The sequence below is a fragment of the Marinomonas phaeophyticola genome, from assembly GCF_026966905.1.
GTDB lineage: Bacteria > Pseudomonadota > Gammaproteobacteria > Pseudomonadales > Marinomonadaceae > Marinomonas > Marinomonas phaeophyticola.
The window spans coordinates 173015-230238 of record NZ_JAPUBN010000013.1; the positions used below are offsets into that span (position 1 = coordinate 173015).

Genomic DNA, 57224 nt, shown 5'->3' on the forward strand with positions numbered 1-57224 from the left:
CTTCATTGATACAGCTGGCAATGTGAGAATCGATAATAATGGTCTACATCTTTGGATTGAGTCACAAAAAGGTAAAACTCAAAAAACATTCACTGATGAAACCAAATCCAATAAATTAGGCGAAGGTTCAGCGAAACTCTTGTTTGCTTTGTTGTCTAAACCTGAGATTCTAAATGTCTCTTATAGAGAAATGGCAGAATATGCGAGTATTTCATTAGGAATGGTGAGCAAAGGTTTAGGGATTTTTGAAGAGGAATCTTTAATTAGTCTTGGAAAAAACAGACGAATACTTGATGTGAAACGCATGTTAGCTATTTGGGTAGAAGCTTATCGATTGTCTATTCGACCTAAGTTGGGTGGTGTTCGCCTTGAATATAAAGGCAATTGGCAAGACCTACCAATAGAAGAGGGTGATTACTGGGGTGGAGAAGCCGCAGCAGACGTTCTTACTCATTATCTTTATCCTCAATATTTACAGCTATTTACCCGTTTACCGCTACAAAAAAAACTGGCACAACTGAATTGTCGAACAAATCTAGAAGGCGCTTTATGGCTGGTTCCTGCCTTCTGGGGAACCAAGTTAGAATGGACGATTAAAAGCCAAGCCTTATTGGCTGTGGCAGAGTTAGAAGCGAGTAAGGACAGCCGTAATATAGAAGTCGCAAGGATGATTTATGAAAAGTATCTATAAGCTCAAACACCCGCTTAACCCTGCATTCGAACCTGTGCTTGATATCATTATGAATGTGACATCACAGCTTGGCATACCTTATTTTATTGCCGGAGCTACAGCGCGGGATTTATTGCTTTATCATGTCTTTGATAGAAGCCTAGGTAGAAAAACCCACGATATTGATACGGCAATCTTGGTCTCTGATTGGGTGAGCTTTACTTCAGTTAAAAATGCATTGTTGGAATCTGGACTAAGCAATACAAAATTACCTCATCGTCTAATACACCAGGTAAGTGGGCTGCCTGTAGATATTATCCCGTTTGGTTCTATTGCTGATAATAGGAGTGAAATCCAATGGCCACCAGAGCATGCTATTACTATGTCTGTTGCGGGCTTTCAAGAAGCTTTTGATAATTCGGTGTTGATCGACATCGGTTATGCCGGATTATGCAATTGAACTTGCTGAGCGTTCGGCGGAAGCGTATCGAGAAAGGTTGTCTGATATCAGTTGGTTTATGCGGGAGTTAAACGAACCCATCGCACGGCAAGCGAATGCTGAGGATGAATGCACTGGACGATTCTGGGAAGGGCGTTTTAAATCTCAAGCCTTGTTAGACGAAGCCTCTGTTTTGGCTTGTATGGCCTATGTTGATCTCAATCCTATCTGCGCCAATGTCGCAGCCACGCCGGAAACGTCAGAATTTACTAGCATCAAAAAACGAGTGAAAGCGGCTGGAAAAAACGTTCAACCAAAAGCCTTATATCCTTTCGTTGAGAATGAAAGTAAAAACAAAAAAGAAGGCATCTTATTTAAGTTAATGGATTATATTGAACTGGTTGATATGACTGGGCGTATTGCCCGGCAAGATAAACGCGGTGCAATTGATTTGACCTTATCTCCTATTCTACAAAGGCTTGGAATATCGTCTGAAAATTGGCTGACGATCTCCATTCAATTTGAGCAGCATACTCACGGTATTGTTGGGCAAGAGCACAGCATTACCCGTTACAAAAATGCTCAACCAAGGTCTAGGCCGAATCAACGCTGTTGTCGATTACTGGCCTAGCATACCTACATATTTTATTTCAAATTAATCCTTTCTTACTCAATCGTAAGCGGATTCGCTCGCCTTAAAAATGCTATTTTATCGAACTAGATAGCAACACAATTCGTTTCTCACCCATGCTCAGCTTTTTTCCTGTATCGAGTGATTATGTTAATCAAAATATTAAAGACGATCTTGGGGGTTCTTGATTTTCAAAGTAGGGTGTCTTTGGTAAATCAAAGTAGGGTGTCTTTGGTAAATCAAGTAGGGTGTCTTTGGTAAATCACTATCGGGTGTCTTTGGTAAATCACTCATTGCTGTTTGTAGGTGATTACCAGCCAATCAAATATCCTGCAAATATTATCTACAGTGTGAATCACGTATCATTGTGAGCCGCTGAGAAACTTTTTGCCCAGTCGATAAAAGCTTGAACTTCAGGTTTCTCGGTATTGTGTTCAGGTATGACGAAGTAATAGCTGTATTTGAGTGGCATGCGAATATTACTTAATACCACGAGCTTTCCACTCTTAATATCAGCTTCGATTAATCGTTCCCAGCCTAGCGCAATACCTTGGCCGTGTTTAGCGGATTGAAATAACGGGGCTAAGTGGTTGTATCTGGTTTCTGCTTGATGTTGATTCAATATTAATTTTGAGTGGTTAAACCAACCCTGCCAAGTGATACCACCGATAGCATCCTCAGAATAACCTGTGTAGGTTAAACGACGGACTTCGGAGGCTTGTAATAACGCTTCTGGATTCTCATACCTAGCCAATAATGTTGGGCTGCAGACAGGTACAACATGCTCATTCATTAATAGTACACTTTTACAGCCTAGAAACTCACCACTACCGAAATGTAAATGTAAATCGGCTGGTTGGTGGGTGAAATCAACTAAGCCATCCTGATCTAAAATACTGAGGTTGATATCGGGGGCTTGCTCATAAAAAAATTGTAATTTGGGGATTAACCATAATTGTGAAATGGCGGGGATGGTAGCGACTGTTAATGTTTGTAGGGAGTGATGCTCCAACTGAGAGATTCCTTGCTCTAGCCTTTGAATGGCGCTGATTACATTATTGGATAACCGTTCTCCTACCGTAGTCAACTTTACGCCCTTAGATCGACGTATGAACAAGACATGACCTATCTGCCGTTCTAATAATTTCATTTGATGGCTAACCGCGCTAGGGCTAATACATAACTGTTCAGCAGCAATACTTAATGATTCTGATCGTGCGACAACTGCAAAGGTTCGCAGTGCAGAAAGAGAGATCTGAGAAAGTTTCATGATATGAGTTTTTGTTAACTTAGAGTGCAAAATTATCGCTATACCGGATTAAATTAGCAAGTTAGAGTAAGTTTTTATGAGTAAAAATTGATTTGGAGATTGTTATGTCGGAATATTTTGCAACAGTTGAATGGAAGCGTGGTTTACAGTTATTTTCGGACAAAAAATACAGCCGTGCTCATGAATGGCAGTTCGAAGGTGGTGTTGTCGTACCAGCTTCGTCTTCGCCGCATATTGTTCCTTTGCCGATGTCTGTGGCGGAAAATGTTGATCCTGAAGAAGCCTTTGTGGCGTCGATATCCAGTTGTCACATGTTGTTCTTTTTGGACTTCGCCTCTCGTAAAAAACTCATCGTCGAGCAATACACAGACAAGGCCATTGGTACCTTGGCAATTGGCCCCAATGATAAACAAATGATGACAGAAGTGGTATTACGACCAACCATCACTTTTGTTGGAGAAAGACCCAGCTCAGCGGTGTTAAAAGAGCTTCATCATCAATCCCACGAAGCCTGTTTTATCGGCAACTCGGTACTGACTGAGGTTCGAGTGGATGATGCTTTTTGTGTTTGATCGGTGACCTTAGAAAGCACATTTGATCAAGTGCCTTCTCTCTGTTTGATAAAAGATGAATCACCCTGGAAAGAATCTAGAGGGAAAGAACCCAGCAGGACATTATTGATGTTTTTTAATCTCTGTCTAAATTAGAAAAACCAAACTCCAGAATAAGGAATACCTTGTGTCGAGGGCAAGACATTAGCCGGTCAGTTTGCCTGGCATTCCTTATAACAAGGCAATTTAATTGGGTGAAGATCAGTGTGTAATGAACATGACTAACGCTACACACTTCATATTAGCGTTAGTTGATGAACTTGTTTTCCCTTCCAACCTAATCCATTTTTGAAAATATCATTGACATTCGGTTGTTCTTTATATAGAACGTTCTATATAAAGAACAATTTGAGATGCATGATGAATAAACCTCTTCTCGGCTCGTTGGGTCGAAATATACAAGCGTTGCGTATGGCAAAGGGGCTGTCTTTGTCCCAGCTTGCGTTGGATGCTGGGCTTGCTAAGTCTAACTTGTCTCGTATTGAGCAGGGTGAGGGCAATCCGACATTAGAAACAATTTGGCGTTTGGCTGTACAGCTGGATGTTCCGTTTGGGGATCTTGTCGTCAGTGTGGAGTCGCCACTGGGAGAAAACGGTGTGCAGGTAAGGCTGATTGATCAAGGCGAGGGGAATCCCCGTGTCGATGTATATTGGATGTCTTGCGCTCCTAATACTATTAAGCAATCAGAGCCGCACATCGCAGGTACGACAGAAACCATTACGTTAATCAGTGGCAAGTTGTTGGCGGGTGAAAATAATGACTTGCGCCATTTGGACATTGGTAAAGCGCACACTTTCGCGGCCGATGTTCCACACAGTTATCAAACTGACGATTCATGGGCGACCTTGATGATGGTCATTACCTATTCTAAACAAGGCTACGCTGAACGGTCTGATTCTATACAGGAGGTACAATTATGAGTACGACAACCCAAACCCTTGCAGGAACATCTTGGAAAGAAGGCGTAAAAGACGCGATTCCGCTACTTGGCGGTTATATTCCGGTGGCCATTTCTTTTGGCCTGATTTCCGTTCAGTCTGGTTTTAGTGTGGTAGAGACCATTCTTATCTCTGCCTTTATTTATGCTGGTGCATCTCAGTTTTTATTTGTTGCGATGGCGGCTTCTGGTGCGCCGTTATGGTTGGTTGTCATCATGACCTTGCTAATCAACGCTCGTCACATTGTTTATGGACCAAATCTTTCTCCCTATTTAAACCATGATAAGAAGTGGCTGCCTTTAATGCATGGTTTGACGGATCAAATCTTTGCGCTGGCTCATGCCCGTTTGCCTCAGCTTCCAGAACATGCGCGCATAGGTTGGTACACAGGCGCGGCAATGTTAGCTTGGTTAAGCTGGATTGCTGGTACCGCACTGGGTGCCATTGCGGGTGGAGAATTGACACAACGTTGGCCATTGATTAACGATATTTTACCCTTTGCACTGCCCGCTCTGTTCTTCGTTTTAATCGTTCCACGTTGCAATAATCGTTTATGGACACTGACCATTGCGTTGTCTGCTGTTACCGCGATAATTTTGAAAATGTTAGGTTACCCGAATGTTGCCATTCCATTGGCGGCCATGAGCGGTGCCGTGCTGTTCTACACGCTAAAAAACCAACGCCTTTTGGGAGGGCATTAAGGATGGATACCTCTATGTGGCTGGCGCTTGTCTGCATTGCCATTGGTACGTATTTACTGCGCCTTTTGCCGTACATTTGGATGAAACGAAACTTAGCTAAAAAACAAGCGGAGGACGGTATTGACGCAATGCCGACTTGGTTGACTATATTGGGGCCAACCATGATTGCTGCGATGTTTGGTACGTCTTTAGTACCTGCTCATTCTGACATGTTCTCTTGGCTAGCGACTGGCGTCGGGATACTGATTACCTTGGGTGTTTGGACACGCACTCGATCCATGGGCTTACCTATTTTATGTGGAGTAGTGGCATTTGGCATGATAACGCTGTTTTTTGTACTCTAAGACAAAAGCCATTTAGCACGGCAATCGTTACTGAAAACTAAACCTCTGCATAATAGTGATACAGGCAGAGGCAGTAATACAGGCCATCCATTACTTTATTTATACCCTTCTGCTTGTAGAGTAAATAAATGCGCGTATTGACCTTGCTGTGCTAGCAAAGCCTTATGGGTGCCACGCTCTTTTATTTGTCCATGTTCCATTACGACAATCTCATGAGCAAGACGAACGGTGGAGAAACGATGAGATATTAAGATCGCCATTTTGGTTTTTGTGTGTTCTTGGAAATGTTGAAAAATATTGGCTTCGGCTTGCGCGTCCATGGCGGAAGTGGGTTCGTCTAAGACTAAAATATCCGCGTCTTCTCGCATGAAAGCACGTGCCAAGGCGATTTTTTGCCATTGCCCGCCAGACAGCTCTTGCCCACCTTTAAACCACCGACCAAGCTGAGTTTGGTAGCCGTTTTCCAATTCAGAGATAAAATCGGTGGCTTTACCAAGATCGGCGGCTTTCTGCCAACCAGTTTCGTCGTTGAAACGGTCGTTGTCTCCCGCACCTATGTTTTCTCCGACAATAAATTGATAGCGCACAAAATCTTGAAAAATCACACCAATACGTTTCAATAGAGCCGTCTCATCCCATTCCAGTAGATCTAACCCATCTAATAAAATACGGCCCTCTGTGGGGTTATAGAGTCGAGTGAGTAGCTTGATTAACGTGGTTTTACCTGAGCCGTTTTCGCCTACTATCGCCAAACTGTGACCAGGTCGAATGTGTAATGAAATGTCAAAAAGCGCCGGTTTCTCACTGCCAGGGTACTGAAATGAGACTTTTTCAAAGCGAATACCATCGTTCGGTGTTGGGCCCGCTAAAAGTCCACTAGTAGAGGAAGCGGTCTCTTGTTCAAGAAATTCATACAAATTTGATAAATACAGATTATCTTCATACATGCCACTGATGGCGGTGAGTGAGGCTGAGACCGCGCTTTGTCCCTGTTTAAACAACAATAAATACATGGTCATTTGACCTAAGGTGATCGCGCCAACAATGGTGTCACTGACAATCCAGCCATAGGCCCCATAAAATACCAAGGTACTGATGACACCGAGGGCAAACCCCCAGCTTTCTCTGCGAAGAATTAAGCGTTTACTTTCCTTAAACAGTGTTGCAAAGATGGCTGAATAACGTTGTAAAAAACGTTCACCTAATTGATAGAGGCGCACTTCCTTGATGTTGTCTTCTCGTGCCAATAGGGTTTCTAAATAGTTTTGCTGTCTCACTTCGGGAGAGCGCCAACGAAACATTAAAAAGGCATCGCCAGAGAATTTCGCTTCGGCAATAAACGAGGGGAGTGCTCCGCAGATCAATAACACTAAGGCCCATGGGGAAAATTGCCACAGTAACACCGCAAAACTGGATAAAGAAATGGCGTTTTGAATCAATCCAAAAGTTTTATTGACGAGCGCCAGAGGGCGGCTTGAGGCTTCTCTACGAGCGCGGACAAGTTTGTCGTAAAACTCAGAATCTTCAAAGTGCGATAAGGACAGGCTTTGCGCTTTTTCCAAGATCATTAGGTTGACCTTTTGCCCTAATAATCCCTGAAGAATGGCTTTTTGTGCCGTGAGGCTACGTTGCGCGGCGGCAATTATTAGGACTAAAATCGCTTCCAAAATCACATAGTTGAGAGCCGTTTGGTAATGCAAGGTTTGGCTCTGTTTATAGGTTTCCATGGCGGCGAGCACCGCATCGACAATCAATTGCCCTACGTAAGCCATGGCCGCCGGTAATACGCCCGCGATTAACGTGGCGAGAGCGAGCCCAATCGTTAAGGCGGGGGAGGTTTGCCATACCAAGCTCATCGCCCGTCGACTGTAACGAAAAACGCCTAGCATGTTTTTATCAACGTTATTTTTAGGCGTAGAAATAGGCTTCATAAACAATCCTAGAGCAATAATGTGGAGCAGATGATGACAGTATATTCTAATCGTGTAGGTTCGGTTATTGTTATTCAGCTTTAAAAAATGGCTCTAACGCTGGAATACGATAGAGCCATTTTATACATGGGTGTTAAAGGGGTAACGAAAACGCTATTTACCTAGCGGCTTTAAAAATACTGATAACATCCTCGTGAGTCGGTTGTATTGGGTTAGTGAAACCGCAGGCATCTTTCATGGCATTTGTCGCTAGGATACCAAAGTCACTCTCCTTTGCGCCTAATTCATCAAGACCGGAAGGAATATTCACATCTTGAGACAACTTAACGATCGCGGCAATAGCGGCATCAGCCCCTTCTTTATCATTGAGATTGGTTGTTTCAACACCTAATGCTTTGCCTATGTCTTTTAAGCGTGGTGCGGCGACCTGTGCATTGTAGCGTTGCACATGAGGTAGTAATACAGCATTACAAACGCCGTGAGGTAGATCATAAAAACCACCTAATTGATGAGCCATGGCATGAACGTAACCTAAAGAGGCATTATTAAAGGCCATACCGGCTAAGAATTGAGCGTAGGCCATTTTTTCACGGGCTTCCATATTGCTACCGTTATGAACGGCTTCGCGTAAATGATCACGAATGAGTTCAATGGCTTTAATGGCACAGGCATCGGTAATTGGGTCCGCTGCGGTGGATACATAGGCTTCTATTGCATGAGTCAGAGCATCCATTCCCGTTGCGGCCGTTAGTGATGCTGGCATGCCGGCCATTAACATAGGATCATTTACAGATAAAATTGGCGTGACATTTTGATCCACAATAGCCATTTTTATGTGTCGATCTTGGTCTGTGATGATGCAAAAACGTGTCATCTCTGAGGCGGTGCCAGCGGTTGTATTGATGCCAATTAAAGGCAGTTGTGGCTTTTTAGAAACATCGACGCCTTCGTAGTCACTAATATGACCTCCATTTGTCGCCACTAACGCAATTCCTTTAGCGCAATCGTGAGCCGATCCACCACCTAAGGAAATAACACAATCGCAGACATGAGTCTGCAGCACATCTAACCCTGCATTGACATTTTCGACGGTTGGATTTGGTTGAACGCCATCATAAATACGACATTCAATGCCTTTTTCTTTTAATCGCGCGGCAACATCCGCAACGACACCGAGTTTCGTCATCCCCGGATCTGTGACTATTAATGCCTGTTTAAAACCAAGGTTATCAATCTGATTGATCGCATCGTTTAGGGCGCCTTCACCCATAATGTTGACAGCAGGAATGTAGAAAGTGCTACTCATGATTTCACCTATGTAATGGTTTCTATTAAGTGAAATCAGTGTGCCATTTTATAGCAAAAAAGGTGTTGATTTAACGCAAGGAAGTGAGAACTAAATAGACGTTTCTATTGAATGAGTAACCAAACTGAGCCTTCATTTTTTACGTGAAAGCTCAGTGTTATAACTTAGTGTTATAAATAATGTTTGTGGCTTGTAAAATTACTTACCTTGTTTTAATTCGTGTAGTTCTTCGCTGAACCAAATTTTACGTTTAAAACGAGGGTTTTTAGATGACATATCAATTTTATAAGGGTTTTCTTCCAGTGTTTGCGGTAAGTCTAAAATATGGCATAGCTCTTGAGCGAGCCATTTTTCAACTTTAAGCACGACCATTTTCTTACGTAAGCGGCCTTGCTCATCACGATTCAGAATAGTCGGTAGCGTGTTGAGTGTTAGAATCTCTCCAATGGCAGGATGCGCCATACGCTCACGACCTTCGTCACTGGCATAGAAATGTGATACAGCAAAGACCATGCGTTCAGGGTTGATTTGCTGTAAAAATTGACAAGACTTTACTACGGTAGAGCCAGTGCGGACCATGTCGTCAAATAAGACAATGCTTGCGCCGTCTAAGCCATCAAAGGTGTGTTCACTTTCTTTATGAAGGGTGATTTCAACTTTGCGTTCGGCGGTACGTTCTTTGTCTAGCATAATGAATTTAGCTTTGCTCAGACCAAGTGTTTTAAACATCTCTTTGACGAAGTCTCGAGCGCCTTTATCTGGAGCGCAAAGCACAAGACCTTCTCCATCTTCACCGTAGTTTAAAATATTGGAGTTTAATAAATAGTGAGCATAGATTTCGTAAGGAATGAGGTTATGAAAATCACCTTCAAAGACTTCTGTAAACATTTTTTGTACAGAGTCAGAGTGATTATGAATGGTCATTACCGTGTCGACGCCAGCAAGCTTTAACATTTGTGCATAGAGCTTAGCTGTGAAAGGTTGACCATCGAATTTTTTAACGTCATGGATATCACGTTCAAAGCTCGTTTCCCCTAAGCTTTGATGAGGGCCACGATCCTGTGCACTATAGAATAAATCAGGCTCAACCAAAACGACTCTTTCTGCACCATTTTCTTTGGCGGCACGGGCAATAATGAGGTTTGTCATTGCTAGCTCTTGGCGACTTTTTACATGACTCCCCGTACTGACAATGATAACGGACTTGCCTTTTAATTTACGACCAATGTTTTCAAAATCGGCTTCGTCGGAGATAAAACGAGGGCAAAACTCAGAGTTCATGAATTGCTTCATGCTGATCAAGTCAGCGATATCATCGTGTTGTCCCATTGCATAGGCAACATCAATAGCAAAGGGATTATCGGAAGAGTTGCTAACAACTACGACATTAGTTGACTGGCCGGTCGACAGAGTCATGAAAGATCCTTAGTTAAGGGATAGGGAATTTGCGCTGATTTTAATACGTGTGAACAAATTTCGATAGAGTCGATTTAGAATAAATGGCATTTTCATAGCGAACTGGTACGGTTAAGCTTTTATTATCCTAAAATATTTTGTTTAGTTGATTTTTTATCTAACTAAAAGACTTGAATTCAAAGAGAGCGAAAAGCCGTTACGTTATAGAATGACTCTATAATTGTCATTTTTAGAGAAAATAAACTAGAGTTAATTTATGAATTCAGCATGGCGTTAAAACGCATTTTATTCAATTAAAATGATTGTAACTAATTATTTATATACGATAAAGGAGGCCCTTTATGGCTTTTCCAACAGCAGTAAATTCTCAAATTACCGATTCAGTTTCCCAAGAAAATACAAAAGTACTTGGGGATGCGCCTGCCACCGCGACAGGTAATTTTATGATTGCCACCAGTCAGGCATTATCTAATGCGGCTCATAATGCAACGACAGGACAGCAAAATAACGCTATTACAGCGCAGGCGGCTCTTACTCAGGGCGTGAACACGCTATACGGTGTGGATACTGCGTCTGCGGCGGTAGGTACGGCAGAAATCTACTCAAAATAAAAGTCTATTTAAACGTCATTGATTGCAAAATCACTCTTCTTTGAGTGATTTTTTACGAGCTTATTTCCTATTATTCACTTCTAGCTTTATTCTTGCGTATTGAACTGCAATCTCCTTTAGGGTTAGACATATACGGGTTGGTAAGCATGATCAAAATACCTTGAGTTGATAGGAAAGCATGAGGTCTAAATAGCCTTGGAGACAGCGAGGCCCCCTTTGAAGTTTCGTATGTTACTACATGATCCCGTTTTAAAACGTACCATTGAAACCGAGTATCATACGGTTGAATTACCTGCTGTAAAATAATTAGATCTAAGAGAACTGTATTATGAAAAATGTTGCACAATCTCCATGGAAAAATCGTGATTTAACGGCTCAACTGGCTCGTTCAAAAGACATTATTGCCTCTCACGGAAAGGATGTTTTTACAGAGATTTTTGATATATCAACAGATGACGAGAATACCACTGCCTGTGTTTCTCATTTGCCATTAAAGAATGCGATTGTTTCCGTTAAGGACCTGTTTGATGTGACGGGTTATAAAACCAGAGCGGGTTCCGTGTTTCTAAACAAAAGGGATATTGCAACGGAAGATGCTGTTGCAGTAAAGCAATTGCGAAATGCCGGTGCTTACTTTATTGGCCATACTAACATGACTGAATTAGCCTATTCTGGATTGGGTTTAAATCCTCATTATGGCACTCCGAAAACCCCCTTGTATCCGAATGAAAACCGTATTTCAGGAGGATCTACCAGTGGTGGAGCGGTATCCGTTGCTTTGGGAATTGCAGATATTGCTTTAGGAACGGATACCGGTGGATCGTTACGTATACCAGCGGCCTTTTGTGGTGTAACAGGCTTTAAACCGTCCCAAAACAGTGTCTCCAGTCAAGGTAGTTTACCGCTTTCAGCCAGCTTAGATAGTGTTGGGCCCATTGCGAATACACTCTCTGATTGCGAGCTTGCTTGGGGGGTATTGTCTGGTACCACAGTCAACAATCCTGTCGCGAAAAGTGCTTCTTTTGTTGTACCGAGCAATTTTGGTCTAGATCAACTTGATGATGAAGTAAGAACGGCATTTACTCATGTAATTGATCGTCTAAAACAGACGCCTGGTATTCAGGTTGAAGAAAAAGCGTTCCCTTTTTTAGAAGAGTACAAACAACTTCCTATTTGGCAATTTTCTGCGTTTGAAGCAATGGATTATTATACGCGACATTATAACGTTGATCTTAAAGCGCTTGATCCAAGAGTGGCGTCTCGTTTGAAGCGAGCTCTAACGATTGATGATAAGCAGTTCTTAGAGACCTGTAATCAAAGAAAGGCCTTAATTGAGCGCTATAAAGAGGAAGTGGGGGATCGAATTATCGTCTTGCCTACTGTGGCAATCTTACCTCCTAAAATAGAGGCCTTAACGTTAAATGAGGACTATGATCGTATTAATTTATTGTGTTTGCGTAATACTACATTAGCCAATGTACTCGATGGCTGTAGTGTATCTCTACCTTATCAGTATCAAGGGCATTCTATTGGAGTGATGCTAACGGCGGCAAATGGGGAGGATAACCACTTGTTATCGCAGTCTAAATGGGTAGAGCATATTTTAGCGAGCGCATAAAAAATTCAATGAACGGGGATTTTTTTAGGCCACTTGTTTGGCCTGATTTAGCGTCCATTAGTAGGTTGGTATCGCAATGTAGGATGGATTGTCATTGACCCTATCCTGTGCTTATCCGCCCTCCCATAAAGACAAAACCGAAAAATAAGAATCTTTCCTTATTTATTTAGAATACTGATCATCATAACTTGTTATGCTTTTAGGGTATTTCATTGTGTGAAAGTTATTTAAAATAAGGAAGATAAATGTCAGAGCAAACCGCAAAGTTTGTACACGGCTCAACAATGCGTCATATTTTAGTGATGTCTGGGTCTGGTTCAATCGGCTTGATGGCGCTTTTTTTGGTTGATTTAATCGACATGCTTTTTATCAGTATGTTAGGCCAAATTGAGCTGGCGGCGGCAGTGGGTTTTGCCGGCACGTTATTGTTTTTCTCTACTTCTGTTTCTATTGGTACCTCGATTGCGATGGGGGCCTTAACCTCTAAAGCTATTGGAGCGGGTCAGCATAACCAAGCGAAGTTAATTAGTGGCAGCGTTATAGTAACGGCATTTTTAATTAGTCTGCTTTTCACCACATTCATGTTTTATTTCACTCCGGAGCTGCTTGCGTTAATTGGTGCGGAAGGTATAGCGGCGGAACGCGCTCAGGCGTATTTATATATTTTATTACCCAGTGGGCCGTTTCTTGCCGTTGCTATGGTTGCGGGTGCTGGGTTGCGCTCTGCAGGTGATGCTAAACGGTCAATGTGGGCGACGCTGTCCGGTGGTATTGTGAATGCGATTTTAGATCCGATTTTTATTTTTGGATTTAACTGGAACATTGAAGGGGCGGCTTTGGCTTCTGTTTTTGCTCGTTTCGCCGTATTGTTCTTTTCTCTTTATCCTCTTATTAAGCATCATGATCTGGTTAAGCTACCGAACCTTGAACAATGGTTAACTCATATAAAGCCCATTTTAAAAATTGCTATTCCGGCCATTTTAACGAATACGGCCACACCGATTGCAAATGCAATAGTGACAGCGAGTATTGCTAAGTTTGGAGAAGATTTTGTTGCTGGCTTTGCGGTTATTGGCCGTTTAATACCTGTCTGTTTTGCTGTGATATTTGCCTTATCCGGTGCTGTAGGGCCAATTTTAGGACAAAATTTAGGGGCGGAACGCTTAGATAGGGTGAAAGACGTATTGCGTAATTCCTTTATAGTTACCATCGTCTATACCGTTTTTGTTTGTGCTTTACTGTTTCTTTTACAGGATTACATCATTCAAATTTTTGGGCTACAGGGTGATGCCATTCTTATCGTAAATGCATTTTGTACTTATGTCGCCATTTCATATATTTTTAATGGCGCTATTTTTGTAGCCAATACTTCTTTTAATAACCTGGGTAAACCACTGTATTCTACGGTATTGAGTATCGGTCGAGCCACAATAGGGACGCTACCTTTTGTGTATTTTGGATCCGCTTGGTTTGGTGCTGTGGGGGTATTATATGGGCAAGCGGTAGGCACTGTCGTATTTGGGTTACTGGCCGTTGTTGTTTTACAGTATCACGTGAATGAGCTTACTAAAATCAAACCTCATGAAGAGGACGAACTTCCTCCTACATGTTTGAATACACAGCCTTTTTCTAATTTGGATGCGGTATTACTTGATGACATTGCATCTGGTAAAGATGAATTGCTGCATGAGGCTCAGCGGATAGCAGAAAGTAAGTAATCTGTTATATCTTTAAAGAGAGTCACTATTCAATAATAAACAGAGAGTCTCCATATGACGACCATTCAAGTAGATAATATTACCGCTTACCATGCACACCTTTATTTTCATGATATGGAGAGTATGGAGGCGGCCGTCTTGATTGCTGATGCAGCCCAGGCGGCGTTCCCTATTAAAGTAGGGCGCTTTCATCAAAGGCCTGTTGGTCCTCATCCGGTGTGGAGTTGTCAGCTGTCTTTTGCCGCCAGTACTTTTGGCGATTTTATACCCTGGTTGATGATGAATCGTGGCAACACAGATGTCTTTTTGCATCCGCTGACGGGAGATGATTATTTAGATCATACCCAAGGTGCCAGTTGGTTAGGTCATTCTTATCCTTTAAAACTAGACATGTTTAGGCCATCTTAGTTCAGCGTATATTGATTACCCTCAAAGAATCGGTATTGTATAGAATCGCTATGACCAACGAATGGGGATATGAATGCTTAATATTGCTCTTGATGACTTAGAAAGTGGGGCTGTGTTGCGATTGTTAGAAGCGCATTTAAAAGACATGTATGCCACCTCACCGGCAGAAAGTGTACATGCACTTGATCCTGAATCATTAAAACAGCCGTCCATTTCATTCTGGTCTGCTACCCAAGACAACGAGGTTCTCGGGTGTATCGCGCTTAAAGAGTTAACTCCTAGTCACGCAGAGATAAAATCCATGAGAACGTGTGAAAGTGCGCGTAATCAGGGTGTAGCGTCACAATTGCTACAGCATGTCTTAACGGTAGCGTCATCCAGAAAGTATAATAAGCTGAGTTTAGAAACAGGCTCGATGGACTTTTTTCTCCCCGCGAGAACTTTGTATAAAAAATATGGGTTTGATTATTGTGGCCCTTTTGCCGATTACAGTTTAGATCCAAACAGTGTTTTTATGGAGCGAATACTTTAAATAAAACGTCAATAGGAGAGTAAAATGCAGTATCCAGTAAGTGGTTCTTGTCAGTGTGGAGGCGTTAAATATACCTTATTATCGGCGCCCAGTTTAGTGGCTGCGTGTCATTGTAAAGAGTGTCAAAAGCTGTCGACCAGCGCGTTTAGCCTGACGGCAATGGTGGATGCGAGTACGGTTGTTTTTGAAGGAGAAATGCAAGAATGGAGCCGCCCCGCTGATAGTGGTAATGTGAGTGCGGCCAAATTCTGTCCGACCTGTGGTAATCGTATTTACCATTTTAATCCGGCTGAACCAGAAAAACTTAAACTTAAACCTTCAAATTTATCTGATACTCGTCTTATTCAACCAACGGTGCATATTTGGACCAGTGAAAAGCAAGACTGGTTTCAGATTCCAGACAATGTGAAGGTATTTGAAAAGCAAATTTAACCTGATTGGTTTCATTGAGAAAAATATAAGATTTATAAAGGACAGTTAGGCTATGTTTGAGCGTTTAGTTGGTTTATATGTATCTGACGACAGTGTTTATCAAAAGTATCGTGAGGGAATGATTCCTATTTTGAAAGCCCATAACGGTTTTTTTCGCTACGATTTTAACGTATCCGATACATTGATTAATGAATCAGGAAAGCCGATTAATCGGGTGTTTATTTTGGCTTTTCCAACTGAAGAAGTAGCAGAGCGATTCTTTGGTAATGCGGAGTACGGTAAGGTGAGGTCCGAGTTTTTTGATGCTTCTGTTGAGCATGTGACTTTAATTTCACAGTACAATTAGGTTTATTGTGCGTTTTTTTTCATAGAGTCTGACACCTTTTGTCTACAGTCAGATTCTATGAAAATTGTTCCTCAGTGAGCCTATCCCAGGTTAAGATGCCTTTTTTATCAGCAGCTACCTTAAATCTTCACACAAGCGAAAATAGCGTTTCCTGATTTGCCATCCCAAGGAAGAATTTTATCGTAATCGTGCTCAAACATTTGCACGTTAAAATAAGGGGCTAATAGTTGGGTTAATTCCTCAAACCCGATAGCAACCATAGGGTGCGAGTCTTGCCAATATTGGGTTTCCCTTGTGTTGGTTTTTTCTATGTGGACATCTAGCGTTTGCGTATCCCCCTTACCTTTGTAGTGCCACTTTGATGCAAACGTAAATAGGTCCTCTCCTTTCTGAACACTGTGTTTTACAAAGGAAAAATTATCAATCTTATCTTTATCGACCGCATTGAAGCAGAATACGCCTCCTGTGGAGAGTGCCGCATGGGTACTTCTTATACAAGCTTGCAATCTTTGGGTGTTACCACTGTAATGAATAGAATAAAGGAAGCAGGTGATCAAATCGAAATGGTCTTCTGTTGAAAAATGACACATATCTTGTAAGCTGAATTGAGCATGCGGGCAGCGCAACGTAGCAATATCAAGCATGGGCTGATTAATATCTAAGCCACTGCTTTGGTATAGAAAGTCAGAAAAATGTTTAACATGAGGGCCCGTACCACAGGCGAGATCAAGATGGCGAGTGCCTCCTTGGCCAAATAAGGTATGCAGTCTGTTAATACTGGCGCTTTGTTGATAATAATTTATATCGGCGCACATCAAATCATAATAATCCGATAAATCGGTATATAGTGCATTAAAAGACATAGGAAGGGTTGCCAGTGGGTAAATTAAGGTTATTGGTGGCGCGCATCATATATCAGGTTATGTCTTTTGCGAAGAATTAAAATAGATTCCTTTTTAGCTGTATGATTTACTGCCAAGAGACTTTTTGCTATAGATTTTCTATATTTAAAGAATGACCATTATGGCTCTATGATTCAGGCATTTTGTAATGGTATTGATGAGTAAACGACAATAGTAAGGTGGGCAATAATGAGTGCTAAAAAAGTGGTAATCATTACGGGAGGTAGCCGTGGTATTGGTGCGGAAGCTGCGAAATTATTTGCTCGCAATGGTTATGCGGTTTGCATCAACTATGTACGAAATGTCATGGCGGCTAAAAAGGTGCAGCAGGACATTTTAGACATGGGGGGTGAATGCATCATCGTTCAAGCGGATGTCTCCAAAGCCGATGAGGTTGAGTTTTTGTTTCAAGCAGTGGATAACACATGGGGAAGCCTTTCGGTATTAGTTAATAACGCTGGAATTTTGAAAACACAAACTCGCTTTGAAGGGATTTCTGCTGAGCGTTTTATGGACGTTATGCGTACAAACGTACTCAGTTGTTTTTTATGTTCACAACAAGCCATTAAACGTATGTCGTATCGCTGTGATGGTCGTGGCGGTGCAATCATTAATATTTCCTCAAAAGCCGCTCAAACAGGTTCTCCTAACGAGTATGTGGACTATGCCGCCTCAAAGGGCGCTATGGATTCAATGACTCGAGGTTTAGCCATGGAAGTGGCGGCAGAAGGCATACGTGTGAATGGTGTGAGGCCTGGATTAATCTATACTGAGATGCATGCAGCAGGTGGTGAAGCGGAACGAGTTGATCGTTTAAAATCGAAGATTCCGATGCAGCGTGGCGGTGAGGCGAGTGAAGTGGCGGAAGCCATAGTTTGGTTAGCATCTGAAAAGTCCTCCTTTGTGACCGGTACTTTTATTGATACATCGGGTGGCCTGTAAACTAACTGTATTTATTATTTTTTAGAATACTGATTTATTCCTCGTTATTGTGTAATCATGTTAATGGAGTTGAAGGTTGAAAGTAGTAAAAGAAGATGGTCAACAAGAAGTTGAATGCCCTAGTTGCGGCTTATCTCAAGCAACTTATAAGTTAAGGGATGTTCGCTTAGGGGAGCAAGTTAATAAAAAAGTATTGGTGGCCGTTTGCAATAGTTGTGATAAAGCGTTAAGTGTGCCGACGCAAACGACGGTTAAAATCAAATCAGATCATGATAAAACGCGCTATTCTATTGATATTCGTTTACCTGCACATTATTTAGATATTTTAACTCTTGCTTCCCACCGTATTAACCCTGCTTTGGCGGAGAGCTTTGGTAAAACACTGATTCTTTATTATTTACATGCATTAAATACGGAACGCTACCCGAGTAAAAATTTAGCGAATTTACTGCATTCAGACTTTGCTAAAGCGAAATCATCGAAGCGACTCTCCATGAAAATTAGTCGAAGCAGTTTGGATGAGATGAGATCTTTAATGGAAAATCAGGGTTTTAAAAGTAATACGGATCTATTGAAAAGCATTATTTTGAAGATTCATGATGACATTGTGCTTAAACGAATACCAAAGCACCTGGCTGAACTGCAAAACTTAGCTGCGGTTTTTGCTTAAATGTGTTTGGGGTTAAGAATCGCTTTTTCTTTGCGGTAAAAAAGCGATTCTGACGAATTAAATGGCCTTGACCCAAAAAGTGCCTACTTCCGCTTTAATGACTTCAACCCTAGTATTTTCTGGAATGAGTTCTGTACTTTTTAACTTCCACATAATACCTGAATATTTATATTCGGGAGTAGATGTATCAGAAATTTCCTCTATCGTGGTTAGTTGAATGCCTGTAAAGTCACTTTTTATTGTTTTGGTCTCGGTGTTGTCTTGCATCTTTTTCAACGGCTTCCATAAAACAAGCGCTAGGAAGATACAAGCCAAAGCATTTGATAGCAAAATACTACTAAAGGTGACGGGCAATATATCTGCCAGCATTAACCCCCCTGTAATAATAAATGACAAGCCAAGAAAAAATAAAACAAAAGTACTAAAGCCTAAGACGAGAACTTCGACAATGAGCAGTACGATGCCAAGGGCTATCATACTATGAGCGATATTATTGGAGATAAAATCAAACATTTTAATGTGCTTTATTCAGGGAGTTAATGATAGTTGTTGCTTGAGCAATAATAGAGTTTGCATCTGTTGCACCATCAGGTAATAGAACAATACTCGATTCTTTGGCGATAGCATGTTTAGCGGCAATGGCCTTGGTGGCTAAATCGAGTTGGATGGCCTTTTGACCTTCTTCAGTAGACGCTGATTTACCAACCACATCTAGAGCTTCCGCTTGCGCAACAGCTATGGCGGTGATGGCTTCAGCTTCTCCTTTTGCTTGTAATACCTGCTCTTGTCGTTCCGCTTCTGCGGCCAGTACTCGTGCTTGTTTTTCACCTTCGGCAATATTGATTGCGGCTTGTCTTTCTCCTTCTGATTCCAGAATTTTAGCACGACGTTCCCGCTCAGCTTTCATTTGGGATTCCATTGCATTCATGATGGAGTTAGGTGGAACGATGTCTTTAATTTCATAACGCAAAACAGCCACACCCCATGATTCGGCCGCTTCATTAATTGAAGAGACGATTTGTGTATTTAACGCATCTCTTTCTTCGAAGGTTTTATCCAGGTCAATTTTACCTATTTCGGAACGCATTGTAGTTTGCGCTAATTGAGTCACTGCAAAGACGTAATCTTCTACTCCATAGGTGGCTTTATAAGGGTCTAAAACTCGAAAATATAAAACACCATCAACCGTTAAAGAAATATTATCTTTAGTGATTGCCGCTTGGCTCGGAATATCAAACGCCTGCTCTTTTAAGGAACGATCTGCGGAAACTTTATCAATAAAAGGAATGATGAAGTTGATACCGGCTTCTTTCGTTGAATGAAATTTCCCAAAACGTTCTATGACCCATGCTCTGTTTTGCGGTACAAATTTAATCGATGATTTTAAAAGTAAGATAATAAAAAGAAACAGTACAAACTGCCAAGTCACAACGAGACTCAGTAAAATATCCATTTTTTTCCCTTTCAATTGATGTTATTAAACGTAATGCTTTTGAGTTTAGTATGCGTAGGTGCACTTATCATGAGTTAAATTGTATATTAGTTTAAGATATGCGCATATTAAAAGAGATGCTAGGGATATTCTCTATTAGGGTCAAGTGAATAGGAGAGTCAGATGTTAGCGAAGGTGTTTAAATTTCCAATTGCTCTGGTGGTATTAATCTGTCTGTGCATGATAGGTTTCAACCTTGTTGGTATTCATTATCAAATGGTTCTACCTTTCTATAAGAGTGTTTCTACTGTGCTCTTTGGATTGGGAGTGTCTATTATTTTAGTCGCTGGTTATGCCTTTAAAAAAGCGAATACAACCGTCAATCCAGCGACTCCAGAAGCCGCTTCAGTTTTAGTGACTAATGGCCTCTTTGCTGTTTCCAGAAACCCTATGTACATAGGTTTTTTCTTATTTATTAGTGCCTTTTGGATTATTTCTGGGAATCTAATTAATGGTTTTTTCTTACCTTTGTTTATCTTGCTTGCCAACCGTTGGTATATCATTCCTGAAGAAAACGCCTTAGAACACGTATTTAAAGCGTCTTTTTTGTCTTATAAGTCTAAGGTAAGGCGTTGGCTATAAAGCGCTTAAATATGAGCGTTAATTATATTTATCCCAAAGAGGAGAGCAACTTATGACTGAACTAGCGCTTGAGTGTCGCTGTGGAAAAGTAAAGGGGCGAGTTCATAGTGTCAACTTAAAGCAAGGTAATCACTTGGTGTGTTATTGCCAAAGTTGTCAAAATTTTGCTAACTATTTGCAGTCAGACGTATTAAATGAGTTTGGAGGCAGTGATATTTTTCAAATAGCTCCAGCCTTTATCTCCATTGACTTGGGGGTAGATCAACTCAAGTCTTTAAAATTAACTGACAAAGGCGTATGTCGTTGGTATACCGATTGTTGTAAGACCCCCATTGGTAATACCGCGGGTGCTAAAATACCAATGGTCGGTATTCTTCGCTCTTTTATTGCTAAGGATCAGGATATTAATGCAAAAATAGGTCCTATTATGGGAAATGTGTATGTAAAAAATCTTGATTCTCCATTACCTCAGAGTATGAGTGCTCCCTTATCTGAGAAACGTCTTATTTTTCGAATGATTAGAAAAATATTACTGTGGAAAATATTAGCGAAAGGAACGCCAAACCCTTTTATGAATTCACAGGGTAAACCCATTGTAAAGCCTCATAAAATTTGAGTCTTCTCATCGATCTGTAAAAAGGAACACATTATGCAAATTCGACATTTTGTTGAGAGTGATAGGAAAGACGTCATTACTCTGTGGAAGGCATGCGATCTAGTGAAACCTCAAAATGACCCTAACAAAGATATTGATAGGAAATTAAAGGTCGATCCTGAGCTATTTTTAGTAGGGATGGAAGATGGGGAACTCGTTGCTTCCGTTATGGGGGGATACGAAGGTCATCGTGGCTGGGTTAATTACCTAGCAGTAAGTCCAGAAGCTCAACGAAAAGGATATGGTAAACAAATTATGGTGGCTGTTGAGGAGAGTATTAAGCAAAAAGGTAGCCCTAAAATAAACTTACAAGTTCGCTCAAGTAATCATAAGGTACTCGCCTTTTATCGGGCTATTGGCTATGTAATAGAGGATGTTGTGAGTTTTGGAAAGCGGCTTGAGCAGGATAGTTAACTTAATTTCTTATTGCGTATCTTTATCATAAAGAGGACATCCCATGGTGATATTATCCGGCAGTGAAGAGGAGAAAGTTCGCTTAGAACACGAAGCCGCAAAGTTATTTATGCGTTGCTATGAGCATGATACCGGGAAGGAAATTCGCCACATTTGGCATAATAGGCCTATTCGTCCGGATGTATCTTGTGAGTTTGAAGGTCATCGTTTAGATTTAGAAATCGCGCATTTATATGGTAGCGAAGCGGAAGCTATGATGATATTGGGAAGAGAGCTAACGGATAATACCCGAGAATCCTTAAAGGAATTGGAACGTATCCCTGCGGATGACCGATTATTAAGTGCCCTTAATCGTATCTTGAATAACAAAGCAAAAAAACGCTACCAAAGTGAGCGCGTTTGGTTAGTGATTCGAAATGCCCATCCAGCATGGACATCGGATCAAATTGTTGCTTTGCAGCATTATATTGATGTACCTGATAACCATCCTTTTGAACAAATATGGATTGTCGGTGATATGACCGCCGCATCAGGTATTGTCAGGTTGTCACATAACACCCTAGCTTGAAACGAGAGTCTAGGTTATTTCGACTAATCCTCAGCCCATTCCTGCATGATGTTAATAAACTTGTCTAGCACATCAGATAAACACGTTACTAAGTTAGGGTCAAAATGCTTTCCGCTTTGGGAGTAGATATAGTCGGTCGCTTCCTCAACGGTCCATGCTCGTTTATAAGGACGTACCGTTGTTAATGCGTCAAATACGTCGGCGATAGCAACAATGCGACCTTCAAGAGGAATATCTTCTTTAGCTAAACCGTAGGGGTAGCCTGTGCCATCCCATTTTTCATGGTGGCTAATGGCAATAGATTTCGCTAAAGCAATTAACCCAGAATCTGATTCTCCAAGAATTTCTTCACCAATTTTTGGGTGTTGCTTCATCACCGCAAACTCTTCTTCGGTGAGTTTGCCTGGCTTGAGTAAGATATGGTCGGGTATACCAATCTTACCAATATCATGCATTGGTGCGGCATTGTGTATTTTATCTGCTTGAAATTCGGATAAACCATATTGTAGTGCCAGTTCCTTTGCATAGAGACTCATGCGAATAACGTGCTGTCCGGTCTCGTTATCTTTATATTCTGAGGCTTTTCCTAATCGTTGAATCACCTGTAAACGAGTACGCTTTAATTCATCGGCTTGAACTAACGATAAGTGTGTTTTAACACGCGCTTTTACTAGGGCAGGAGCAACGGGTTTAGTTATGTAATCAACGGCACCGAGTTCAAAGCCTTTTTCTTCATCTGACTCTTCATTAAGTGCAGATACAAAAATAATCGGGATGTGTTTTGTTTTGACGGATTGTTTTAAGTGAGTACAGACATCATAGCCCGTCATCTCAGGCATCATAACGTCTAATAAAATTAAATTAGGCTTTTCAAGCTCAACAACGCGCAACGCTTCAATCCCATTTTTTGCAAAAAACAAACGGTATTGATCGTTTAAAATATGCCTTAGAACACGCAGATTGATTGGCTCATCATCCACAATGAGTATTTTGGGCGTGTCATCAGGAATATGTGATGAAGATGAGAGTGATGAGTTAAACATAATGCTCTTTTATTTCTTGGAGTTTGTGTGCTGCCGCCCCAAATTCAAAGTCATTAAGAGCATTTATTATCATACTTACATTGGTCGTTTGGTTTGGTGGGGCAGAGTTAGCTAATTTGTTTAATAATTGATCATCATACTCATTATGGGCAATTAATTCTAATAGCATTTTGACCGTTTGGATAAACTCCTCATTATTTTCTTGATTAACAACCGCTTGAGTTTCTATTGCCTGCACTTGCTTATTATATAAATTTGTTTTGATCGTTAGCTGTTTTAATTGATCTACTATTTGCTTGTAAGTTTCTTCTAAGGCGTCGAACTCTTGTATTTTACAAAGCATTTCCAGCTTTGAAAATGAATACATTAAAGAGGGTAACGCTAGGTTACCTGAAACACCTTTAAACGTATGGGCGGTATGCATCACATGAGGCCAGTCAGGACTCTTTTCTGAAACGTAGTCTTTTAAAGAAAGAATAGTACTTGATTGGTTTTTGATAAACCCAGTTAGTTCTGCGTAATAACGTTCCTGGCTTCCCCAAAGAGCAACCCCTTTCTCTTCATTGACAGACTCATTATAGTTGTTTTGACTGATGTCAGATGTCTCTTCTTTGACATAGCTTATGCCTAAAACATCGGCTATTTCATATTTTAATAGTGTGAAATCGATAGGTTTATGGCTGAAACCATCCATACCTGCAGCATTTGCTTCAGCTTTATCTTTTGCTAACACACCGGCGGTAAGGGCAATAATTGGAATATATTCGAGGTCATCGTTGATTTCTATTTGGCGTCTTGTTTTCGCGGTTGTAAGACCATCCATAATAGGCATTTGTATATCCATAAGGACGATATTAGGGTGAGATTGTTGCATTTGAACTAAGGCTTCTTCGCCGTTTGATGCGGTAATCACGGAATGACCATCACGCTCTAACAATATACGAAGGAGATCTATGTTTTGTTGTATATCATCGACCACGAGTATTTTTAGCGTTGGTAGCTGAATTGTGAATTTTTTATCTAAAGAAACCGTTTTTTCGGATACTTTGAGAGGAATGCGAATAGTAAATTCTGTGCCTATGTTTAATTCACTTTCTACTTCGATTGTTCCTCCCATAAGTTCGACTAACTGTTTACTTATCGTTGTCCCTAAACCGGTACCACCAAACTTGCGATTCATAGAGGCGTCAGCTTGAGTGAAAGCGTCAAAGATGCGGTTAACTTGCTCTTCCGTCATTCCTATTCCCGAATCTCGAATAGTAAAAATAATTTCTTCTTCAGAAGTATGAACATGTACACTTAATAGAACTTCGCCTTTATCAGTAAACTTAATCGCATTGCCGATAATATTGGTTAATATTTGCCTGATGCGATCTGGTGCTCCCCAGTAAAAGGGGGCTAAGTTCTTGTCCACTATGAGTTCAAGTTTTAAGCCTTTATTGTGAGCCTGTAGCCATAAAGTAGAAATAACAGTGTCTATCTCTTCAATAAGGGAAAAGGTTTTCCACTCTAGCTCCATTTTACCTTTATCAAGTTTGGCGCTGTCCAAGACATCATTCAGTAAATGCAATAGAGATTTAGCGGATTTATTGATGGTTTGTAGATATTCATTCTGCTTGGCTACACTCACTTCATCTTCAAGTAAAAAGTCACTAAACCCAATAATAGCATTCATGGGTGTACGAATTTCATGGCTCATGTTTGCTAGAAAAGCGGCACGGGATGCTGCCGCTTGTTCTGCTTGTTCTTTGGAAAAACGAAGTTCTTGCTCCATGAGTTTTCGTTCCGAAATGTCCATGATAAAACCATCGATATAGATATCATTAGACGTGTCTTTTTCGGCTTTTCTACCATGCTCAAGTAGCCATCGAGTATCACCATCTTTGGTGATAATACGATATTCTGCATAATAGCTTGTTTCATTTTTGCGGATTTTTTTCAGAAAGCAATCGGCATCATCAGGGTGTAATAAATCAATAAACTTATGCCGGAACTTAGAGGATAAAAATTCATCAACGGCATAGCCAGTGACTTTTTCAACAGCATCACTGATAAAAATCATTTGATTATTACGAGTGTTTTTACAGCGAAATACGATACCGGGAATATTACTGACCAGGGATCGGAACTTTTCTTCATTTTCTTGCAGCTCTGACTGCATTTTTGTGCGTTCACTAATATTAGATAAGAATGCTACGTATGTGTCTTCATCGTGAATGACCACATGACTAATCACTAAACGTATATCGATGCGTTCACCATTCTTATGAACTGCCACTACGTCTTGTTCTTTACTGAGAGTAAAACGAGTCTCTTGAGTTAAAGGGGTGAGCAGAGAGTCGTCTTCGTTCTTAATAAAGTAGTCAGGCAGGATGTGATGAATGTTTTTTGTTAAAAACTCGTCTTTGGACCAACCAAATAAAGAGCTCATTACTTGATTGGTATTTAAAATAATGCCGTTAGCGTTAACTGTCATAACGCCATCAATTGACGTGTTGGTAATGGCTTTTAAATAGCTTTCACTCGCTTTAGCCGCTTGAGAAATATCTTGATAGCGAAACATCATGTTCATCATGCTAACAAAGCCAATAATGACGGATGTAATAACGGCAATCCCTAACCCTAAGAATAAAGAGACATTGTGATCTGGTGGTATTAGTTCCATTTCAGCTGGAATGGTAAAGCGAGCAGCATACATACCTATGTAATGCATACCTGAAATAGCGACGCCCATCACAATACTGGCAATGATCATCGAATGAGTGGGAGTGAAACTGTGATGACTAAATTGCTCTAATCCAAAGCGAATCCATAAAGACAGCATGGCTAAAATAACGGCAACTAGGACAGAAATACAGAAAACAGTCAGGTCATAATGAAGAGTCATCATCATTTCCATGGCGGCCATACCAATATAATGCATAGATCCAATGCCAGAGCCAACCAAAATACCACCAATTAACAGGGTGTGAAAACGAATTCTACTTTCCATTAAAATATTAAGAGTGATCCATGAGGACAGCATTGCAGGTAAGAAGGAGAGAATGGTTATGAAAGGATCATAGTGGACATGGGTGCCAAGTTGAAACGCAAGCATGCCAATAAAATGCATAGACCAGACGCCAATACCTAGTGCAAGACTTCCAGAAAATAATAAAAAATGGCGTCGTTTTGAAGATTTACTGCGTTCTGCAAGATGCGCTACGTTGAAGCCAACAAAAGAGGCGAAAATTGAGATAATAATTGAGATAATGACCATAAAAGGATCAAGTGTGCCGTATACAAATTGGTTGGCATTTTGTGGGATTGCAAAGAGTGCACTGACGCTATCTATCATTATGATCCTATTGTTACCGTTTATTATATCTAGACATATAATCGACGATTATAAACAAAGCTTGAGTGAATGTTTACGTTTGATAGTGTTTTAAGGAATTTAGTATGAAAAAAATAGTATTACTTGCGGGGATGTGGCTATCAAGTGATGTTATAGCAGATAGGCTGGAAACGCCTTCCTATAGAATACAAATTGAACGCTTTTGTGATGAAGGTGAGGTAACGTGTAATAAAGTGCGTTACTACGGTGTTTCCAAGCGGTCTGGTCATACTCTTTTTCTGATGGGAGAAAGTATGCATTCACTTTGTAAAGATGGTATTACTCCATGCCGCTTCCTAGGCTACCATTTTATGTATGAAACGTTTGAATATTTTGTATACGAGTCAGGCCTTTTTTTAGTAAAAGAAAAAGATCAAATAAAGGTAGAAGAGCAAGGTGAATGGCATTAGGGTCAGACCTCTCATTCATCCGTTCTTTAATTAATCATCCTGACCTTAAGATTACATCCTGCTATCAATAGCAGGTGAGCCTACTTCTACAATTAAATTTTCTACCGCCAAATCCCCCACCCTCAATATCCTCCTAGGCCCAATAAGTTGATTTAAGACGCTTCTTTTTTATTTTTATTGATCTTCGTGAATAAAATATATTGATATTCATCAGTGGGTTAAGTAGATATTATCAAATATGGAATACTAAGTCCTATATTTGAATTTACTGAAGGTGTTATCTTTCCTAAGATCTTAGCTCAGGAGATCGTTATGACATCAGAACCAGTAAGAAAAATAATAAAAATAATTGAGCTTTTTGCTATGAGTGATAAATCAGAAACTCTGGCGAGTATATCCAGAAAGAGTGGTATACCGATGGCAACGGCTTCTCGAATTGTTAATACTTTAGAGAAAGAAGGTTATTTATATCGAGCAAAAGATAAGTCTTTTATTCGTAATTTCTCATTGCATAAGAAGATGAACTTATCAGAAGGGTACTTGAGTATATTAGAGCAAGTCCTTGAAGATGTCGCTGAAAAATCAGAACAATCCTGTGAAGCCATATTTATTGAAAATAATCAGCTTTATTGGCTATCAAAAAAAGAATCTCTGAATGTGGCTTTTCGACTTAAGGCCCATGCGGGTTTTAGGCGTCCATTGTATGAATTGGATTCTCCCTCTCGCTTAAGCTTATCCGCTATGGGATGGGATCATGTGTGTAAGCAATTTGATGTGGATTCCTTTTTTTCATCAGGGCTTAGTCGCACCAATATTTCCAAAAGTGCTTTAAAAGAACAGCTTCAAAGCACTCCTATCACAGATGTTATTTATGACCTTGAAGGTAATGCACGAGGTATCAGGCGCTTTTCCAAAGCTATTTTTGATAAAAATGGCAATTTTGTACATTTATTGTGCATTGCTGAAGCAGCCATCTCAAAACAAGACATCAAATCTCATATTGATAAAAATAAAAAATTCTCAACCAAGCGGTTCAACAGCTTACCGCTTTCCTACATAGCGAGTAGATAAGAAATGAAAAAACAGCCCAATATCCTCTTTATCATGGCCGACGATCATGCCTCTAAGGCAATAAGCAGCTATGGGTATGGAATAAATCAGACGCCTAATATTGACCGAATCGGTTCAGAAGGAATGCGTTTCAACCATTGTTACGTAACAAACTCCATCTGTACCCCTAGCCGTGCAAGCATTCTTTGCGGTACTTACAATCATGTAAATGGAGTGATGACCTTAGAGAGTAAAATTAATAAGCACATTCCTAATGTCGCGAAACATTTGCAAACAGGCGGTTATCAAACGGCGATGATTGGTAAGTGGCATTTAGGTGAAGGCGCAGATCATGAGCCATCCGGTTTTGATTTTTGGTCTGTACTCCCGGGACAAGGTGAGTATTTTGATCCAGAAATGATCGAAATGGGAGAGCATATTCAAGTCCCTGGTTATGCGACAGAGGTGATTACAGAAAAATCGCTTGATTGGCTTAAAGAAACCGACTCAGATAAACCCTTCTTTTTAATGTGTCATCATAAAGCGCCGCATCGCTCTTGGGAGCCACATCCTAAATATCGTAATAGCTATACAGAAGACATTAAAGTTCCTGAAACCTTTTCTGATGATTATAAAAACCGAGCCAAAGCGGCAAAAGCGGCAAAAATGCGAGTTGATGGAGACATTACTTATTTTGACCTAGGGCTTGTACAGCCTGAAGGAGGAACCTCAGTTGGTGAAATTGCTGTTGCTCACTCAAAAGATCGTAAAATACCGACTCCAGAAAATTTAGCTGACTTTAAATTAATTGATAAAGACACGGGTGAAGTATTCACCTTTGAAAGTCATGAAGACATCGCGCATTTTAAATACCAACGCTACATTAAGCGCTATGTTCGTACGATTGCGTCCGTAGATGAGAGTGTCGGTAAATTACTGGATTATCTGGATGAAACGGGTCAGGCCGATAATACCATTGTGATTTATACCTCTGACCAAGGGTTCTTTTTAGGAGAGCATGGCTGGTTTGATAAGCGCTTTATGTATGAAGAGTCTTTTCAAATGCCTTTCCTTATTCGATATCCAGACGGCATCACTCCAAATACGATCTGTGATGACATTATTTCGAATGTCGACTTTGCACCGACCTTTTTAGATTACGCCAATCTACCTGTGCCAAATTATATGCAGGGGACGAGTGTACGCCCTTTATTAGAAGAGAAGACTCCAGATGATTGGCAAGACGTAGCCTACCATCGCTATTGGATGCACAGCGATGAGCATCACAATGCGTACGCACATTATGGCATTCGTAATAAACGTTACAAACTGATTTATTGGTATAACGAAGGGTGTGACCTTCCTGGAACGCAACCTGGAGGCGAAGAAAAAGAGTGGGAGTTATTCGATTGTGATGAAGATCCACTGGAGTTATTTAATTGTTATAACGATCCGAAATACAAAGAAATTGTACGTGAGTTAACACTTACTCTTGAAACGAAAATGCTGCAAATTGGTGACATACCAAAACACAATACCAACGAGATTCTAGCTCTATTGTAATTCTATGGGGATGTAAGCCTCACTTAAAACGTCTATTAAAAAAATAAAAGGACAGTAATATGAAACGTACACAATTAGTTAAAGTATTAACAACGGGTTTATTAATTGGATCTTCTGCAATGACATTTTCCGCTGATTACGATTTCACTATCGCCACCACGACTCCTGTAAACTCTCCCTGGGGGAAAACGCTATCGAGCTTTCAAGGTTTGGTGAGCGAGTATACAAATGAACAAGTTAATATTAATGCGAGCTTTGGCGGAGCCCTTGGTAACGATACACAATTACTGCAAAAGGCTCAGCTAGGCTCAACCGTGCAGGGGGCTCAATCATCGGGCGCTAATCTAGGGTCTGTCGTTCATGCATTTAAAGCATTTGATGTCCCTTATATTATTAACAGTGTTGAAACGAGTACTAAACTTTTCTATCCCAATGGGTCCCTTGGCGGTGCGGCGGTAGATGAGTTGCAATCCTTGATGGCAAAGAAAAACCTTCGCTTACTTTACGTTATGCCATTTGAGTTCCGAGGTATATTAACGACGGAGAAAGAAGTTCGTACTCCTGCTGATATGCAAGGGTTAAAAATTCGTGTTACTCCAAGTGAGGTGGAGCGTAATATGATCACTGAGTTAGGATCAGGTGCAACAACGCTGGGCATTTCCGAAGTATACACGGCGCTGCAAACGGGCACTGTTGATGGGTTGGCTATTCCGCCAATTACAGCGGTTGCTTTTGGTCTTCATGAGGTAGCAGGTAATATTAATCTATTAAACTTCCAACCTCATGGTTCCTTTATGACAGTGAATGCGAGAGCATGGAATAAAATGCCTGCCGATCTGCAAGAAAAGGTTCAAAAAGCCGCAGATGAAGCGGTTCTAGAGAACGCTCATGTTTTCCGTTCTGAGTTAACAACAGCATTGTCTAAATTCAAATCCCAAGGTGTTGGTGTTATAACGCCGTCAGAAGAAGAGCAAGCTGAGTTCGCTGCTATTATTCAAGGGCCTGCTACCAAGATTGCAACCAAAGGCTTTAATAGCGATGAAACACACTTTTTCGAAACATTAAAAAGCACATTGGATAATATCTAAAAACATAGGGCAGGATCTTTCCTGCCCCTTTTTAAAGTTGAATTTAATATGCTAAAGCTAATCAAAATAATGGATAAATACTTCGAGGAATTCTTGTGTAGCATCATGATTGGCTATATTGCTATATCTTTGAATATTGAAGTATTTAATCGTTACTTTCTTAATTCCCCTTCTGCATACACGGATGAAATTGCTCGTACCTTAATGATTATGTTGATCTTTCTTGGCGTGCCTTGGGCCGTAAAGTTAAACAAGCATGTTGTCATTGATCTTATACCGACATCGGAAAAGTGGCGCTCTAGACGAGTGTATATAGAACTTATTTCTCACCTTATCTTTATTGTATTCAGTATTTTATTTGCTTTGGCGTCTTATCGAGCGGCCGAATTTCATCATATGCTAGGATCCGTTACTGAGGGGCTAGGTCTTCCTTATTGGCTACTTCTTGGGACCCTGCCTGGGGTGTTTGTACTGACTGTTTTCCGTCTTTTGCAACGTATCTATGTTTTGTTAAAAAATAGAAATGTTGCCACTCCTCAGGAGCCATTGAATGTCTAGTTTAGAAATTACATTGATAGTGTGCTCGTTTTTCCTGTTTATCGCTTTTCAGGTGCCTGTTGCCATTGCTTTAGGTTCGACCTTGTTCGTTGCTTTTTACTCAATGGGGTTTGATACGATTGAATTAGCTTTAGACGCCTATCAATCTTTAGATAGCTTTCCATTATTAGCGATTCCAATGTTTATTTTAGCAGGAACATTGATGGCTACCGGTGGTGTAGCTCAGCGAATATTGGATATGGCTGATGAATTTGTCGGTCATTTACCCGGTGGTCTAGCGATCGTTACTATTTTTGCCTCTTTACTGTTTGGTGGTCTCTCTGGTTCGGCTCCAGCCACTGTTGCCGCTATTGGTACGATAACCATCCCTGCGATGATCAAACAAGGTTACAATAAGGGGTTTGCCGCGGGATTAACGGCGTGCTCTGGTGTCATCGCTATATTGGTACCGCCTTCAAACCCTATGATTATCTATGCTCTGGCTCAGCCAGGAACCTCTGTCTCTTCTATGTTTTTGAGTGGTTTATTGCCAGGTTTTTTACTTGCCCTTGGTATTGCCATTCCCGCTTATTGGGTATCAAAGAAGAACAATTGGGGCGGCAGTCGAGAGGCTGGTACCTGGAAAAGTCGTTGTAAAGCCATATTCGATGCTAAATGGGCGATTCTGACGCCAGTGATTATTTTAGGGGGCATTTACTCAGGAGCATTTACCCCTACTGAATCGGCGGCGGTTGCTTCTCTCTATGCCTTTATTATAGGTGTGTTTGTCCATAGAGAAATTAAACTGCATAACGTTGCGAGCATTTTTTCTCAGTCCGCTATTATGTCCGTAGTGGCGATGTTTTTGATTCCTTTTGCGGTTGTTTTAGGGAAATTATTATCGTCACAACAAGTACCTGAATTGATTACAGCGTCTATGTCCGGTTTTATGGATGGTAAGGTCATCACCATATTAATGGTCATTCTCTTGTTGCTGTTTGTAGGGTGTTTTATGGACACCTTAGCGTCGATTATTGTCTTAACGCCTCTGCTGTACCCCATGTTGAGTCAATACGGCATCAGTCAGTATCATTTTGGTATTATTTTGATTGTGTGCTTAGGTCTAGGGTTTGTGACTCCCCCTTAGGTGGCAATTTATTTATAGCAAATCAAATCAGTAAAACCTCGGTCCAGCAAGTCTTTGTCGGTGCTTTACCTACCCTTGGCGGTATGCTGGTGGCGGCGTTATTGATTGCTTTTATTCCCCAAATATCAGAAGTGTTTCTATGATCGCTACTCTTAAGTGAGGTGAATAAAAAACGGATATCGGTCGGTGTAGGGTTTTCCAGCAGTAACAGAAGGCAATGAAAAGGACATGATTGCTTGATGTGAACCTGAAACCATCAGATACATAAACGCTGTGATAAACCATAAAGACCGGAGTATACGATTGTTTTTATTCGGATGGATGCGCCTTAGATAATGGCCTTCTGTCCGTTTTTTATTTTGCTATGTGTCACTATATTTCCGATTGCTCCTGCCTATACTGTTACTAACACTTTATCGCATTGTCTGTTTAGTAATAGGAGATAAGAATGAAAACAATAGGCCTGATTGGTGGTATGAGTTGGGAGTCAACGGCGAGTTATTATCGTTTAATGAATCAAGGGGTAAGGTCGAGATTAGGTGGCTTACATTCCGCTAGAATCTGTCTCTACAGCGTTGATTTTGCTGAAATCGAAGTGTTGCAACGTACTCATAAGTGGCAGGAGGCCGCGGCTATTTTAATGGATGCGGCAGGTCGCTTAGAATCGGCGGGAGCAGATTATCTTCTTATTTGTACTAATACCATGCATAAGGTGTTTGCAGAGGTGCAAGCGTCCATCACCATTCCTGTTGTACACATTGTTGACGCTACAGCGAAGCAATTAAAGCAAGATGGCATTACTAAAGTTGGTTTGTTGGGTACGCGTTTTACGATGGAAGACGCCTTTTATAAGGACAGAATGCAACAAGATCATGGTATTGATGTACTGGTGCCGGACCAAACTCAAAGAGACTTAATACATGAGATTATTTATCAAGAACTGTGCTTAGGTGAGATAAAAGACACTTCCCGTGAACAGTATTTAAATGTCATTCAAAGTTTGTATGCTCAAGGTGCTGAAGCGATTATTTTAGGTTGCACAGAAATTGCGTTATTGGTACAGCCTCAGCACACGACCATTCCGCTTTACGATACTACAGCTATACATGCTAACGATGCGGTAGACATGGCTCTAGAGTAATAAATGAAGTGACCAGACTGTTATATATCCGCTTGTATGAGTAAGGTGCTCACGTTACTATTTTAGAAAATAATTTTTGTCTTTAATATACAAAACGCCCTCCGAATTGGACGATTACAAAAGGAAACCGTATGGATATTCTGCAAGGCTTATTAATCATTACGACCATACATTTGCTGGCGGCTATGTCTCCTGGGCCGGATTTTCTCTTAGCGTCCCAGCAGACACTCGTGAATGGGAAAAAGGCAGGGCTTTTGGTGAGCTTAGGCATCACTCTAGGGCTATCTATTCACATTCTATATTCTGGACTTGGATTAGCGGCGGTGATTGCTAATTCTGTGACGGCGTTATGGATTATAAAAATTCTGGGTGGTAGTTACTTATTGTACTTGGGCTGGAAGGGGATTCGTTCAACAGCTACTCAGGGAAACTTAGAAAATAAGAATGTGAAGAAACATTCTAATATGAAGAATATAGGTATTGGTTTTTTATGTAACGCCCTTAACCCAAAAGCGCCTATTTATTTTGTGTCACTTTTTACTGTGGTGTTATCACCGGATATTTCTTTATTTGAGTTGTCGATTTACGCTGTTTGGATGATGGTAATTCAAATGAGTTGGTTTTCTGTTGTGGTGCTTTTACTTTCTTCCCCACCAGTATATCGTCGCTTTAAGTCGGTGTCTCACTGGGTTGACCGAGTGATGGGCGCGGCTATGATTGGTTTAGGTTTAAAAGTGATTTTAACTCGCTAATCATTTAATTATTATGTTCAGTGTCGCTGTGCAAAGGGAAAGGCCGTAGGCACCTATTTTAGAGGGTAAAGTTATGCCGCATGTGCGTGTGAGAGGGTTGTCTTTTGAAGCGTTAGAGTCCATCGCAGAAGAATTAGTGGAGTCATTAGCCGTAATTACCGATACGCCGAACTCGCATTTTACATTGGAATACCAGGCGGTAAGCTATATTCTAGCGGGAGGCGCTTCCCCAGCGTATCCTTTTTTTGAAGTTATCTGGTTTAACCGTGGTAATGATGTAAAAGCTCAGGTAGCCGCCTGTATTGATGACCTGGTGCGGCCTTTAATTTTAACGGGGCAAGATATCACAGTGATGTTTCATGATACTAAAGGTGGGGATTATTTTGAGAATGGCGAACACTTTTGAAATGCAGTGGTCAGAAACGCCCGTCATTAGATAAAAAAACGGCTTTCCATTTTTGGTTAGCCGTTTTTTTTAGATCTTTCGTTTTGTAAATCTTATTAGCCTTTTTGGAAGTCGTATACACTGCCAAGCTGCATGATTTTTGTCAGTTCATCCAGTGCGGTACGGCTTTCCATTAATAGTTGAGGATCAGCTAAATCTTTTTCTATTAAACGATCTCTATAGTGCTTATCTACCCATTGATTTAGTGTAGCGTATAAAGCATCATTCATTAAGCAATGAGGGTTGACCGCTGCGTGTTCAGCTTCCGTTAGGACAACTCTTAAACGTAAGCATGCAGGGCCACCACCGTTGCTCATGCTTTGTTTTAAGTCATACACTTTGACTTGATTAATAGGGCCTTGACCTGCAACTAGGCTATTCAAGTATTCCCATACCGCAGGAATATTTTGACATTCACCAGGCACGACGATTGTCATATCATTGGCGTTACGGCTTAATAACTGACTATTGAATAGGTAGGATTTTACACACTCTTCCACAGACACTAATTGACTTGGCACTTCAATAAAGTGGAACGTTTCTGGGTTGTCACCCCATGCGGTCATAATGTCTTTTTGCATTTTTTCTGTATCAAGGAAGGCTTCTTGATGATAGAAATGAGCATTACGATTACCAACAGCGATTACGTCATTATGGAAAACACCAGCATCAATTACGGCTGGATTCTGTTGCGCATAAACCACTTTCTCATCCGTTAATCCATGCATACGGGCAACCGCTTGAGAGGCTTCTAAAGTGTGTCTTGCTGGAAAACGGCTTGGTTTAGGTACGGACGAATCAAAAGCTGCCATACCATAAACAAAAAACTCAATACCTTGTTGGCCGTATTCTGCACTGAAACGAGTATGGTTTGCAGCACCTTCGTCACCAAAGTGATCAACACTTGGTAAGGCTTGGTGATGAGCAAAATGTTCTGCGTTATTAAATGTTGCCGCTAAAATTGCCCCTGTTGTTTCGTGTTCAATGGAACGGTGAAACTTATTCACTAGGTTTGCGGGAGTAAAGTGAACCCGACCGTCGTGAGTGTCAGCACTTGGAGAAACCGTCGCCGCATTGGCTGTCCACATACAAGAAGCGGAACTGGCTGCAGCTAAAATTTTAGGTGCATGCTTGGATGCTTGTTGTAGTACTTGAGCGTCCGAACCAGAAAATCCTAAACGACGCAAACTAGGAATATGAGGACGTTCATGAGGTGCAAGCACCCCTTGGATAAATCCCATATCGGCCAAGGCTTTCATTTTGGTCAGACCTTGCTTTGCCGCTTCTTTTGGATTAGATGGCTGATCCACATTATTCAATGAGGCGACGTTGCCGAATGACAAACCGCTGTAATTGTGTGTTGGGCCAACTAAGCCATCAAAATTTGCTTCATTTGCCTTATTCATTAGAACCTCTGAAATCGATAAAGGGCAACTGAACGGTTTTTACCTTGTTCAGTTGCTAGATGGAAAGCATTAAACTGTAGTATGGAGTAGGCTCTATCTTATAAAGTAAGGCCTGGTACTAATTTATCTGGAACTGAAAGTGCTTCAACTTCAATACTTGCCACTGGGTAGGCACAGTAATCAGCGGCATAATACGCACTTGATCTGTGGTTACCACTCGCGCCGGTTCCACCAAATGGTGCCGCACTGGAGGCACCGGTTGTTTGTCGGTTCCAGTTAATAATCCCCGCACGGCTATTACGGAAAAACCAATCATATTCCGTTGCATCATCTGAAAGAATGCCCGCAGATAAACCAAAACGTGTGTTATTGGCGATGGTCATGGCTTCATCCATTGAAGAGTAACGAATAACCGTGAGTAAAGGACCAAAATGTTCGTTATCAGGTAGTGAAGACAGAATGTCTGTTGCATCAACTATCCCTGGAGTGACAAAACCGCTATCACTGGGACCACGGCTCATTGGATAAAGAGAATGTGCACCCAGTTTGATTAAGTTGTTATAGGCTTGTAGTAAACCGTCTGCGGCTTGAGAAGACACAACAGGGCCCATAAATGGCTGTTCCGCGGCATCGAAACGATCGATATTAAGTTTGCTGGTGGTTTCCAATAATTTTGCTATTACAGCATCACCATGAGCGCCTGTAGGTACTAGCAAACGGCGTGCACAAGTACAGCGTTGACCGGCAGAAATAAAGGCAGACTGAATAATCTCATGTACGGTGGCATCAATATTTTCAGTCTTTTCAGATACAAGAAGAGGGTTATTGCCACCCATTTCAAGAGCGAGTATTTTCCCAGGATGACCAGCAAAGTCTTTATGCAATATGTGACCAACTTGAGGGCTACCTGTAAAGAATAAACCATCAATACCATCATGATTAGCAAGGGCAACGCCTGTGTCTCTTTCCCCTTGAACCATGTTTAGCACACCTTTTGGAAGGCCTGCCTGTTCCCACAGCTGAAGTACAAAGTCAGATGTTGCCGGTGCTTGTTCACTTGGCTTGAGTACAATGGTGTTGCCGGCAATTAATGCAGGCACAATGTGGCCATTAGGCAAATGGCCAGGGAAATTATAAGGACCAAACACAGCGACAACACCGTGAGGCTTATGACGTAAGCGAGCCGTTGCGCCAGGCATAGGTGTAGTTTTTTCACCAGTACGCTCATTATAAGCTTGTTTTGAAATGGCTACTTTTCCGACCATTGCGGCGGCTTCCGTGCGTGTTTCCCAAATCGGCTTACCCGTTTCACGACTGATAGTGTGTGCGATTTTTTCGCTATTTTCTTTTACTAGTTCAGCAAAGCGATCAATGATAACGAGGCGATCAGCTAAATCCATATTAGCCCAATTAGAAAAAGCACCACGAGCTGCTTGAATAGCCATGTCAACTTGTTCTGCGCTGGCACTGTTGCTTTCCCAAACCAAAGACGCATCGGAAGGGTCAATGGAACGGCTAAGTTTACCTTGACCTTGTACCCATTCACCGTTGATGTAATGAGCCTGTTTCACGTTAGTTAATAAAGTAGTTGTCATTTGATTGCTTCCTTAATGAGTAAACGTTGAGCGTTAGCGACGAGATGACAATTCGACAATACGAACTGTGTCTTTGTTGTTAATGCAAAGGTGATCAGCTTCTTCTTGAGAAAGCATGATAGAGCTGCCTGGAGCACTGGTACGTTGAATAAGAATACAGCGGAATTCAGCCAGTTTGGTGTTAGAAACCATGTAGTATTCACCGTCATTTAGACTTTTGGGTTGTCCTATATTAGCAATGGCTAAACGGCTGTTGCGAACAGCACGAATGTCTTGCACTCGAGCTTCAATGGTTGGCCCGCCATCAAAAATGTCTACATAATTTTCGTATCTGAACCCTTCTTGTTCTAAAAGGCGCAAAGCAGGCGCAGTTTTATCATGGACTTTTCCTAGAACCTCTTTGGCTTCATCTGTTAATAGAGAAACGTAAACAGGGTTGTTAGGCATTAGCTCGGCGATAAATTGCTTGCCCCCTAACGAGGTCATTTCATCTGCTTTTTTGAAATCAATAGAGAAAAAGTGACGACCTAAACTTTCCCATAGAGGAGAGCGGCCATTCTCATCACAAACGCCTCTCATTTCAGCAAACACTTTTTCAGTGAAGCGTTCAGGGAATTGGGCTAAAAACATAAAGCGGCATTTTGATAACAATTGACCGTTTTTAGAATGACGGTAGCCTTCGTCTAAAAATAAGGTACAAAGTTCACTGAAGCCTGTGTAGTCATTATTTAGAACAAGCGTTGGCATAATGTTATGCACACCGAGTTCTCTGGAAGAATGCACTAGGTTACCTAAGTGATAACTGTAGAAAGGTTCGTCTAAACCTACTGTGCCTAGTAATCCACTGGTGCCTACAATTTCGCCTGTTTCAGTATCTTCTAAGACAAGTAAATAACTTTCGTCTGCAGGTTGACTGATATCTTCTTTTGCAAAAGATTGAACCGATGCTTCAATTTTTTTAGACAATATTTTGTTGTCTGGTATTAAAGAGGTGAAGCCCACCCCTGTTTTCTCGGCCAGCTTGTGTAAAGATTCCAATTCATCTTTTTGTATTGGTCGAACAATCATCATAATCTTAAGTCTCTTAAATGAATAAAATAAAGCGCAAGTGCTTGTGGCATTGCATCATTTTATAAAGATATCCATTGGGTTTCTTCACCTTCGTGGAGCTGAAGCCGCTGTCTAGTTGCTGTCTCTATCGTTAATTGATAGTGGTTTTCATAGGCTGGGGCTACAGTGGCACGAAAGTCACCGAGTCTCCCTGTGGCAATTAAATGCATTGGTGCATTGGTTAACCCTTCTTCGATTGTAGTAGTGCCATTTTTACTGTTCGCGACTGTGTGTATATCTTGGAGCCGAGACTCTACTGTCGGACCAGCGTCGAAAATATCGATGTAATTACGGAATTGGAAACCTTCTTCTAAAAGAATATCCGCACTATTTCCTGACTCTTCGTGTACAACACCGATAACGTCCTGCGCTTCTTTAGGTAAGGTCGGAACATAAATTGGATATCTTGGCATAAGGTCGGCAATAAAATTTTTATTACTGACGCCTGAAAGATAGTCGGCTTTTTGAAAATCCATAGAAAAGAAATGTTTGCCTAAGGAATCCCAAAATGGGGAAAAACCATGGCGATCACTTTCACCTCTAAGTTCAACAAAAATACGCTTCGTAAATCGCTCTTTATGTCTTGCCATGAAGAGTAATCTCGCTCTAGAGAGTAAGGACATAGCGATGTGATTTTGGTGCGCTTGATCGACGACTAAGGCCATCATGCGACTGGTTCCGTTGTAATCGTGACAGAGAAACAGGGCTGAAATTCGATTATGAATTTGCATTTGCGGTGAAGCATGTACTACTTCATCGATGCGATAACTATAAAAAGGGGTGTCTGTGCCGACCATTGCTTCTATGCCACATGCACCTACAATAGCATCACGACTGGTATCAATAAGCACGAAGCTATATGACTCTTCACCAGGTTGATCTATATTGGCTAGCATAGATCGCTTGGATGAGGCTATGCGATCATTCAAGCGATCTCGGTTTGCTGGAAAATTCGTAAAACCAATCCCGGCTTGTTGAGCGAGTCGTTCTAATGCGGGGAGGTCGGAGAAATCAACGGGTCTTACTAGATACATGATGAATCTCCTATTTAAGGTCTGAGTGTTTTCTTGATATGCGATACTAGGCTTAACGCCTATACTGGCTGAAGAAAATGTTTGGTATCGCATTGTTGTAATCTATAAAACGTATTATTCAGTAATATTGAAAATGAAAATAGATGTTAACTTTCAAATTTGCGACAAAATATTCTGAATAATGATCAAAAAAGTCAAAAATTCAAAAGAAGAATGCTATGGGAACTATCAAGTCAGGTTTATATCGTCATTTTAAAGGGATGGAGTATTTAGTTGAAAGTGCGGCTAGGCACAGTGAAAGTATGGAGGAGTTTGTTGTTTATCGTGCTTTATACGGTGAATGTGGATTATGGGTGCGCCCGTTAAATATGTTTAAAGAGAATGTTGTGGTGGGTGGAGAAGAGATACCTCGTTTTCAACGAATAGGTACCTTAGAGGAAGCAAAAGAAAAGCTTGCTCGTCTTTTAGATGAAAGAATATCAGAATAAGGTAGGCAAGCTGTTCAAATGGTTAACGAGAGCATTAATTGCAAATGATTAATATACCCTTTGAGATTATTGCGGAGGTGTGATCCAAGGCGTCTCTCTCATTAATTGAATTACTTTTTCTCTAAACCAACGATGGGATAAGTCGTTATTGTTTCTCTCATGCCAGCATATTTGAATTGGGTGATTGTCTTCGTGTGGCTCAATACCATGTAGCTCTTTAGGGAAAGGGAAAATTTTCACAGGGTAAAAATTGCTTTTTTCACACATTACCTCTTGAAATAATTCTCCTATTGAGCGAGACACAATAAAAGCCATCCCTCGTTTTACGGCTTTCATCGCGACCATTAAGCTTTCTGTTTCTAAACTTGGCTCCAAATCATAGCCTTGCTGCTGTAACGTTTGTAACGTCTGGTGAAAGTAGTAATTGTTGTTACTCTGCTTTATGTGGTGAGTCACAAATTTATGGCTAACAAGCTCTTTTAAGGAAATACTGTCATTATCAAATAAGGGGTGCATGCTACTAAGGACAATACAACCTTCAGCATAACCAATAAGTTTATTGCGAATATGTCCTGGTGTAGTGGATAGAGGGTTGATGCCAATATCGATGGTTCCGTTAAGCAAGCCTTCAACGCTGTTTTCATTCCAAGTACTGATAGACAATCGCACATCTGGCGCTTCATGGTGAAGGTAATCTAATAAAGGTTCAATAAAGCTTTCAAGGTCGCTGTCACTAACGGCCAATCTAAAACGTCGATTTAATTGGCTCACATCTAGTGAGACAGGCGCCATCAATTCGGTTAATGACCTTAAAATAGGTCTAACTTGCTTATGAAGTTCCGTCGCACGGGCTGTTGGGCTAAGTCCATAGGCCTGACGAGTAAATAAAGCATCATTAAATAACTCTCGCAATCTTTGTAAGCTCTTACTTAGGGCTGGTTGAGTAAGGTCCAAGCGTTCAGCGGCTCTTGAGACACTGCCTTCTTCCATAATAGTAACAAAGGCGACTAAGAGTTTAATGTCGAGTTTTGATATCTCTTCTATACGCATGTTTTTCTCGTATTAATAAAATGGAATAGCAGGGTGCTGTGTGGACACTCTGCTATTCGTCTTACTTAAGCTATGATAAGAAATCTTTCTGAGGTCGGTACTTTACTCGGAACAAAAGTGAGTAAAATACAGGGACGGCAATTAACGTTAGTATGGTTGCGAAACCCAATCCAAAGGAAATCACCACAGCCATGCCTTCAAAGAATGCATCAGATAGTAAGGGAATCATTCCTAGAATAGTTGTGATTGCCGCCATACATACCGGTCTTACACGACTGACGGCAGAATGGAACACGGCTTCGTAAGTTTCCGTACCTAGGTCTAGCTCATAGTTGATTTGATCCGCGAGCACAATCCCGTTTTTCACTATCATCCCTGATAAGCTCAAGAAGCCAAGTAGTGACATAAAGCCAAATGCGGTATTCATCGCTAACAAGCCAAAAGAGACACCAATCAGAGCTAAGGGTACGCAGAACCAAATGACCAGAGGTACTCTAACCGAGTTAAATAGGAGTATGGAGATGATGAACATGAACAAATAACCCATAGGCAAAGCCTTAAAAATATTGGCTTGCGCATCGGTGCTGCTTTCATACTCTCCACCCCACTCTAGGCTGTAGCCTTGAGGTAGCTCTAATGCTTCAATGTCACCACGAACGCGTCCGAAAACCGCCATCGCCGTTTCATCGCCCAGAATGTTTGGATCGGCCATGATAGTGATGGTTCGTTTACGATCCAGGCGTTCAATTACCGGGTCTTCCCACACAACATCAAAGCCAGAAACAACACTAGACAGCGAAACATAAGAGCCAGAGGCTGGGCTGTAAATTTGCAGGTCACGGATTTGATCGATGGATCGACGTTCATTTTCTGGTGCTATCTGGACGATTGGTAAAAGGTCTGTACCAGAGCGGTAGGTACCTATACGTGAGCCAGTGAAGTTCGTTAGCATTACGTTGTCTAGGTCGGTTTTGCTAATACCTAAGCGACGTGCTTGAGCATCATCAAGAATTGGACGTAAGACTTTAACACGTTGACGCCAATCGTCTTTTATATTTTCTAGACCGCCATCCTTATGGTAAATGTCTTGAATAATCGCACTGTATTGGCGTAGTACTTCTGGATCTGGTCCGCTAATACGTGCTTCCAGTTTCGCTCCGCCAGCTGGGCCTAACTGTAACCTTTGCAGTTTGACATCAAGGCCAGGGAAGTTCTCTTGCATTTTATAATACAAGTCTTCAATTAAGCTTGGGATCACTTCAGAACTCGTTGCACGGATAATAAACTGAGCATAGCTTGAGTTTTGCTGTTCCGCATTGTAAGTCAACATGAAGCGTGGCGCACCTTGACCTGTTGTTGAAGTAACAAACTCAATTCTGTCATCGTTACTTAATACTTCAGCTTCGATTTGTTTTACGGTTTTATAGGTAGCATCAATATGACTTCCTTCTGGAAGCTGAATATCTAGATACACCATTGGCGTTGTGGATGGTGGGAAGAAGGCTTGTTTTACAAACTGGAACGCCCATCCTGCCGTCACTAAGGTGGCGATTAACAAGAGCACAGTGACCCAGCGAAAGCGCATGGCTTTATCGAGTAACCACTTGTAGCCAGTAAACAAGAAACCGGCATAAGGGTCTTTTAGTTCGGCGTCACTATCTGCATTTTTGATGGATTCTTTAAAGAATAAATCGCAAAAGAAAGGCGTTAATGTAATCGCTGTGATCCAACTTAAGAAAAGTGAAATGAGCAATACATAGAAAAGTGAACCAACAAACTCGCCTACCGCATCTGGAGACAAACCGATTGGTGCAAAAGCGGTAATCGCAATGATGGTTGCGCCTAGAAGAGGCCATTTTGTTTGTTTAACCACCGAACTGGCGGCTTCAATTTTACTCATCCCTCGTTGTAGACCAATTAATATACCTTCAGTCACCACGATGGCGTTATCAACAAGCATCCCCAGAGCAATAATCAGACCACCGAGAGAGATTCGTTGTAAGTTGATGGAAAAATAATCCATCACAATGAAAGTGCCAAGAATGGTTAACAGCAAGACTAAACCAATAAGGATACCGGATTTGATCCCCATAAAGACTAATAATACTAAAACCACGATGCCCACGGCCGCGAACAAATTTAACAAGAAATTCGAGACGGAGTTGTTTACTTCCTTAGACTGGAAATAAACCGGATCCATACTAATGCCTATGGGTTGCTGATATTCAAGTTCGGCAATACGCTGTTCTAATGATTTACCAATATCAACCACGTTAACGCCGGAAGAAAAAGACACACCTAATAAGAGTGAGTTTTTACCGTTATAGTTAATCAAGTGTGTTTGAGGGTCTTGGTATTCTCTTTTGATCGTCGCAATATCGCTTAGACGAATCAGGTTGCCAGAAATAGGAGTGCCAACAATGAGGTTTTCTAATTCTGAAATATCTTTAAATTCACCGGTAGGGCTAATACGTATGTATTCACTTCCTACGGTGACATTTCCCGCATTTGACACGTTATTTTGGTTAGATAAAAGGTCTTTTAATTGGTTCGGGGAGATTCCCATATTGGCAAGTTTAGAGCGAGAAATTTCAATAGAAACTTGTTCTGCTTGCTCACCCGCAACAGAAACTCGACTAACACCATCTACGAGTACTAATTCACGTTTTACATAATCGACGTAATTTTTTAAGTCTTTGTAAGGGTAGCCTTCTCCATGCACCGCTAACATGACACCGTATACATCGCCAAAATCATCGACAACAATTGGTGCTTGAACACCTGTCGGGAATGTTGGTGTAATATCACGGATTTTTTTCCGCATCTCATCCCAAATTTGTTTCAGTTGTTGAGCTCGATAAGTCTCTTTAATGGTGACTTGAATGAGAGAGTAGCCCGCCTTAGTGGTTGATTTAATTTTATCAACATAGGTCAGATTTTGAAGCTCTGTTTCTATTTTGTAGGTAACTTCTTCCTCTACTTGTTCTGGAGACGCACCCGGATAGTAAGTAATTACTAGAGCGTCTTTGATAGTAAATTCAGGGTCTTCTAATTGACCAAGATTGGTAAAGGCAATAGCACCACCAATTAAAAGGATGAGGATAATCATCCAACTGGTGACTTTGCGTTCTATAAAGTAGGCTGCAATATTCACTTAAATGCCTCTCTCTCTTGTCCAAGGACGTACAGGAATGTCTTTATTTAAGCTGTGGACTCCTGCAGAAACAATGCGATCTCCATCTTTTAGGCCATCAATGACTTCAATGGTGTCTTCTTGTAGGGCTCCAATGGTAATGGTACGGCTTTCAACTCGGTTGGTTTCAGGATTAAATACCCACACCATACGGTTGGCTTCACCTGATGGTGTATGCGCTTCTAATACCGCTTCAACAGGCACTAGAATGTTTTTCTCTGCGCCTAATAGCTCACCGATATTTATATCGATACTGGCTGTCATTCCTGGCAATAATGTGATGGATTTATCGTTGCTCGCTTGTAGGCTTAAAGTCACATCATAAGCTTTCGTGGTGTCATCTGGTGTTGTGTTATGTTTTTTGTATTTACCTATTAGAACATTGGAAGGCGCGGCATCAATTACCACACTTGGCTTATAAGCAATTTCATGGCTTTGGATATTAATAATGAGCTTTTCCGGAACTTGGAAAACAACATCTAGCTGATTGATGTTTTGAATATGAATTAATGCTTGAGTCGCATTAACATATTGGAAATTTTCAGTAGAGACGGTGGAGATGACACCATCAAATGGTGCTGTCAGTTGGGTATACGAAAGTTGGTTTTTTGCTTGAGTTAAGGCATTTTCAGCTTGGTCTAAGCTGGCCTTAGCTTCATCATATTGAGCTTGAGTGGTGGCGTTTTGTTTATAAACGGATTGAACTCGATTAAAAGTGGCTTTCGCTAAACGATAGTTTGCTTCAGCTAGGTCAACTTTAAGTTGAAAGTCTTTAGGGTCTAATTGAGCTAACAATTCCCCTTTTTTAACCTTCTTACCTGCGATGGCATTAAGCGTTTGTAGTTGTCCACCTACGCGAAAAGCCAAGTCGGCTTCTTGGCTTGCTTTTAACTCTCCCGGAAAACGTCTGATATCTACTGCATTTTGTGTGTTTATCGTGAAGAGCTTCACTGGGCGAATAATATCTGGTTTGGTTTCAACAACCGTTTCATCTTCGCTTGAGCATGCGCTTAACAATAGGATGGCGGACAGCACCGCGCCAATCACCATCGAGTTTTTGATAGAGCTTTTCATTAAATTCTCCGTGAGAATGTACAGTAGTTACGAATAACTCTATTTTATATCTGTTTGGATTAGATATGAATTTCTAATTGTATATGCATGTTATGAATTTTTTTTATATCTTGATGGTTTTTTAGTGAAATAAGGAAATATCTTGTAAAAAAGTAGATGTTTTAGGAGGAGACATTGCTGTTGATAAGCAATAAGATTATTCATAGTTTAAAACGTTTCTACGGAAGAGATTGATGAGGATGAAACAACTCAATGTGCACAGCGTGATGGCTTTTATTTTGTGGGGAGGGTGCGCTTTATTTTTAGCTGGATGCAGTCATCAAATTACATCGCCTTCACATATCAAGTTTGTAAATGAACAGTTGTCATTTGTTGTAGAGGGCAATACGGCTTATGTTTCTGGCGTATTGGGCCATGAATCAAAGCAAGAGCTAAGCCGCTTTATACAGAAGAACCCGAATATATCAACCTTGGCTTTAGTGGATATTCAAGGCTCTTTAGATCAGCAAGCGACTATGGAAACCGCGCGCCTCATTCGACGTTTAAAATTGGATACTGTAATAGTTAGAACCGGTTATGTCGTCTCTGGGGGCGTTGATTTATTTCTAGGGGGCGTGAATAGAACCATTGAATCTGGTGCCGGGGTTGGTGTTCATTCATGGTTAGACATGTATGGTGTAGATCCACAAGAGTTGAACATGGCTGACCCAATTCATGCGACCTATGTTAATTTCTATCTTGAAATGGGGATTCCAGAGCGTTTTTATTGGTTTTCATTGGACGCATCTCCCCCAGAGAGAGTGTATTTTTTATCGCCCGAGGAAATATACGACTTTAACTTAGTGACTTTCTAAAATATGCACGGGCCGGTACAGGAGTAGGGATATGGAACAAATAGAACTGTTTCTGGTAGAAAGCCCTTGTCGTGGTATTTGTGAAAACAGTGCTAAAGGTTTTTGTAAAGGGTGTTTACGCAGTCGTGAAGAACGCTTTCAGTGGTTTAATTTATCCAATACCGAAAAAAGAAAAGTACTACAGACCTGCAAACAGCGCTGGCAACGCTTGTTGAGAGCAAGGCAAGAGCGTTTGGAAACCATGGATGAATCCCGTCATTTACCCTATGGTATGACGGATGAGAACAATCAAAGTTTGTTTGACGATATTGAATAAACAAACTTTGATTGGCTAAGCTTTATAAAGTCAGAAGCCTTAATTTTCAAAAATAGCGTCAAGCGCCTGAGATAATCTTTCAACGCCTATTACCGTCATTCCAGGAATGGCTTTTTTAGGGACGTTCCCTTTCGGTACTACCGCTTTAGTAAATCCATGTTTTGCGGCTTCACTGATTCTTTCTTGGCCAGATGGGACAGGACGAATTTCCCCTGATAAGCCTACTTCTCCTAAAACGACCAGTTCGTCAGATAGGGCTCTTTCTCTAAAGCTAGAGACCACCGCTGCGATGGCAGCCAAATCACCGCTGGTTTCAAGAACGCGTACGCCACCAACGACATTTAGATATACGTCTTGGTCGGATGTGAGTAATCCTCCATGTTTATGCAATACGGCTAGCAACATAGCCAAACGGTTGTGGTCAAAACCCACGGTGACGCGTTTAGGATTGCTAAAAGCAGAATCATCGACTAAGGCTTGCAGCTCGACCAGTAGTGGGCGAGTTCCTTCCCATACCACCATGACCAAACTGCCTGCAGCAGGATGTTTGCTGCGGTTAAGGAAAATGGAACTGGGGTTTTTCACTTCTTTGAGACCTGTTTCCAACATCGCAAACACCCCTAATTCATTGACGGCGCCAAAACGATTCTTCATGCCCCGAAGTGTTCTGAAACGAGAGTCTTCAGAGCCTTCTAATAATACCGAGCAATCGACCATGTGCTCTAGAACTTTTGGACCGGCAAGTGTTCCATCTTTGGTAACGTGGCCGACAAGTAAGACCGCAGTTTGTGTTTGCTTGGCAAAACGCGTTAGTACTGCCGCGCTCTCACGTACTTGAGAGACACTACCTGGAGCTGACTCAACGCCATCAAGGTGCATCACTTGAATGGAGTCGATGACGATGATCTTAGGTTTAAGTTCTTGGGCAACATCTAGGATACGTTCGACATTGGTCTCCGATAGCATCTTTAGATTTTGTGTTGGTAGACCTAGGCGTTGGGCTCTCATGGCGACTTGTTGAAGCGATTCTTCCCCAGTAACGTAAAGCGCATTTTGCTGTTGGGCAAGTAAGCACATGGTTTGCAGTAGTAGCGTACTTTTACCTGCACCAGGGCTACCGCCAATAAGGACGACACCACCAGGAACCAAACCGCCACCAAGCACTCTGTCGAATTCGCCTGCACCAGAACTGAATCTTGGCACATCGGTTAAGTCAATATCGGACAGATTTTGAAGGCCGGTTTTGGTGCCCGCATAGCCTGCGTATTTGGTGTCTTGAGAAACGGCTACCCGTGCGGAGGTTTTATTGCTGCTTACCTTAAATTCACTTAATGAGTTCCAAGCTCCGCAAGCATTACATTGCCCTTGCCATTTTGAATAATCTGATCCACATTCGTTACATACGAACGCGATTTTAGCCTTAGCCATGATGATCTCTTCACTATGTTATGAGTGGATGAAGTCTTAATTTAGCTTGAATGGATTGAACACGACATGGACATACTACAAGCTCGTCGCTCAATGGTTTCAAAAAGCATAATTGAAACGCAATTGAGCGGGTGAGGCAATATCAAAAAGTAAGGATTGACCTTATCTTAATGGGAATAAACCGGATCAGACTTTGTTGCGAATCAGAGAATAAAGGTCATGACGGCGATCTTTTAGGTTGTTGACTGAGCCTTCACTGCGTGTCAATTTCAGTTTATCTAGATCTAAATCTGAGAACATTATCATTTCTGTGTTTGGTGTCGTCTCTGACATAACCGCATCATGGGGATACGAGAAGTCAGAAGGAGAGAATACCGCACTTTGAGCGTATTGGATGTCTAGGTTTTCAACCTGAGGTAAGTTGCCACAACTGCCGCAAATAACAACATAGCACTCATTTTCTATGGCTCTTGCTTGAGCACAACGACGAACACGGAGGTAGCCATTTTTGGTGTCTGTCCAGAAAGGGACGAAAAGAATGTCCATGTCTTGATCTGCTAAGAGTCGACCTAATTCTGGAAACTCAACATCGTAGCAAATCAAAATGCCGACCCGGCCTGCGTCCGTATCGAATACTTTTAGTTCATTTCCGCCTTCTATAATCCAATCTCGGCGTTCATGTGGTGTAATATGAATTTTTCGCTGCTCTTCTATGGTGCCATCACGACGGCATAAATAGCTAACGTTATACATGATTTCATCTTCTAATAATGGCATGGAGCCAGTTATCACATTAATGTTGTAACTTACCGCCAGCTGCGACATCTCGGTTTTAAAGCGCTCAGTAAAGCTGGCTAAAAAACGAACGGCTTCTGTTTGGTTAGATTGATCTGGGCTTAATCCCATAAGGGGGGCATTAAAGAACTCAGGGAAAACGGCAAAGTCACTTTTATAATCAGAAACGGCGTCAATAAAATATTCAACTTGCTTGAGCAGTTCATCGACACTTTCAACTTCACGCATTTGCCATTGAATCGCACCGGCACGTACCAGCGTTTTACGAGATTTAATGACCGTCGTTTCTGGCGCAAAGAAGATGTTCTTCCATTCTAATAAGGTTGCATAGCCCTGAGATTTCTCATCTTCAGGCATATACTGTTTTAACAAACGGGTGACTTGGAAATCATTGGATAGCTGAAATGACAAAATAGGATCGTAAATCTTACGTTCTTTTACCGCTTCTAAATATTCAAGAGGTGTCATTTCATCCATGTGCTCGTAGTAGCTAGGAATACGCCCACCGGCAAGAATGGCTCTTAAATTATGCTGGCGGCACAGTTCTTTACGGGCTTCATATAGGCGTCGACCTAAACGGTAGCCTCGATAATCTGGCGAAATCAGCACATCTAAACCATAGATAGCATCGCCTTTTTTATTGTTGAGAATGGTTTCTCTGTGGCCAATCAAGTCATCATAAGTGTGAGGGTTACTGAAGCGCTCATAATCCACCTGAGAAGACAGCGCCACGCCGACGATCTGCTCATGGTCAATTAAGCAAATCTGGCCTTCGGGAAAATCTTTTATGAGTTTCTCTATGGTATGAAGAGGCCAGGCCCCACCAATATCATCGTATACGCGATCCATTAATTCTTTTAACTGTGGGTAATCTTCAACAGTGATATTACGAATTTTAAGATGCAAATCTTCTAACATGAAAAGTCCTATAGATAACGATTAAGTTCAGTAACGAATACAAGATGTGAATAAGGCAATTTAACGCAGCATATAACATTACAATGGGGAACGGATAGCAATTAATAAAGGCTTATTAAAAGAAAACCCCTGCACTTAATGTAAGTGAGGGGTTGTCTTAGAGTGGCTCAGAATTTGAAAATAATTGGAATGGATTATTTCTTGCCAAACTCTGGGTATGCTTCCATACCACATTCTGAAAGGTCAACACCTTCATACTCTTCTTCGTCTGTAACACGGATTCCCATGACGGCTTTAATAACAGACCAAACTACCAAGCTTGCTAGGAATACCCAGATAAAGATAGTTAATGCACCGGCAATTTGACCGCCAAATGTTGCACCATCATTTGTGAATGGAACAGCAAGTAGACCCCAAAGACCAACCACACCGTGGACAGAGATCGCACCGACTGGATCATCAATTTTCATTTTATCTAGAGTCAGGATGGAAACAACAACAATCAGACCACCTACAGCACCAATAATCGTGGCGCCTAATGCTGTTGGTGTAGAAGGTTCAGCTGTAATGGCAACTAGACCTGCAAGCGCACCGTTCAACAACATAGTTAAATCGGCTTTATTAAACAATATACGGCCTAGAATCAATGCAGCAATTGCACCACCAGCGGCAGCGGCATTGGTATTTAAGAACACCATAGCGACAGAGTTTGCACTGGCGATATCGCCCAGTTTTAGAACAGAGCCACCGTTAAAGCCAAACCAACCCATCCATAGAATGAATGTACCTAGCGTTGCCAATGGTAAATTTGCTCCTGGGATGGCACGAACTTCACCATTTGGACCGTATTTACCTTTACGAGCACCTAGTAGAAGTACACCTGCAAGAGCGGCGGCCGCACCTGCCATATGAACGATACCTGAACCAGCGAAATCAGAGAATCCCATATCACCTAGGTTGTACATGCCAAAAACATCGTTACCACCCCAAGTCCAAGACCCTTCAAGAGGATAAATAACCGCTGTCATAACAACCGCAAACGCTAAGAATGACCACAGTTTCATACGCTCAGCAACGGCACCAGACACGATAGACATTGCGGTTGCAACAAAGACAACTTGGAAGAAAAAGTCAGAAGCGCTTGAGTAGATGGATCCACCTTCAAAGCCATCTTCACGACCGGAGAAATCCCCGAGAGTTGACGCCACATCGACTTCTTCAATACCGGATAAGAACCAAGTACCACCATACATGATGGCATAACCGCAAACGAGGTACATGATGCAAGAGATTGCAAACAAAGCCACGTTTTTAGTTAGAATTTCAGTTGTGTTTTTACCGCGAACTAAGCCTGCTTCTAGCATGGAAAAACCAGCGGCCATCCACATGACTAACGCACCACAAACTAAGAAGTAAAATGTGTCCATGGCATACTGTAAATGAAAAATTTGATCTTGCATGTTTCGCCCCCCTAAGGCTAATAAAATGGAGACCGTATCAAACGGCATCTTCACCTGTTTCACCGGTACGAATACGAACCGCTTGTTCAAGATTTACGATAAATATTTTACCGTCACCAATTTTGCCTGTGTTAGCCGCACCAGAAATGGCTTCAACAACTTGGTCAGTCATATCATCAGCAATGGCCAGTTCGATTTTTACTTTTGGTAGGAAATCTACAACGTACTCAGCGCCGCGGTATAGCTCGGTATGTCCTTTTTGGCGCCCAAATCCTTTTACTTCTGTAACGGTTATACCCTGCACTCCAATTTCTGAAAGTGCTTCCCTAACATCATCCAGTTTGAATGGTTTGATGATTGCTGTTATAAGCTTCATACTTACAGTCTCCTTAAAAGTCTGTTTCGTGTCGTCATTGTAATTCTTTGGTTCTTCTCACTATTCAAGTACTGTGCCAATAACCTGAACGCTAGGTTTGGTAAGGGGTTCAGCGTTTTTAGAGTGATTGCGATATACAGAAACATTCAGGTGCGCTTTTTTTGTGCGGCATCATGGGGAGGAATAAAGGTTGAGTGCGCTTTTTTTGTGCGTATCGATTCTAGTTGGCCATTAGTGCCTGCTATTTAGTGTGAAGTTTTAGAAAATAAGCGCAATTCTCTGTAAGGCCTGTGCTACCATTTAGTTCATATGTACTCAAACGGTGATATCCATGATTGATCAATTTATTAAACAGTTCGGCTCTGGATTAGAGCAAGCGACAAGTCAATTAAGTAAACTGCCAGCAGAAGAGATTCAGATGCAGTTGCAAGCGGTGGCAAAAACAACACTTTCTAAAATGGATTTAGTGAGTCGTGAGGAATTTGAAGTGCAAGCGGCCATGTTAGCGAAATATCGCCAACGTTTAGTTGAACTAGAAGATAAGATTAAACAATTAGAGCAAGATTAAAAAAATTGATTTTAACGGATTGTTGAGAATATAATCGATTTTAAAGGCATCCTAGGAAGGAAGCTAAAATTTGTTATATATGAAAGGACTCTATCGTGATTCATTTTTCACATGCTTTATCTTATCATTTTGATCATTACTCGTATTCACACTCATCTAGCTTAGCTAAAAAACGAGACCTTGTTTTGTTTAAAGGCGGCTGGATGTTGGTGCTTTTGTTGTTAACCGCTTGTACTAACTCGTCAAATCGTGTGAGTGTAAATACGATACCGGATGTGAATTCTGATATAGAGACGTTTACCTTAGAAAATGGGTTAGATGTTATTCTTTGGCGTGGCGGTAACCAGAACGCGGTATTTCAGTTGCTGATTCATAGTGGTAGTTTACAAGAAGAAGCGGATCAGCTTGGTTATGCGCATTTTGTTGAGCATATGGCGTTTAGTCAGGTGACTGAGAACGGTGAGCGCCCGATTCAGGATAAGTTAGCCGCGTTAGAGTTAGAATTTGGTAAACATGCTAATGCCTACACTTATTTTGACCATACTGAATATCGTTTGTTAGTGAGACAAAACGACCTTACCAAAAGCCTTCAAGCATTGGCGCTACTGACAGATTTTGCCCTCAATACAGAGTTTAATGAAGAGGAAGTCGAAAAAGAAAAACCGGTCATTATAGAAGAGTGGCGCTTAAAAAATGTTAATAACCCCTCCGTTTATCAACAAGCATTAAATGCAAAGCTAAGTGGCAGTAGATACATAAAGCGTTTTCCTATTGGTACTAAAGATAGTATTAACCATGCAACAGCGGATGCTCTTGACGCATTTTACTCCCGTCATTATCAGGCAGACAATGCGACTTTAATTATCACTGGCAATATAGACCGTAAGGCATTAAAAGCGGCCATTGTAGATAGTTTCAAAAACTGGAGGGCTTCAGGTGAAGGGAAATCCTCTCGCGTTGATTTACCAGCGATCAAAAATGAAGGGGCTGAGATTTATGCCGATGACAATATTAATGGGTATGTATTAACGCGCTCTCATACGTTTGATCAATCATTTTTCAATAGTGAATTAGGAATGATTAAACGAGACCAGATCATAGCGCTTCTGGATATTTTTAATGACAGAATTGCGCATCGCTTGCTAGAAACCCAAGGCAATGTGGAATCTATTTTTGCCAATTTAACCCTGGATCCTCTCACCTATCAATCTAATCTTAATTTTACCGCCATGAGTAATTTTGACGGGCTACCTCAAGCGAGTCAGATCATAGCAGAAGAAATGTCTAGAATAGTGAAACATGGATTGCATGGGAAAGAATGGTTTGGTTGGCGAAAAAGACGATTCAGAGACATTGAGGAGGATTTCAGATCTTCGCTTTACCTCGCTTCCGAAGCGTCAAGGTACGCCTTAAATCAAGGGCTCTTACTTGATGAGAACAGTTACATACAGTTATTAAAGGACGCCCATTTCAATACTGAATTAGTCGATTTTCAACAAGTCGCAGCTAAATACTTCACTTTGCCAAGCAAAATAGTACTGAAACACAATAAGAGGCAACCGGCTCCTTCAAAGAGCATGCTGTCAAACTATTTTTCCCGTGCAACTGATCATATTATGCCGGCTAAAGCGGTTGTAAGCGATACTCAATGGCCTTTATCAAAGGTAGCCGGAAGCATTCTGAAAAAAACAACACTGGCTAATGACATAATTGAATATCAATTAAGTAATGGATTGGTCGTACGGTTTTATGAAACGCAACAAGACTTAAACAACATTAATTTACAGTTGGTTGGTTTAGGGGGGTTAAGTGAAATGCCGGAGGATGAGGTGCTGGCAGCGCGTTTAGCGACAGCAGTAATGTCTGCGAGTGGGTTAAGAAACATGACGGGTGCAGAATTAAAAGAATGGTTAATTCAAGCCGGGATTCATTTAAATGCGCATTTCACATTTAATTCTCGTGAATTAGATATGAAATCCACTCAGGCAGACCTAGATGTGCTTTTACGACTGTTGCATTTAGCTTTAACAGAAGTAAAAGTGGACCCTAAAATGTTTACTTACGTTCAAAAGCTCAATATAGACCAATTACAGCAACTGAGTAACTCTCCCACTAACGACTTTACTTTACGGGTAGAAGAGGTGTTAACAAATAACGACCCTGCTTTTCGTCGAATGACCTCCGATGAAGTAATGCAAATCGATGAACAGAGAATGTCCAATATCTATGACACTTATTTTAAAGGAACACAAAATTATGTGCTAACCATTGTTGGTGATGTCTCTCCAGATGCATTAGAGCCATTACTGGTTAACTTTGTTGCAAATATTCCGCAAACGGCAGCCAAAAGAGGCCCTTCTAGAGATAATCCTATTGCACCAAAATCGATTACAGTTGAAGGTCGTGGATCAAATGCTGACGCAACAAGGGTTACGATTATTAAAACCTTGCCTAAACAGGCGTTTCTACATAAGCACCATCCTGATATCCATTGGATTCAACGACATTTCAATAAGGTTCTGTTTCATGAAATACGAGAAGAGCAGGGTCTTGTTTATTCAGTAAATGTGGTTGTTGACGGTGAGAGCCCTTCTTCAGTGGCTTATTCTTTGAAAGTGGCTTTTTTAACGGATCCTGCGAAAGCCAAACAGGTTGTTGATATCATTAATCAAGAACTTCTAAAAGCCTCAAAAGACGCGCCGACGCTCGCCGAACTAAATAAAACCTTAATAGAACAGCGTCAACATTATGCCCAGGATTTGAAAAATAATAATACCCTGTCTAGGCTGCTTGCCGGGGCAGAGTTTCAAGGAATACCCATAGAATATGTATTTTCTGCAGAGGACTATATTCCAGAAAAGGACATTCAATCCACGCAAGCTCTGATGGCAGAGCTGCTATCGGGGAACAGCATTGATACCACCTTTATCCTTAATCCTTAGCAATACGTAATGATTTCCGGCTAATGGTTGAGCCGTCATTTCCAACCCATTAGCCAGTCTGTTTCTTGTTTTAACGCTTGCCAATCCAAAGTAAGTTGGCGTCGACTAAAAATGGACTCTAATACACACTGAAGGACAAGATCGTTGTCATCTTTAACCAGTTTTACCACCAGAAAATGCTTTTCTTTATTTTTTGGTGATCTTGCGGTCCACTTGCTAAGGTGTAGCTTATTAGGGTTGATTCTGCGCATGACAATTTCTCGCTTCTTAGTGTACTTTTTTACAGGTTAATTGCTTTGATACGAGGGTATGTATCTATTGGTTCAATTTTTGAGTGAGAGACGTATAAAAAAACGACAGTAAGCAAAAAATATTTCAAGAAACGTGTTTTAAATAAAAATGATCAAGGAGCGATCATGAGTTTAGCAACTTTATTTTGTCGTGCCCGTGTTGGCATAGATTCCCCATTGGTGACAGTGGAAACCCATATATCAGGTGGTTTGCCAGCTCTAAACATAGTAGGACTTCCCGAAGCTGCGGTGCGTGAAGCCAAAGATCGTGTACGCAGTGCGATTCTTAATAGTCAGTTTGATTACCCTACACAACGTATTACCATTAATCTTGCCCCTGCGGACCTGCCTAAAGAAGGTGGTCGTTTTGATTTGGCGATTGCGATTAGTATTTTATACGCTTCAGGTCAATTAGGAGAGGTAGATTTAGAAAAATACGAGTTTATTGGAGAATTGTCATTAGCGGGGGCGATTAGATCTGTATCTGGGCTTCTGCCTTCTGCTGTCGCGTGTGCCAAGCAGGGACGGCAGTTGATTCTCCCTAAGGAAAATCAAGCAGAAGCCTCTCTGGTAGAAGCGGATCATTTATGCGCTCAACACTTAACCCAAGTGACGGCCTTTCTTTTAGGGTTAACTCAGCTTTCTCCTTGCCAAGCGGCAGATACGGATAATTTAAAAGCAAGCTATAAAGATATGGCGGATGTAAAAGGTCAGCCTCTGGCTAGAAGAGCTTTAGAAGTGGCCGCGGCAGGTGGACATAATCTCCTTTTTATTGGGCCTCCAGGAACTGGAAAAACGATGCTTGCGTCGAGACTGCCAAGTATTATGCCCTCTATGACAGAGTCTGAAGCATTGGCCGTAGCTTCAATTCAATCCATCTCAGGGAGAAAAATGGGGCTTGATTGGTTTTGGCAACAACGGCCATTTCGCTCTCCTCACCATAGTAGCTCTGCAGCGGCATTGGTGGGAGGAGGGTCGATTCCTAAACCTGGAGAAATCTCTCTCGCTCATTGTGGTGTGCTCTTCCTTGATGAGTTACCAGAATTTGATCGTAAAGTCTTAGAAGTGTTAAGAGAGCCATTAGAAAACGGTGAAATTCACCTCTCGAGAGCACGTAGCCAAATGACGTATCCAGCGAGGTTTCTTTTAGTCGCAGCGATGAATGCAAGCAATGAAGCGTATTCTGGTGAAGAGGATTATTATCAATCTCAAGCGACTAAAAAATACCTAAGTAAATTATCCGCTCCATTTTTAGATCGTATCGATTTGCATGTTGAAGTCCCTCCATTGCCATCAGATATTCTGGTGAATGCCCAAGAGCAAGGAGAGTCTAGTGTTGATGTAAAGAAAAGAGTAGAACAAGCCGTCGTTCGTCAAAGAGAGCGCCAAGGGTGTCAGAATGCTCAACTTTCGGGCCGGCAATTGGAGTCGATTTGCAACCTATCAGAAGAGGATAAGCGCTTTATGCAACAGGCGCTGGAAAAGCTAAAGCTGTCTGCGAGGGCTTATCATAGGGTATTAAAAGTCGCGCTAACGCTTGCGGATTTATCAAAAGAAGACAAAGTTGCCCGACATCATTTAATGGAGTCGTTAGGGTACCGTAAGATGGAGCAAAAATTGGCTAAGC

56 protein-coding genes (2 of these 56 running past the window's edge) are annotated in these 57224 nt (G+C 41.3%); 35 read left to right on the forward strand and 21 right to left on the reverse strand.

The window, feature by feature from the left end; translation table 11 throughout:
- The 3 genes in view from O1D97_RS06930 to O1D97_RS06940 are tightly spaced (each overlapping or abutting the next) and all read left to right on the forward strand, a layout consistent with a single transcriptional unit that may run on beyond the window.
- Positions 1–691 carry the 3' portion of a type IV toxin-antitoxin system AbiEi family antitoxin gene (locus tag O1D97_RS06930; protein ID WP_269124124.1) on the forward strand. Its footprint begins 302 nt before the window's first position, so 691 of the gene's 993 nt are visible here — the last part of the coding sequence; its start codon lies off the left edge, out of view; it ends in the stop codon at positions 689–691.
- Positions 675–1130, forward strand: coding sequence for a hypothetical protein (locus O1D97_RS06935; RefSeq protein WP_269124126.1), 456 nt, complete (start codon positions 675–677; stop codon positions 1128–1130). The genes O1D97_RS06930 and O1D97_RS06935 overlap by 17 nt, the downstream gene beginning before the upstream one ends.
- Complete coding sequence (locus tag O1D97_RS06940; RefSeq protein WP_330221446.1) at positions 1111–1740, forward strand: hypothetical protein; 630 nt, start codon at positions 1111–1113, stop codon at positions 1738–1740. Before O1D97_RS06935 ends, O1D97_RS06940 begins: the two co-directional genes overlap by 20 nt.
- Positions 1741–2095: 355 nt before the next feature.
- Here O1D97_RS06940 and O1D97_RS06945 read toward each other — a convergent pair whose 3' ends face one another.
- Positions 2096–3010 carry a LysR substrate-binding domain-containing protein gene (locus O1D97_RS06945; RefSeq protein WP_269124128.1) on the reverse strand — a complete coding sequence of 305 codons (915 nt, stop codon included), beginning with the start codon at positions 3008–3010 and terminating at the stop codon, positions 2096–2098.
- 104 nt (positions 3011–3114) lie between these two features.
- Here O1D97_RS06945 and O1D97_RS06950 point away from each other — a divergent pair, with 104 nt between their 5' ends.
- The 4 genes from O1D97_RS06950 (at position 3115) to O1D97_RS06965 (ending at position 5605) form a co-directional block, all read left to right on the forward strand.
- Positions 3115–3582, forward strand: a complete 468-nt coding sequence (locus tag O1D97_RS06950) for an OsmC family protein (protein ID WP_269124129.1) — start codon at positions 3115–3117, stop codon at positions 3580–3582.
- Positions 3583–3981: 399 nt separating this feature from the next.
- Positions 3982–4542, forward strand: a complete 561-nt coding sequence (locus O1D97_RS06955; RefSeq protein WP_269124131.1) for a helix-turn-helix domain-containing protein — start codon at positions 3982–3984, stop codon at positions 4540–4542.
- Positions 4539–5261, forward strand: coding sequence for an AzlC family ABC transporter permease (locus tag O1D97_RS06960; protein ID WP_269124132.1), 723 nt, complete (start codon positions 4539–4541; stop codon positions 5259–5261). Before O1D97_RS06955 ends, O1D97_RS06960 begins: the two co-directional genes overlap by 4 nt.
- Before the next feature lie 2 nt (positions 5262–5263).
- Positions 5264–5605 carry an AzlD domain-containing protein gene (locus O1D97_RS06965; RefSeq protein WP_269124133.1) on the forward strand — a complete coding sequence of 114 codons (342 nt, stop codon included), beginning with the start codon at positions 5264–5266 and terminating at the stop codon, positions 5603–5605.
- A gap of 95 nt (positions 5606–5700) precedes the next feature.
- On the opposite strand, the gene O1D97_RS06970 is transcribed toward O1D97_RS06965, so the two are convergent.
- The 3 genes from O1D97_RS06970 to O1D97_RS06980 form a co-directional block, all read right to left on the reverse strand.
- Positions 5701–7536 (reverse strand): ABC transporter ATP-binding protein, encoded by a 1836-nt coding sequence (locus tag O1D97_RS06970; RefSeq protein ID WP_269124135.1) that lies wholly within the window; start codon positions 7534–7536, stop codon positions 5701–5703.
- Between the two features lie 157 nt (positions 7537–7693).
- Complete coding sequence (gene yiaY / locus O1D97_RS06975) at positions 7694–8842, reverse strand: L-threonine dehydrogenase (RefSeq protein ID WP_269124137.1); 1149 nt, start codon at positions 8840–8842, stop codon at positions 7694–7696.
- Between the two features lie 198 nt (positions 8843–9040).
- Positions 9041–10258 carry a ribose-phosphate diphosphokinase gene (locus tag O1D97_RS06980; RefSeq protein WP_269124139.1) on the reverse strand — a complete coding sequence of 406 codons (1218 nt, stop codon included), beginning with the start codon at positions 10256–10258 and terminating at the stop codon, positions 9041–9043.
- Positions 10259–10599: 341 nt separating this feature from the next.
- On the opposite strand from O1D97_RS06980, the gene O1D97_RS06985 reads away from it, so the two are divergent.
- The 7 genes from O1D97_RS06985 (at position 10600) to O1D97_RS07015 (ending at position 15923) form a co-directional block, all read left to right on the forward strand.
- On the forward strand, positions 10600–10869 hold the full coding sequence (locus O1D97_RS06985; RefSeq protein ID WP_269124141.1) for a RebB family R body protein: 270 nt from the start codon (positions 10600–10602) through the stop codon (positions 10867–10869).
- A 328-nt stretch (positions 10870–11197) separates the two neighbouring features.
- Positions 11198–12487, forward strand: a complete 1290-nt coding sequence (locus O1D97_RS06990) for an amidase family protein (RefSeq protein ID WP_269124158.1) — start codon at positions 11198–11200, stop codon at positions 12485–12487.
- Between the two features lie 245 nt (positions 12488–12732).
- Positions 12733–14205: an MATE family efflux transporter gene (locus O1D97_RS06995; RefSeq protein WP_269124160.1), complete on the forward strand. Its 1473-nt coding sequence runs from the start codon at positions 12733–12735 to the stop codon at positions 14203–14205.
- Positions 14206–14259: 54 nt separating this feature from the next.
- Complete coding sequence (locus tag O1D97_RS07000; protein WP_269124162.1) at positions 14260–14613, forward strand: DOPA 4,5-dioxygenase family protein; 354 nt, start codon at positions 14260–14262, stop codon at positions 14611–14613.
- A gap of 73 nt (positions 14614–14686) precedes the next feature.
- A complete protein-coding gene (locus tag O1D97_RS07005) occupies positions 14687–15145 on the forward strand; it encodes a GNAT family N-acetyltransferase (protein WP_269124164.1) in 459 nt (152 codons plus the stop codon).
- A gap of 24 nt (positions 15146–15169) precedes the next feature.
- A complete protein-coding gene (locus tag O1D97_RS07010; protein WP_269124166.1) occupies positions 15170–15577 on the forward strand; it encodes a GFA family protein in 408 nt (135 codons plus the stop codon).
- Between the two features lie 52 nt (positions 15578–15629).
- A complete protein-coding gene (locus O1D97_RS07015) occupies positions 15630–15923 on the forward strand; it encodes a DUF1330 domain-containing protein (RefSeq protein ID WP_269124168.1) in 294 nt (97 codons plus the stop codon).
- Between the two features lie 119 nt (positions 15924–16042).
- On the opposite strand, the gene O1D97_RS07020 is transcribed toward O1D97_RS07015, so the two are convergent.
- A complete protein-coding gene (locus O1D97_RS07020) occupies positions 16043–16786 on the reverse strand; it encodes a class I SAM-dependent DNA methyltransferase (RefSeq protein ID WP_269124170.1) in 744 nt (247 codons plus the stop codon).
- A 228-nt stretch (positions 16787–17014) separates the two neighbouring features.
- Between O1D97_RS07020 and O1D97_RS07025 the strand changes: the two genes are divergently transcribed.
- Together O1D97_RS07025 and O1D97_RS07030 are read left to right on the forward strand one after the other, a co-directional pair.
- On the forward strand, positions 17015–17767 hold the full coding sequence (locus O1D97_RS07025) for an SDR family oxidoreductase (RefSeq protein ID WP_269124172.1): 753 nt from the start codon (positions 17015–17017) through the stop codon (positions 17765–17767).
- Between the two features lie 76 nt (positions 17768–17843).
- Positions 17844–18437 carry a hypothetical protein gene (locus O1D97_RS07030; RefSeq protein ID WP_269124174.1) on the forward strand — a complete coding sequence of 198 codons (594 nt, stop codon included), beginning with the start codon at positions 17844–17846 and terminating at the stop codon, positions 18435–18437.
- Positions 18438–18494: 57 nt separating this feature from the next.
- On the opposite strand, the gene O1D97_RS07035 is transcribed toward O1D97_RS07030, so the two are convergent.
- Positions 18495–18950, reverse strand: a complete 456-nt coding sequence (locus O1D97_RS07035) for an NfeD family protein (protein WP_269124176.1) — start codon at positions 18948–18950, stop codon at positions 18495–18497.
- 1 nt (position 18951) lies between these two features.
- Positions 18952–19890, reverse strand: a complete 939-nt coding sequence (locus tag O1D97_RS07040; protein WP_269124178.1) for an SPFH domain-containing protein — start codon at positions 19888–19890, stop codon at positions 18952–18954.
- Positions 19891–20052: 162 nt separating this feature from the next.
- Here O1D97_RS07040 and O1D97_RS07045 point away from each other — a divergent pair, with 162 nt between their 5' ends.
- From O1D97_RS07045 to O1D97_RS07060, 4 genes are read left to right on the forward strand one after another with little or no spacing between them, the layout of a single operon-like run.
- A complete protein-coding gene (locus O1D97_RS07045) occupies positions 20053–20511 on the forward strand; it encodes a methyltransferase family protein (protein WP_269124179.1) in 459 nt (152 codons plus the stop codon).
- A gap of 52 nt (positions 20512–20563) precedes the next feature.
- Positions 20564–21127 carry a DUF6151 family protein gene (locus O1D97_RS07050; RefSeq protein ID WP_269124181.1) on the forward strand — a complete coding sequence of 188 codons (564 nt, stop codon included), beginning with the start codon at positions 20564–20566 and terminating at the stop codon, positions 21125–21127.
- A gap of 33 nt (positions 21128–21160) precedes the next feature.
- A complete protein-coding gene (locus O1D97_RS07055) occupies positions 21161–21580 on the forward strand; it encodes a GNAT family acetyltransferase (protein WP_269124183.1) in 420 nt (139 codons plus the stop codon).
- Between the two features lie 43 nt (positions 21581–21623).
- Positions 21624–22148 carry a hypothetical protein gene (locus O1D97_RS07060; RefSeq protein WP_269124185.1) on the forward strand — a complete coding sequence of 175 codons (525 nt, stop codon included), beginning with the start codon at positions 21624–21626 and terminating at the stop codon, positions 22146–22148.
- A gap of 23 nt (positions 22149–22171) precedes the next feature.
- Here O1D97_RS07060 and O1D97_RS07065 read toward each other — a convergent pair whose 3' ends face one another.
- Together O1D97_RS07065 and O1D97_RS07070 are read right to left on the reverse strand one after the other, a co-directional pair.
- Positions 22172–23191, reverse strand: a complete 1020-nt coding sequence (locus O1D97_RS07065; RefSeq protein ID WP_269124187.1) for a response regulator — start codon at positions 23189–23191, stop codon at positions 22172–22174.
- Positions 23184–26528 (reverse strand): MHYT domain-containing protein, encoded by a 3345-nt coding sequence (locus O1D97_RS07070; RefSeq protein ID WP_269124189.1) that lies wholly within the window; start codon positions 26526–26528, stop codon positions 23184–23186. The genes O1D97_RS07065 and O1D97_RS07070 overlap by 8 nt, the downstream gene beginning before the upstream one ends.
- A 104-nt stretch (positions 26529–26632) precedes the next feature.
- Between O1D97_RS07070 and O1D97_RS07075 the strand changes: the two genes are divergently transcribed.
- From O1D97_RS07075 to O1D97_RS07115, 9 genes are all read left to right on the forward strand, one after another.
- Complete coding sequence (locus O1D97_RS07075; protein WP_269124191.1) at positions 26633–26977, forward strand: hypothetical protein; 345 nt, start codon at positions 26633–26635, stop codon at positions 26975–26977.
- A 312-nt stretch (positions 26978–27289) separates the two neighbouring features.
- Positions 27290–28048 carry a helix-turn-helix domain-containing protein gene (locus O1D97_RS07080; RefSeq protein WP_269124193.1) on the forward strand — a complete coding sequence of 253 codons (759 nt, stop codon included), beginning with the start codon at positions 27290–27292 and terminating at the stop codon, positions 28046–28048.
- Positions 28049–28051: 3 nt separating this feature from the next.
- Entirely contained in the window at positions 28052–29590 is a 1539-nt protein-coding gene (locus tag O1D97_RS07085) for a sulfatase family protein (RefSeq protein ID WP_269124195.1), read from the forward strand.
- A 59-nt stretch (positions 29591–29649) separates the two neighbouring features.
- Complete coding sequence (locus O1D97_RS07090; RefSeq protein ID WP_269124197.1) at positions 29650–30678, forward strand: TRAP transporter substrate-binding protein; 1029 nt, start codon at positions 29650–29652, stop codon at positions 30676–30678.
- A 48-nt stretch (positions 30679–30726) separates the two neighbouring features.
- Complete coding sequence (locus O1D97_RS07095; protein WP_269124199.1) at positions 30727–31236, forward strand: TRAP transporter small permease; 510 nt, start codon at positions 30727–30729, stop codon at positions 31234–31236.
- Complete coding sequence (locus tag O1D97_RS07100) at positions 31229–32362, forward strand: TRAP transporter large permease (RefSeq protein ID WP_269124201.1); 1134 nt, start codon at positions 31229–31231, stop codon at positions 32360–32362. Before O1D97_RS07095 ends, O1D97_RS07100 begins: the two co-directional genes overlap by 8 nt.
- Before the next feature lie 448 nt (positions 32363–32810).
- Positions 32811–33503 (forward strand): aspartate/glutamate racemase family protein, encoded by a 693-nt coding sequence (locus O1D97_RS07105; RefSeq protein ID WP_269124203.1) that lies wholly within the window; start codon positions 32811–32813, stop codon positions 33501–33503.
- Positions 33504–33634: 131 nt separating this feature from the next.
- Entirely contained in the window at positions 33635–34255 is a 621-nt protein-coding gene (locus O1D97_RS07110) for a LysE family translocator (protein WP_269124204.1), read from the forward strand.
- A 73-nt stretch (positions 34256–34328) separates the two neighbouring features.
- Positions 34329–34661, forward strand: coding sequence for a DUF1904 family protein (locus O1D97_RS07115; protein WP_269124206.1), 333 nt, complete (start codon positions 34329–34331; stop codon positions 34659–34661).
- Positions 34662–34756: 95 nt separating this feature from the next.
- On the opposite strand, the gene astB is transcribed toward O1D97_RS07115, so the two are convergent.
- The 4 genes from astB to O1D97_RS07135 all read right to left on the reverse strand — a co-directional run bounded on the left by astB (position 34757) and on the right by O1D97_RS07135 (position 39845).
- Positions 34757–36106: an N-succinylarginine dihydrolase gene (gene astB, locus O1D97_RS07120; protein ID WP_269124208.1), complete on the reverse strand. Its 1350-nt coding sequence runs from the start codon at positions 36104–36106 to the stop codon at positions 34757–34759.
- A gap of 98 nt (positions 36107–36204) precedes the next feature.
- Positions 36205–37701 carry a succinylglutamate-semialdehyde dehydrogenase gene (gene astD / locus O1D97_RS07125; RefSeq protein ID WP_269124210.1) on the reverse strand — a complete coding sequence of 499 codons (1497 nt, stop codon included), beginning with the start codon at positions 37699–37701 and terminating at the stop codon, positions 36205–36207.
- Between the two features lie 33 nt (positions 37702–37734).
- A complete protein-coding gene (astA, locus tag O1D97_RS07130) occupies positions 37735–38772 on the reverse strand; it encodes an arginine N-succinyltransferase (protein WP_269124212.1) in 1038 nt (345 codons plus the stop codon).
- 59 nt (positions 38773–38831) lie between these two features.
- On the reverse strand, positions 38832–39845 hold the full coding sequence (locus tag O1D97_RS07135) for an arginine N-succinyltransferase (protein WP_269124213.1): 1014 nt from the start codon (positions 39843–39845) through the stop codon (positions 38832–38834).
- A gap of 218 nt (positions 39846–40063) precedes the next feature.
- Between O1D97_RS07135 and O1D97_RS07140 the strand changes: the two genes are divergently transcribed.
- The gene (locus O1D97_RS07140) at positions 40064–40333 is read left to right on the forward strand and encodes a DUF1653 domain-containing protein (RefSeq protein WP_269124215.1); all 270 of its coding nucleotides are present in this window, start codon (positions 40064–40066) and stop codon (positions 40331–40333) included.
- Positions 40334–40399: 66 nt separating this feature from the next.
- Here the strand turns inward: O1D97_RS07140 and O1D97_RS07145 are convergent, their stop codons facing one another.
- From O1D97_RS07145 to O1D97_RS07155, 3 genes are all read right to left on the reverse strand, one after another.
- Positions 40400–41383 carry a LysR family transcriptional regulator gene (locus tag O1D97_RS07145; RefSeq protein WP_269124217.1) on the reverse strand — a complete coding sequence of 328 codons (984 nt, stop codon included), beginning with the start codon at positions 41381–41383 and terminating at the stop codon, positions 40400–40402.
- 70 nt (positions 41384–41453) lie between these two features.
- On the reverse strand, positions 41454–44537 hold the full coding sequence (locus tag O1D97_RS07150; protein ID WP_269124219.1) for an efflux RND transporter permease subunit: 3084 nt from the start codon (positions 44535–44537) through the stop codon (positions 41454–41456).
- A complete protein-coding gene (locus O1D97_RS07155; protein WP_269124221.1) occupies positions 44538–45650 on the reverse strand; it encodes an efflux RND transporter periplasmic adaptor subunit in 1113 nt (370 codons plus the stop codon).
- Between the two features lie 239 nt (positions 45651–45889).
- Here O1D97_RS07155 and O1D97_RS07160 point away from each other — a divergent pair, with 239 nt between their 5' ends.
- Entirely contained in the window at positions 45890–46504 is a 615-nt protein-coding gene (locus O1D97_RS07160; protein ID WP_269124223.1) for a COG3904 family protein, read from the forward strand.
- Positions 46505–46535: 31 nt separating this feature from the next.
- A complete protein-coding gene (locus O1D97_RS07165) occupies positions 46536–46820 on the forward strand; it encodes a DUF1289 domain-containing protein (RefSeq protein WP_269124224.1) in 285 nt (94 codons plus the stop codon).
- A gap of 39 nt (positions 46821–46859) precedes the next feature.
- Here O1D97_RS07165 and radA read toward each other — a convergent pair whose 3' ends face one another.
- The 4 genes from radA to glnK form a co-directional block, all read right to left on the reverse strand.
- On the reverse strand, positions 46860–48248 hold the full coding sequence (gene radA, locus O1D97_RS07170) for a DNA repair protein RadA (protein WP_269124225.1): 1389 nt from the start codon (positions 48246–48248) through the stop codon (positions 46860–46862).
- Positions 48249–48434: 186 nt separating this feature from the next.
- On the reverse strand, positions 48435–49961 hold the full coding sequence (locus O1D97_RS07175; protein WP_269124227.1) for a carbon-nitrogen hydrolase family protein: 1527 nt from the start codon (positions 49959–49961) through the stop codon (positions 48435–48437).
- A 194-nt stretch (positions 49962–50155) separates the two neighbouring features.
- On the reverse strand, positions 50156–51421 hold the full coding sequence (locus O1D97_RS07180) for an ammonium transporter (RefSeq protein WP_269124229.1): 1266 nt from the start codon (positions 51419–51421) through the stop codon (positions 50156–50158).
- Between the two features lie 37 nt (positions 51422–51458).
- A complete protein-coding gene (gene glnK, locus O1D97_RS07185) occupies positions 51459–51797 on the reverse strand; it encodes a P-II family nitrogen regulator (protein WP_133002648.1) in 339 nt (112 codons plus the stop codon).
- Positions 51798–52128: 331 nt separating this feature from the next.
- On the opposite strand from glnK, the gene O1D97_RS07190 reads away from it, so the two are divergent.
- Both O1D97_RS07190 and O1D97_RS07195 read left to right on the forward strand, forming a co-directional pair.
- Positions 52129–52365 carry an accessory factor UbiK family protein gene (locus O1D97_RS07190; RefSeq protein WP_269124231.1) on the forward strand — a complete coding sequence of 79 codons (237 nt, stop codon included), beginning with the start codon at positions 52129–52131 and terminating at the stop codon, positions 52363–52365.
- A gap of 95 nt (positions 52366–52460) precedes the next feature.
- Complete coding sequence (locus O1D97_RS07195) at positions 52461–55307, forward strand: M16 family metallopeptidase (RefSeq protein ID WP_269124233.1); 2847 nt, start codon at positions 52461–52463, stop codon at positions 55305–55307.
- A gap of 35 nt (positions 55308–55342) precedes the next feature.
- Here O1D97_RS07195 and O1D97_RS07200 read toward each other — a convergent pair whose 3' ends face one another.
- On the reverse strand, positions 55343–55558 hold the full coding sequence (locus O1D97_RS07200; protein WP_269124235.1) for a TIGR02450 family Trp-rich protein: 216 nt from the start codon (positions 55556–55558) through the stop codon (positions 55343–55345).
- A 165-nt stretch (positions 55559–55723) separates the two neighbouring features.
- Between O1D97_RS07200 and O1D97_RS07205 the strand changes: the two genes are divergently transcribed.
- Positions 55724–57224: the 5' portion of a YifB family Mg chelatase-like AAA ATPase gene (locus O1D97_RS07205; RefSeq protein ID WP_269124237.1), read on the forward strand. 11 nt of this gene lie beyond the right edge of the window; 1501 of the gene's 1512 nt are visible here — the first part of the coding sequence; its start codon is at positions 55724–55726; its stop codon lies beyond the right edge, outside the window.

What these genes read in the sequence shown, in the direction of transcription:
- O1D97_RS06935 (WP_269124126.1), top strand. Translation starts at nt 675, where the DNA reads ATGAAAAGTATCTATAAGCTCAAACACCCGCTTAACCCTGCATTCGAA.
- O1D97_RS07005 (WP_269124164.1), top strand. Translation starts at nt 14,687, where the DNA reads ATGCTTAATATTGCTCTTGATGACTTAGAAAGTGGGGCTGTGTTGCGA.
- O1D97_RS07200 (WP_269124235.1), bottom strand. Translation starts at nt 55,558, where the DNA reads ATGCGCAGAATCAACCCTAATAAGCTACACCTTAGCAAGTGGACCGCA.
- O1D97_RS06980 (WP_269124139.1), bottom strand. Translation starts at nt 10,258, where the DNA reads ATGACTCTGTCGACCGGCCAGTCAACTAATGTCGTAGTTGTTAGCAAC.
- O1D97_RS07000 (WP_269124162.1), top strand. Translation starts at nt 14,260, where the DNA reads ATGACGACCATTCAAGTAGATAATATTACCGCTTACCATGCACACCTT.
- O1D97_RS07160 (WP_269124223.1), top strand. Translation starts at nt 45,890, where the DNA reads ATGAAACAACTCAATGTGCACAGCGTGATGGCTTTTATTTTGTGGGGA.
- O1D97_RS07155 (WP_269124221.1), bottom strand. Translation starts at nt 45,650, where the DNA reads ATGAAAAGCTCTATCAAAAACTCGATGGTGATTGGCGCGGTGCTGTCC.
- O1D97_RS07165 (WP_269124224.1), top strand. Translation starts at nt 46,536, where the DNA reads ATGGAACAAATAGAACTGTTTCTGGTAGAAAGCCCTTGTCGTGGTATT.
- O1D97_RS07055 (WP_269124183.1), top strand. Translation starts at nt 21,161, where the DNA reads ATGCAAATTCGACATTTTGTTGAGAGTGATAGGAAAGACGTCATTACT.
- O1D97_RS07100 (WP_269124201.1), top strand. Translation starts at nt 31,229, where the DNA reads ATGTCTAGTTTAGAAATTACATTGATAGTGTGCTCGTTTTTCCTGTTT.
- O1D97_RS06945 (WP_269124128.1), bottom strand. Translation starts at nt 3,010, where the DNA reads ATGAAACTTTCTCAGATCTCTCTTTCTGCACTGCGAACCTTTGCAGTT.
- O1D97_RS07145 (WP_269124217.1), bottom strand. Translation starts at nt 41,383, where the DNA reads ATGCGTATAGAAGAGATATCAAAACTCGACATTAAACTCTTAGTCGCC.
- astD (WP_269124210.1), bottom strand. Translation starts at nt 37,701, where the DNA reads ATGACAACTACTTTATTAACTAACGTGAAACAGGCTCATTACATCAAC.
- O1D97_RS07135 (WP_269124213.1), bottom strand. Translation starts at nt 39,845, where the DNA reads ATGTATCTAGTAAGACCCGTTGATTTCTCCGACCTCCCCGCATTAGAA.
- O1D97_RS06970 (WP_269124135.1), bottom strand. Translation starts at nt 7,536, where the DNA reads ATGAAGCCTATTTCTACGCCTAAAAATAACGTTGATAAAAACATGCTA.
- O1D97_RS07095 (WP_269124199.1), top strand. Translation starts at nt 30,727, where the DNA reads ATGCTAAAGCTAATCAAAATAATGGATAAATACTTCGAGGAATTCTTG.
- O1D97_RS07175 (WP_269124227.1), bottom strand. Translation starts at nt 49,961, where the DNA reads ATGTTAGAAGATTTGCATCTTAAAATTCGTAATATCACTGTTGAAGAT.
- O1D97_RS06990 (WP_269124158.1), top strand. Translation starts at nt 11,198, where the DNA reads ATGAAAAATGTTGCACAATCTCCATGGAAAAATCGTGATTTAACGGCT.
- O1D97_RS07190 (WP_269124231.1), top strand. Translation starts at nt 52,129, where the DNA reads ATGATTGATCAATTTATTAAACAGTTCGGCTCTGGATTAGAGCAAGCG.
- O1D97_RS07140 (WP_269124215.1), top strand. Translation starts at nt 40,064, where the DNA reads ATGGGAACTATCAAGTCAGGTTTATATCGTCATTTTAAAGGGATGGAG.
- O1D97_RS07010 (WP_269124166.1), top strand. Translation starts at nt 15,170, where the DNA reads ATGCAGTATCCAGTAAGTGGTTCTTGTCAGTGTGGAGGCGTTAAATAT.
- O1D97_RS07105 (WP_269124203.1), top strand. Translation starts at nt 32,811, where the DNA reads ATGAAAACAATAGGCCTGATTGGTGGTATGAGTTGGGAGTCAACGGCG.
- O1D97_RS06965 (WP_269124133.1), top strand. Translation starts at nt 5,264, where the DNA reads ATGGATACCTCTATGTGGCTGGCGCTTGTCTGCATTGCCATTGGTACG.
- O1D97_RS06995 (WP_269124160.1), top strand. Translation starts at nt 12,733, where the DNA reads ATGTCAGAGCAAACCGCAAAGTTTGTACACGGCTCAACAATGCGTCAT.
- O1D97_RS07045 (WP_269124179.1), top strand. Translation starts at nt 20,053, where the DNA reads ATGTTAGCGAAGGTGTTTAAATTTCCAATTGCTCTGGTGGTATTAATC.
- O1D97_RS07050 (WP_269124181.1), top strand. Translation starts at nt 20,564, where the DNA reads ATGACTGAACTAGCGCTTGAGTGTCGCTGTGGAAAAGTAAAGGGGCGA.
- O1D97_RS06950 (WP_269124129.1), top strand. Translation starts at nt 3,115, where the DNA reads ATGTCGGAATATTTTGCAACAGTTGAATGGAAGCGTGGTTTACAGTTA.
- astB (WP_269124208.1), bottom strand. Translation starts at nt 36,106, where the DNA reads ATGAATAAGGCAAATGAAGCAAATTTTGATGGCTTAGTTGGCCCAACA.
- O1D97_RS07080 (WP_269124193.1), top strand. Translation starts at nt 27,290, where the DNA reads ATGACATCAGAACCAGTAAGAAAAATAATAAAAATAATTGAGCTTTTT.
- O1D97_RS06940 (WP_330221446.1), top strand. Translation starts at nt 1,111, where the DNA reads ATGCCGGATTATGCAATTGAACTTGCTGAGCGTTCGGCGGAAGCGTAT.
- O1D97_RS06960 (WP_269124132.1), top strand. Translation starts at nt 4,539, where the DNA reads ATGAGTACGACAACCCAAACCCTTGCAGGAACATCTTGGAAAGAAGGC.
- O1D97_RS06955 (WP_269124131.1), top strand. Translation starts at nt 3,982, where the DNA reads ATGAATAAACCTCTTCTCGGCTCGTTGGGTCGAAATATACAAGCGTTG.
- O1D97_RS07040 (WP_269124178.1), bottom strand. Translation starts at nt 19,890, where the DNA reads ATGGATATTTTACTGAGTCTCGTTGTGACTTGGCAGTTTGTACTGTTT.
- O1D97_RS07025 (WP_269124172.1), top strand. Translation starts at nt 17,015, where the DNA reads ATGAGTGCTAAAAAAGTGGTAATCATTACGGGAGGTAGCCGTGGTATT.
- O1D97_RS07085 (WP_269124195.1), top strand. Translation starts at nt 28,052, where the DNA reads ATGAAAAAACAGCCCAATATCCTCTTTATCATGGCCGACGATCATGCC.
- yiaY (WP_269124137.1), bottom strand. Translation starts at nt 8,842, where the DNA reads ATGAGTAGCACTTTCTACATTCCTGCTGTCAACATTATGGGTGAAGGC.
- O1D97_RS07060 (WP_269124185.1), top strand. Translation starts at nt 21,624, where the DNA reads ATGGTGATATTATCCGGCAGTGAAGAGGAGAAAGTTCGCTTAGAACAC.
- glnK (WP_133002648.1), bottom strand. Translation starts at nt 51,797, where the DNA reads ATGAAGCTTATAACAGCAATCATCAAACCATTCAAACTGGATGATGTT.
- O1D97_RS07015 (WP_269124168.1), top strand. Translation starts at nt 15,630, where the DNA reads ATGTTTGAGCGTTTAGTTGGTTTATATGTATCTGACGACAGTGTTTAT.
- astA (WP_269124212.1), bottom strand. Translation starts at nt 38,772, where the DNA reads ATGATGATTGTTCGACCAATACAAAAAGATGAATTGGAATCTTTACAC.
- O1D97_RS07070 (WP_269124189.1), bottom strand. Translation starts at nt 26,528, where the DNA reads ATGATAGATAGCGTCAGTGCACTCTTTGCAATCCCACAAAATGCCAAC.
- O1D97_RS07020 (WP_269124170.1), bottom strand. Translation starts at nt 16,786, where the DNA reads ATGTCTTTTAATGCACTATATACCGATTTATCGGATTATTATGATTTG.
- O1D97_RS06985 (WP_269124141.1), top strand. Translation starts at nt 10,600, where the DNA reads ATGGCTTTTCCAACAGCAGTAAATTCTCAAATTACCGATTCAGTTTCC.
- radA (WP_269124225.1), bottom strand. Translation starts at nt 48,248, where the DNA reads ATGGCTAAGGCTAAAATCGCGTTCGTATGTAACGAATGTGGATCAGAT.
- O1D97_RS07115 (WP_269124206.1), top strand. Translation starts at nt 34,329, where the DNA reads ATGCCGCATGTGCGTGTGAGAGGGTTGTCTTTTGAAGCGTTAGAGTCC.
- O1D97_RS07065 (WP_269124187.1), bottom strand. Translation starts at nt 23,191, where the DNA reads ATGTTTAACTCATCACTCTCATCTTCATCACATATTCCTGATGACACG.
- O1D97_RS07110 (WP_269124204.1), top strand. Translation starts at nt 33,635, where the DNA reads ATGGATATTCTGCAAGGCTTATTAATCATTACGACCATACATTTGCTG.
- O1D97_RS07180 (WP_269124229.1), bottom strand. Translation starts at nt 51,421, where the DNA reads ATGCAAGATCAAATTTTTCATTTACAGTATGCCATGGACACATTTTAC.
- O1D97_RS07090 (WP_269124197.1), top strand. Translation starts at nt 29,650, where the DNA reads ATGAAACGTACACAATTAGTTAAAGTATTAACAACGGGTTTATTAATT.
- O1D97_RS07075 (WP_269124191.1), top strand. Translation starts at nt 26,633, where the DNA reads ATGAAAAAAATAGTATTACTTGCGGGGATGTGGCTATCAAGTGATGTT.
- O1D97_RS07035 (WP_269124176.1), bottom strand. Translation starts at nt 18,950, where the DNA reads ATGTTTGATTTTATCTCCAATAATATCGCTCATAGTATGATAGCCCTT.